The following is a 56142-nucleotide window of genomic DNA, read 5'->3' on the forward strand; positions in this document are numbered from 1 at the left end:
CAGATGCATGGCGCCAAAGCGTTGTCCGGTGCGATAGGCGCAGGACAACAGTTTTTGGGCGATCACCTTGCCGTCGCGCACCAGCGGCGGCGACAGGCAGTTGTCGCAATTGCCGCATTTGACGGCGTTGATGGTCTCGCCGAAATAAGCGAGCAGGCGCCGCCGCCGGCAGGAAGCCGTCTCCGCCAGCGCGACCAGCGCGTCGAGCTTGCCGATCGAGACCCGCTTATAGGCGTCCGATCCGTTGGATTCGTCGATCATGCGGCGCTGCTGCACGATGTCGGAGAGACCATACGTCATCCAGGCACTCGACGGCTTGCCGTCGCGGCCCGCGCGTCCGGTCTCCTGGTAATAGGCCTCGATGCTCTTGGGAAGATCGAGATGGGCGACAAAGCGCACGTCGGGCTTGTCGATGCCCATGCCGAACGCGACGGTGGCCACCATGACGATGCCATCCTCACGGAGAAAACGTTGCTGATGGCGCTGGCGCTTTTCCGCGTCGAGGCCGGCGTGGTAAGGCAACGCATCGACCCCGGCCTCGGCAAGCCAGGCTGCGGTTTCATCCACCTTGCGCCGGCTGAGGCAGTAGACGATGCCCGCATCGCCACGGTGGGCATCGAGCAGATCGAGCAACTGGCGGCGCGCGTTGTCGCGAGGTGCCACGCGGTAGCGGATATTCGGGCGATCGAAGCTGGAGACGAAGCGGCGTGCCTCGCCCAGGCGCAGCCGCTCGACGATTTCTTCCCGCGTGCGCTCATCAGCGGTGGCCGTCAACGCGATGCGTGGCACCTCCGGAAAGCGCTCGTGCAGGAGCGTGAGCTCGCGGTACTCCGGGCGGAAATCGTGACCCCACTGCGAGACGCAATGCGCTTCGTCGATCGCGAACAACGCGATGGGGATGCGATCGAGCAGCGCGAGGAAACGCGGACTCAGCAGGCGTTCGGGCGCGACGTAGAGCATATCGATATCGCCGGCCAGCAGCTGGTCTTCGACCTCCCGCTGGGCGAGCGCGTCGAGGCTGGAGTTGAGGTAGCGCGCCCTGACGCCCGCTTCAATCAGCGCATCGACCTGATCCTGCATCAGTGCGATGAGCGGCGACACGACGATGCCGGTGCCGTAACGCATGAGCGCCGGGATCTGGAAGCACAACGATTTACCGCCGCCCGTAGGCATGAGCACGAGCGCGTCACGGCCGGCGGCAACCTCTTCGACGATGGCCTGCTGCTGGCCGCGGAAAGCGGGATATCCAAAAACGGAATGAAGAATGTCGGAGGCGGAAGACTGCATGCGCCCATGCTAACAAACCGGGCCCCGTAGCCTGAACGGCGCGACACCCGAATCAGCGTAGGCCTACACCGCATTCAGCCGTCAGCGCTTGTTCCGAGGGCTGTCACAGGAGCGTAATGGATCCGGGCTAAGTGCCCGCCAGCCGCCGGCTTTTTCCGGCGCACCCAAGGGGAATCCATCATGCGCTACGCATTCATCGCCCTGCCTCTTCTGACCATCGCCGCCATGCCGGTATGGGCGGATGACGGAGGGGTCATTTCGTTCGCCGGCACGATCAGGGAGCCCACGCGCGTCGTCGGGGGAGGCCTGCTGCCTGCCGGTGGCAGCGGCAGGGGCGCGACGACTCGCCAGCTGTCGGCAGGCACGCTGGCCGGGGTGCCGCTGTTCGCCTACGCGCGCGACCGGGATTCGACCGTACGCTGGCAGGTCGTCGAGGTCACCTTCCGCTAGCCGCCGGCGAAACCCCAGATGGCGCGGTCCAGGTCATGGTCGAGCCCAAACGCGCTCATGGGGACGCGGCCGTCCTTCACCGTCACGCCCTCGGCCTTGAGCCGCTTGCACTGCTCGCGGTAACCCTGGGTGCCCACCGGGATGCCGATCTTGCCGTCGGCCCGCAGCACCCGGTGCCAGGGCAGGTCCAGGCGGTTGGGCGCGTCGCCCAGCACCCGGCCGATCAGGCGAGCGCGGCCCGGATAGCCCGCGCGCGCGGCGATGGCACCGTAACTGGCCACACGGCCACGCGGGATCGCGGCAACCGCCTCGATGATCCGCTGCGCCCGCAATGCGCGGGTTTCATCGTCGTCTAATTCTTCAGCCATGGTGGATTCGTGCACGCCAAACGAAACACGACGAGCGTACCATCCGGGGTCCATGATCGAGTCCAGGGCAAGACCATGCGTCACTTCGAGGCGATCCGCTCCCACATCGGCGGCATCCACAAGCTGCGCCAGAACGAGCCGTACCTCATCAGCTTCGACCTGGAGCTGCCGGACGGCCGGCACCAGGGCATCTACCTGGCCGAGCTGGAAGATAGCGAGGGCCTGCGCTTCCTGCGGCTTTCGACGCCGATTGGCCCGCTTTCGGGGGTGGATGCGCGGCGTTGCCTGCGTTTCAACTGGGAGCAGCGCACCGGCTACCTGGCCGAGGCGGACCTGGATGGCTCGCCTTTCCTGCACTTGTGCGAGAACCGGCCGTACGACTATCTGGATGAGCGCGAACTGGCCCGCCTGATCGAAGAGCTCGGCGCTACGGGCGACCAGCTCGAGCAGGTCGTCAACGGCGAGGCTGACGCGCTGTAGGGTATGGGCTCGATGAAGACCCACTCAGCGCCAGCGAAGGAACCACTTAAAACAAGTGGCCCAGCTTCACCAGCGCATAGCCCAGCGCAGCGGTGATCGGCAGCGTGAGGATCCATGCCCAGACCATGCGCTCCACCACCGACCAGCGGATCGCATTAAAGCGCTTGGCTGCGCCGACACCCATGATCGATGCCGACACGTTATGCGTCGTCGAGACCGGGATACCCAGCACCGACGCGGTAAGGATCACCGCGGCCGAGCTGCCCTCGGCGGCAAAGCCGTTGATCGGGTGCAGCTTCACCATCTTGTGGCCCAGCGTCCGGATGATCCGCCAGCCACCACCCGCGGTGCCGCCGGCCATGGTCAGGGCGCAGACCACCTTCACCCACACCGGGATCGGGAAGCCGCCGGGCGCGGCCGGGTCGTGCGCAATACGCAGGAACGAAAGGAAGGCCGGCAGGTGGTCGAACTGACCCGCCGCCGTGGCGCCCGCCAGCGCCAGAGCGATGATGCCCATGCTCTTCTGCGCATCGTTCATACCGTGCGACAGACCCATGGCGCTGGCCGAGACGATCTGCGCCTTGCCAAAGAAGCTGTTCACGAACGGCGTGCGGCCGAACCGGTGCAGGTAACCCTTTTGGCTGGAAAACCAGCCCAACAGCGCATAAAGCGCCCCCATCAGTACAAAGCCGATGACGAAGCCGAGGAACGGCGACACGATCATCGGCACGATGACCTTGGGTACGACGCCCTTGCCCATCCACCAATGTGCGCCGCCCTGCCACCAGATGATCGAGTGGATGTTCTCCTGCGACGCCGCAAGGGCGGCACCGACGAGACCGCCGACCAGGGCGTGGCTCGAGCTCGACGGAAGACCCAGCCACCAGGTGATCAGGTTCCAGATAGTGGCACCAAGCAACGCGCTGATGAGCAGCTGCGAGCCGACATCGACCACACCGGAATCGATAAGGCCGGAGGCGATCGTGGCCGCCACGGCCGTACCCCAGAGCGCGCCGGCAAGGTTGGTGACCGCCGCCAGCAAGACCGCCTGCCCTGGCGTGAGGACCTTGGTGGCGACCACGGTGGCGATCGAGTTCGCCGTATCGTGAAAGCCGTTGATGTACGTGAAGGCAAGGGCGATCAGGATGACCGCGATGAGCATGCTCATGGGACGCCCGCCCTCAGGAGTTCTTGAGGACGATGGCGTAGACGATGTTGCCGACGTCACGGCACTTGTCCACGGCCTTCTCGATCAGCTCGAACAAGTCCTTGGTCAGGATGGCGCGCAACGGATCGGAGCCCTCGGCGTAGAGCGTGCGGTAGGGATCGAGCAGCAGGCGGTCGGCCTCGGCCTCCAGCGCATGGAGCTGGTCGCGCAGCTTCTTCACCGGGCCGATCTTCAGGCCCTGGCGGAGCTGGGCGATCATGTCGACCACGACACCCGCCGACTGCTCGAGCAGCACCGCGCGCTGGCCGAAATCGACGCCCTGGAGGCGTTCGGCGACGATAACGTAGCGTTCGGCGAATTTCTCGATCGTCTTTGGGATTTTGTAGAGCGCCGAGTTCAGCGCCTCGATGTCCTCGCGATCCAAGGCGGTCACGAAGGTGTTAACCAGCTCCTCGCCAATCTGGGCGTGTAAGGCCTTTTCGCGGGCGCGGGTCGTGGTGAACGCGGCCATGACCGGCGAGCGGTCGGCGCGGGTCACCAGCTCATGCATGGCTTTCGCGCTTTCGCGGGCGGCTTCGGCACTCTCTTCAAGGAGGCCGTAGAACTTGTCGCCCTTACCGAACATGGTTTGGAGTGAAAACATGGGGATGCCTGGAGATCATCGGGGAATATGACGCTTATGTTACCGGACCTCGCACCGCCCTTGGTGCATCTGGCTGGGAAGACCTTACCGGCCGTGTCTGGTATATAGCCCTGCACATGCTCACCGAACTCCTGCTGGTCCTTGTCCTGTCCCTCGGCAACGCGTTCTTCGCCTTGTCCGAGATGTCCGTCGTGGCCTCGCGCAAGAGCCGCCTGAAGCACATGGCCCGGGATAGCCGGCGGGCCCGGGTGGCCCTGCAACTGGCCGAAGCCCCGGAGCGGTTCCTCTCGACCGTCCAGGTCGGCATGACCCTGATTATCCTGGTCACGGGTGCGGTCGCTGGCGACAAGCTGGGCGAGCATTTTGCCGAGCTGATCCATGGCGATGGCCCAGCCTGGCTGGAACCCTATATGCAGGTCGTCGGCTGGGTGGCGGGCTTCCTGTTGATGTCCCTGATCCAGATCATCGTGGGCGAACTGGTGCCCAAGCGCGCCGCCCTGACCGCCCCGGAGAAGATCGCCAGCCAGATCGCCGTGCCGATGCTGGTGATCTCGCGGATCACCCTGCCCCTGGTGTGGCTGTTGAACCATGTTTCCACCGGCATCCTCCGCGTGCTGCAGTTACACCGGCGCGGCGCGAGTGCGGCTACCGAAGAGGAAATCCGCCTGCTCGTCGCCGAAAGCGCCGAGCAGGGCATCCTGGACAGTGACGAGCGCAACATGGTGAACCGCGTGCTGCGCCTGGGCGACCGCGCGGTCGGTTCGGTGATGACGCCGCGGATGAAGATCGCATGGCTGGATATCGCCGCACCCCGCGAGGACAACCTCGAGGTGCTCCGGCAGACGCCGTTCTCGCGCTACCCGGTGTACCGCCGCGACGAGAGCGAGGTGATCGGCACGGTCGAGGTCAAATCGCTGATCCGCTCGCTGGAAAGCGGCGAAATGGATCTGTTCGCCCATGTCGCGCGCCCGTTGTTTGTGCCCGCCACCGCACGGGCCCTGGATCTGCTGGAGGCGTTCCGCGATGCGGATACCCAGCTCGCCCTGGCGGTGGACGAGTATGGCGATATCGAGGGCCTGGTCACGCTCAATGACCTGCTCTCGGCGGTCGTGGGCGCTACGGCACCTGCCGCCGACAACACCGCCCAGGATGGCCCGATCATCCGCCGCGACGACGGCAGCTGGCTGGTCGACGGTTCGCTACCGGCCGACGACCTGCGCGAGCTGCTACAGCTGGACCGCCTGCCCAACGAGGAAGAGCACGACTTCCGTACCGTCGCCGGCATGGTTACCACGGCGTTCGGGCACATCCCGCATGCAGGCGAGTCCTTCCGCTGGCAGGAACATCGCTTCGAAGTGGTCGACATGGATGGCGCGCGCATCGACAAGGTGCTGGTCAGCGTGGTCCCCGCCGATGAGCCGACCGAAGCCTAGGCGCCACTCATCCCCGGTTCAAGGCGATCTGGCGACGCTCGCCGCATGACCACCCATGAACCCCGCGAAGAGAAAACCGCCGCCCTGCTCCGGGCGGCCGCCATGGCAACGCCGGGCGAACGGATCACGGTCGAACAATTGCTCGAGCCGCTTAAGCGCAGGGCCTTCGGCTTCCTGCTGCTCCTGCTGGCCATCCCGAACTTCATCCCCGTCCCGCTAGGCATCGGTGGGGTCATGGGGGTGCTCGTGGTGGCGCTTGGCCTCGAAGTCTTGCTGGGCCTGGAGCACCCGTGGATTCCGGGATTCCTCAAGCGGCGGACGATGTCGCGCGAGGGGTTGCTGCGTTTCCTGGACCGTATTTCGCCGATCATCCGGCGCCTGGAAAAGGTCTGCAAACCGCGGATCCAGGCACTGACCCGGCGCCCGTTCACCTTCGTGTCCGGGGCGATCATGGTCCTGATCGGCATCCTGCTGGCGCTGCCGATCCCGTTCACGAATTACCTGTTCGGCGGGATGCTGATCGCCTTCGCCTTCGCCCTGGTCGAGCGCGATGGCGTGCTGTTGCTGGCCATATGGGTCACGACGATCGCCATGGTGGTGTTGTCAGCCACCTTCAGCCATGCACTGTTGAAGTTCTTTCGCGACTTGTACTGACGACACGCCTTGTAGGAGTGCGTTTGCGCGCGATGGGCCTTGCCGCGAGCACCCATCGCGCGCAAGCGCGCTCCTACGGGTCGGGCGCGATCGGGGGATTCAGTCGCGATCTTTGTGGGCGAGCTGGGCCATGCGCTGGGCATCGGCCAGGATGCCGTGGAGGATGCGTAGCTCGCGCAGTTCCGGGCGAGCGCGCAGGAACAGCTTGCGCAGCTTGAGCATGATGGTGACGGGTGAGCGGCCCTTATGGAATTCGATGTCATCCAGGGTTTCGCCCAGGTGGGTGAAGAAGCGCTCCACCTGCTCGGCGTCGGCCGGGACCTCGTCCGGGTCGACGTCGCCCGCCCCCACTGCCGGCGCTACCTCGCCGGCCAGCAGGGCCGTACGGATCTCGTAGGCCACGACCTGGACCGCCTGGGAAAGGTTGAGTGAGCTGAAGTCGTCGACACTCGGGATTCGCACCATGGCATGGCAGCGCGAAAGCTCATCGTTCTCCAGCCCGGTGCGTTCATTGCCGAATACCAACGCGACCTGCTCACCCCGGCGGGCGGCGGCAATGGCCTGGGCCGCCCCCTCGCGCGGGTCCAGTTCCGGGATATTCACGCCGCGACGGCGGGCCGAAAGGCCGAGCGCGAAGGTGGTGCCGGCCAGGCCGCCCACGAGGTCATCGACCACCACGGCCTCTCCCAGCACATCGTCCGCGCCGGCCGCCAGCGCCGTGGCCTCGGGGTCCGGGAAGCGGTTCGGGGCCACCAGGGTCAGGCGATCGAAGCCCATGGTGCGGATGGCGCGGGCGGCCGAACCGATGTTGCCCGAATGCGAGGTACGGACGAGGACGAAGCGAAAGTGGTCGTAGGGCGTGGAGGCCATGGGCGCCGGCTGGGTGACTCAGGACCGGAAAGTCTACACCGGCCATCGACTTGGGCGAGCGGGCAGCCGGTGCTAAACTGCCCGACCGATGCGGCTTTCGACCGCCTCCCCTGTTCTTTTGACAAGTCGATCCCCATGCCAAGACCCGCCGTCAACGTCGCGGCGCGCGCCGCGCGCTCCGCAGGAAACATCATCCTGCGCTACATGAACCGCATCGAGGGCCTCGCGGTCGTCGAAAAGCAGCGGATGGACTTCGCCTCCGAGGTCGACCGCCTCGCCGAAGCCGAGATCGTCAAGGAACTGCGCCGTGCCTACCCCACCCACGCGATCGTGGGCGAGGAATCCGGCCAGGTCGGCAAGGGTCCGCTGGTCTGGGTCATCGATCCGCTCGATGGTACGCACAATTACCTGCGCGGCATCCCGCACTTCTCCGTCTCCATCGCGCTGCTCGACAAGGGCGAGCCGGTGTACGGCGTGGTCTTCGATCCCCTGCGCGATGAGCTGTTCACCGCCAGCAAGGGCGATGGCGCCTACCTCAACGATCGCCGCATCCGCGTGGGTCGCCGCGATAACCTCAGCGGCGCCATGCTGGGTACGGGCTACCCCTACCGCGTGCGCAATCACCTGGAATCGCAGCTGGCCATCACCCAGGCCTTGCTCCAGGAAGCGGAAGACATCCGCCGCATGGGTTCGGCGGCGCTTGACCTGGCCTACGTTGCCGCTGGCCGCCTTGATGGTTATTTCGAGCCGGGCCTGCAGCCTTGGGACATGGCCGCAGGCGCCCTGCTGGTGCGCGAAGCCGGTGGCGTCTACAACGATTTCAGCGGCCGCGAAGGCCTGCCGGAGAGCGGCAACATCGTCGCCGGCAACCACAAGGTCGCCGCCGCGATGACGACGATCATCGGTGCGAACGCTACGCCGCGTCTGCTCGGTGTCAGCGCTTAATCGGGCTTTAGCAGGTTCTTGAGGAACGGCACGGTCACGCGACGCTGGGCAGCCAGCGTCGCGCGGTCAAGCGTGTCGAGCAGATCGAGTAGCGCGCCGAGGTCACGCGCGTGATGCGCGAACAACCAGTCAAGCACGGTGTCATCGAGTTCGATGGCACGGTCTGCCGCATGATCACGCAGCGCCTGCCGGCGCTCTGCATCACTCAACGGTTTCAGCACCGCCTGGGTCAGCGAACCCAGCCGAGAGCGCAAGTCGGGCAGCGCGATGTCGAGCGCCGCAGGCGCTACGTTCGCCGCGAACAACAGCGTGCAGCCATCGGCCTTGTAGCTGTTGAACGTGTCGAACAAGGCATGTTCGCTATCCGGATCACCTGCAATCGAATCGAGGTCGTCGATCGCGAGGACATCACTCCCCGCCATGCCACGAATCGCCGCCGCACGGGTACCGTGCAAGCCAGCGAGGGGCAGGTATTGGGCACTACGCCCCGCATCGATCGCCGCCTGGCAGGCCGCCACCAGCAGGTGCGTACGGCCACTGCCGAGCGGCCCTGCTACGAAGACCCAGGGCGCGGTGGCATCCACGGCGGCCGCGCGCACGGCCTCCAGCGCCACGGCGTTCTCGCCCGCGTGGAAATGTTCGAAACGCTGGCGGCGTGGCCAGCGCAACGCGAGGGGTAGCTGCGTACTCATGGCGTGTTGCCGGGTATCCGTGGCGTGGCCGGGTGGCTATCTACTTTCACGTCGACATCCACGTCCACATCGAGCACTTCCGCCTCGGGCGTGGCCGCCGGCGCCTTGTAGAGGTTGCTCTCGCGATAGCGCGCGAACACGTAGCGCAGGAGGACCACCACGACCGAGGCGGCGGGCAGCGCCAGCAGCACGCCCAGGAAGCCAAACAGATGGCCACCGGCCAGCACGGCGAAGATCACCGCCACCGGGTGCAGGCCGATCTTGCCGCCGACCAGGCGCGGCACCAGCACGTAACCTTCGAGCAACTGGCCCACGGTGAATACGCCGACCACGAGCAGCACATGGGTCCAGTCACCGTACTGCACCAGTGCGGCCACCAGCGCGGCGATGAAGCCGATCATGAAGCCAAGGTACGGTACAAAGCTGAGCAAGCCGGCGACCATGCCGATCAGCGGGCCAATGGAAACGCCGACCAGGGTGAGTGCCAGGCCGTAGAAGACACCGAGCGCCAGCATCACCAGCAGCTGGCCGCGGACGAAGGCGCCGAGCACCTGGTCCGACTCGCGCGACAGGCGCACGATAGTCGGCTCGACCGACCGCGGGATAAGGCGCTGGATGTGCGCGATCATCGTGTCCCAGTCGCGCAGCAAATAGAAGGCGACCACCGGGATCAGCACGGCATTCGTCATCCACGTGATGATGCCCATGCCCGATTGGGTGACTCGTGCCAGCGTGCGCGCGGCAATGCTGCCGATCGAGCCGATGTGCTCACGGATCGTCGCCAACACCTTATCTGGATCGAACGTATCCGGCTCAAGATGCAGGCGCTGCTGCACCCACGGCAAGGCAACGCTGCGTGCCCATTCCACGTAATGCGGCAGGTTGTCGATCAGGTTGCTGACCTGACGCTGGATCAGCGGCACCAGCAATAGCAGGATGCCGACTAAGATGATGGTGATCACGGTGAACACAATGCTCACCGCCCATGCGCGACCCATGCCGAGGCGCTGCAGGCGATCGGCCAGCGGGTCGCCCAGGTAGGCCAGCATGGCGGCCAGGGCGAACGGCATGAGCACCGGCGCCAGCAGCCAGATCACGAAGATGATGACGCCGATCAGCGCCAGCATCTGCCAACGGCGCGAATTATCGTTGGTCATGCGTCAGGGCACCCAGCGCACGGCGAGGTCGGCGCCATCATGGGCATCCGCCCCAAGGACATGGCCACCCGCTGCATAACCGGCGACCAGGCGGGCTAGCGGGGCACCGGCATTGACGTTGAACAGCACGCCATCGGATGTCGCGCTGACCGGCGTGATCGACTTCACCGACGGGTCATTCTGGAAGATCGCCAGCAGGCCGGCGTAATCCGTGGCCGAGCGCAGACCCGAGACCCACACCTTGCCGCTCGTGCTGCCGCCCGCATTGGCGGCGAAGGAACGATCGAGCTTGTCAGCCATGGCGTTGGCGCCATTGCTGAGCAGGGCGGCGCGGGCCTCGCCGCTATCTTGCCAGCTGGATACGCGACCGGCGTTCACCAGGGTCCACTCGGTGCCATCGTCGCGGACCGTGCCGACCAGGACGGTAGCGGTGTTGTACTGGCGAGCCACGCCGGCCACGGCTGAGGTATCGCCGGCGGCAAGGGCCTTGGCGTCGACCGGGGTATCGGCCTTGGGGGTCACGATCTGATAACCGCGGGCATCCGCCATCTGGGCCAGGGGCGCCAGGTCCTGCATGTTCAGGGTCTTGCCCGTGCCATCGTGGGCGATAACCAGCACGGGGGGCTTCGGTGCCGCAGCCGCCGCGTCACCCACGGCCAGCACCCGGCGGATCGCGCCCGGGTCAAAGGTGATCACCAGGGCCAGCGGGGCACCGTTGGCGCCGCCCGTGCGCTGGTACTGATACTGCTGGACCAGGCCGCCCGGCTGCTTCATCGCTTCCGCGTAACCCGGCTTGGTACGCGGGTCCGCGCCATTCGTGGCGCGGGCAAGGACCTGGGTGAGGCCATTACCGAAGGCATCATCGCGGACCGCCGCGCTGGTGTCAGGCACGGGTACGGAGACCGAATACATGGCGGTCTGGGCCATGGCCGGCCCGATGGCCGCCAGCAGCAAAAGCATCAGTAGGACGAGGGAACGGGCTGTGCGCATGGTTATGGCATCGCTACTGAGAAGGCGGGAAGTCTGCCCAAACCTTGGCATGGCGTCCATCCAGAGCGCGTGCAGGCCCGGTCTGGCGGCCTGCTTGCTGCTATCATTGCGCGTTTCCAATCAGTGCCGGAACCGCGTATGTCCTCCGACCAGGGCTCCCTTACCTACCGCGACGCAGGCGTCGATATCGATGCCGGCAATGCCCTCGTCGAGCGCATCAAGCCGATGGTCAAGCGCACCTTCCGCCCCGAGGTCATGGGCGGGCTGGGTGGCTTTGGCGGCCTTTTCGACCTTTCCGGTCGTTATAAGGAACCGGTGCTGGTCTCGGGCACGGATGGCGTAGGCACCAAGCTCAAGCTGGCCCACACCCTCGGCCGCCACGACACCATCGGTATCGACCTGGTCGGCATGTGCGTGAACGACGTGCTGGTCCAGGGCGCCGAGCCGCTGTTCTTCCTCGATTATTTCGCCACCGGTAAGCTCGACGTCGATACCGCCGCCTCGGTAGTCAGCGGCATCGCCAAGGGCTGCGAACTGGCGGGCTGCGCCCTGATCGGCGGCGAGACTGCGGAAATGCCGGACATGTACGCGCCGGGCGAATACGACCTGGCAGGCTTTACCGTCGCGGCCGTCGAAAAGTCCGCGATGAATGACGGCTCGAAGATCGTGGCGGGCGATGTGATCCTCGGTGTGGCTTCGTCGGGTCCGCACTCGAACGGCTATTCGCTGATCCGCCGCATCCTTGAACGCGCCGGCTCGCCGCTGGATACCGACGTTGGTGGCGTGAAGCTGGTTGATGCCCTGATGGCGCCGACCACGCTTTACGTGAAGCCGATTCTCGAGCTGATCGGCAAGGTGGACGTGCACGGCATGGCCCACATCACCGGTGGCGGCCTGAAGGAAAACATTATTCGCGTCGTGCCGGACGGCCTCGGCTTGTCGATCGATGCCTCGTCGTGGGAACTGCCGCCCGTGTTCCAGTGGCTGCAGCGCGAGGGCAACGTGGCCCGTGAAGAAATGTGGCGCACGTTCAATTGCGGCATCGGCTTCACCGTATTGCTGGACAAGAGCCAGGTCGAGGCCGCCAAGGCCGCCCTGGCGGCCCATGGCCTGGATACCTGGGTGATCGGTTCGGTCGTCGCCGCCAGCGGCGACGAGCGCGTCCACATCGCCTGAGATATTTCGTGGATCGTCCCCTGCGCGTCGCCGCGCTCGCTTCCGGGCGCGGCAGCAATCTTGCCGCGCTGATCGCCGCGCGCCTACCCGTCGAGTTCGTACTGGTCGGTAGTGATAAGGCGAAGGCCGGCGCCTTGCAGATCGCCCGCGATGCGGGCATTCCGACCGTGGCGATGAGCCCGAAGGATTATCCCGACCGAGTGGCTTTCGACCGCGCGCTCTTCGGTGCCCTGGCCGACGCCAGGCCCGACCTGCTCGTGCTCGCCGGCTACATGCGCATCATCGATGCGTCGGTCGTCGAGGCATGGGAGGGCCGCGCGATCAACATCCACCCCTCGCTGCTGCCGAAGTACCAGGGCCTGCATACGCACCGCCGCTGCCTTGAGGCGGGCGATACCGAACACGGCGCCAGCGTGCATTTCGTCACCGCCGAGCTTGATGGTGGCCCGGTGGTGGCACAGGCACGCATCAGCGTCGGCCCCGGCGATACCGAAGAAACCCTGGCGACACGCCTGTTGGTCGAAGAGCACCAACTCCTCCCCGCCGTCGTCCGCGCCATCGCCGCCGGCCGCCTGCGCTGGCAGGGCCAGCCCACCTTCGATGGCGCCCCCCTGACCACCCCCCTGACCACCGCAGACCTGTAGGAGCGCGCTTACGCGCGATCGGTGCTCGCGGCATGACCCATCGCGCGCAAGCGCGCTCCTACAGGGAGCAGAAGCCAGCGTGCGGGGTAGCCCGGTGATTCCACATTCAGGCACTGGGTTTAAACTCGGCAGCATGAAGACCACCCTCCTCCGCGCCGGCCTTGGCCTGGCCCTCGCCCTGCCTGCCGCCGCGTTCGCCGCGGATGTGCCGCAGTCCTTTACCGCCACGTACAACGTCTCGCAGGGTGGCTCGCCGCTCGGCAATGCCACGCTCACGCTGAAGGCGGCGGGCAATGGCCAGTTCGAATACAGCAACAAGGTGGTGGGTACCTCGGGCCTCGCCGCCGCCATCGGCGCGAGTAGCTCGGAAGTCTCGCAGTTCACGTGGGTCGGCAAGGTACCGCAAGCGGTGTCGTACAAATACGACCTGCAAGCGTTCAAGCCGAAGAGCCGTACGCTGACGGTCAACGGCAACACCGTGCAGGTCCAGGACAACAACAAGTCGTTCTCGTACCCGCTGCAACCCGGCATGATCGATCGCAATACCGTGCCGCTTGCGCTGGGCGTGGCGCTGCACGGTGGCGCGAAAGAAGCCACCTTCCCGGTCGGCGTGAAGCAGGCGATCGAGACGCAGACGTTCAAGGTCGCGGCGAACGAGAAGATCACCGTACCCGCTGGCTCGTTCAATGCGGTGCGCGTAGACCGCACCGACCAGGATCGTGGCTTCAATGCGTGGTATGTGCCCGCGAAGTACCCGGTGCCGGTGAAGCTGGCGCAGAAAGACGGCGGCGACCTGACCCTCGAACTCGTAAAGTTCGAAGGTAAGTAAGCCGAAAAAAAACCGCCACGAAGGCGGGTTTTTCATAACCCTGCAGGAGCGCGCTTGCGCGCGATCAAGGGTGCGGCAAGCACCCATCGCGCGCAAGCGCACTCCTACAGATCAGCCAGGCAGGCGGCGGATGCGGGCGCCTAGCACGCCGAGCTTTTCTTCGATGTTCTCGTAGCCGCGATCGATGTGGTACACGCGGTCGACCGTGGTATCGCCTTCGGCGACCAGGCCGGCGAGAACCAGGCAGGCGGAGGCACGCAGGTCGGTCGCCATGATCGGGGCGCCGCTCATCTTCGGCACCCCGGTGATGATCGCGGTGTTGCCTTCCAGGCGGATATCCGCACCCAGGCGCTGCAGTTCCAGCGCGTGCATGAAGCGGTTCTCGAACACCGTCTCGGTGATCACGCCCACGCCTTCGGCCACGCAGTTCAACGCGGTGAACTGCGCCTGCATATCGGTGGGGAACGCCGGGTACGGGGCGGTCACGAGGTTCACCGCCTTAGGACGGCGACCCTGCATGTCGAGCTCGATCCAGTCCTTGCCCGAACTGATGTGCGCGCCCGCTTCTTCCAGCTTCTGCAGCACCGCATCCAGCGTATCGGCGCGGGCGCCACGCGCACGCACCTTGCCGCCGGTCATCGCGGCACCGACGAGGAAGGTGCCGGTTTCGATGCGATCCGGGAGCACTTCGTAATGCGCACCGTGCAGGCGCTCAACACCCTCCACGATCAGCGTGGAGGTGCCGACGCCATCGATCTTCGCGCCCATCGCCATCAGGCAATGCGCAAGGTCGACCACTTCCGGCTCCTGCGCAGCGTTCTCGATGATCGTGGTGCCCGAGGCGAGCGTCGCTGCCATCAGGATGTTCTCGGTACCGGTGACGGTGACCATATCCATGACGATGCGAGCGCCCTTCAGGCGGCCGGCCTTCGCCTTGATGAAGCCGTTCTCGACGGTGATCTCGGCGCCAAGCGCCTGCAAGCCACGGATGTGCTGGTCGACTGGGCGCGAGCCAATGGCGCAACCGCCCGGCAGCGACACTTCGGCCTTGCCATAGCGGGCGACCAGCGGGCCGAGCACCAGGATCGATGCACGCATGGTGCGGACCAGCTCGTACGGCGCGATGCAGCTGTTTTCCGGGCGCGGGTCGATGTGCATCTTCATGCGGTCATCGAGCACGACGCGCACACCCATGCGGCCAAGCAGTTCAATAAAGGTGGTGACATCGTGCAGGTGCGGCACGTTGCCGATGCTCACCGGCTCATCGGCGAGCAGGCAGGAAGCGAGGATGGGGAGCACGGCGTTCTTCGCGCCGCTGATGCTCACCTCACCGTGAAGCGGCTGGCCGCCGCTGATAAGGATCTTGGCCATGGGTTTCGTAATGCCTTTCGAAGTGCGGAATGCGTTGCGGCGCGATCAGGGGCGGCCGGCAGCTTCTTCCGGGGTAAGGGTCTTGAGGCCGAGCGCGTGGATAGCGCCGCCCATCAGGTCGCCAAGGGTGGCGTAAACAAGTCGGTGGCGGGCGAGCGGCAGCTTGCCGGCGAACTGCGCCGAGACGACTTCGGCTTCGAAATGGACGCCGTCGTCGCCGCGCACGTCCACCCGGGCGCCGGGCAGGCCGGCTTCGATCAATGCCTGGATGCGGGCAGCGTCCATGGATTCTCCGTGGGAAAGGGGTCGTCGCGGCCGGGGTTCCGAAACGGACCCTGAACCACTGCTCGATGGCAGCGACGATAAAATGAGAATATGTAATGGTAATGGAAATCCGGTGTCGCAGAAATGGACATTCCGGGTTGCCCAGGGACAGCCCACAGCCCGGACCCAAGGCCGAATGAACGCCCGCACCGCTCCGCCCACCCGCCCGACGCTCGTGAACGCCGATACCGTCGTGCGCAGCGCGCGCACCGTCATCGCCACCGAAGCGGCCGCTATCCGGGCGCTGGAACCTCGCGTCGATGCCTCATTTGTCCGCGCCTGCCAGATGATCCTGGAGTGCAAGGGCCGGGTCGTCGTCTCCGGCATGGGCAAATCCGGGCATATCGCGCGGAAGATCGCCGCCACCCTCGCCTCGACCGGGACCCCTTCGTTTTTTGTCCACCCGGGCGAGGCCAGCCATGGCGACCTGGGGATGATCCAACCTTCGGATATCGTGCTGGCCATCTCTTACTCGGGTGAAACCGACGAACTGCTGTTCATCCTCCCGGCCATCAAGCGCCAGGGCATCCCGCTGATCGCGATCACCGGCAACCCGAAATCCTCGCTGGCCAGCCAGGCCGAGGTGCACATCGATGGCAACGTGGCCTCCGAGGCCTGCCCGCACGGGCTGGCCCCGACCGCAAGCACCACGGCAGCCCTGGTCCTGGGCGACGCCCTGGCCGTGGCCCTGCTGGATGCCCGCGGCTTCACCTCGGATGACTTCGCCCGCTCGCACCCGGCCGGCAGCCTCGGCCGTCGCCTCCTGCTGCACATCGGCGACGTGATGCATAGCGGCGATGATGTGCCTCGCGTCGGGATCGACGCCACGCTCAGCGAGGCGCTGGTAGAGATGACCCGCAAGCACCTGGGCATGACCGCGGTGATCGACGCCGATGGGCGCCTGGTTGGCGTGTTCACCGATGGCGACCTCCGCCGCGCGCTGGATGACGACGGCGTGGACCTCCGCGGCGCTACCGTGGCCCAGCTCATGACCCGGGGGCCCAAGACCATCGGCTCGGACAAGCTGGCCGTCGAGGCCGCCCAGCTGATGGAAAAGCATGAGATCCACGCCCTGCTGGTGACCGATGCCGATGGCCGCGTGGTGGGTGCCCTGAACATCCACGACCTGCTCCGCGCGCGCGTCGTCTGACGCGCCCCGACGGCGCGCCCCCACCGCGCCGGAACCGCCCCTGTATCCTTCACGCCATGGCCTATACGCATTACACCGAGATTCCCGCCGACGTCGCCGAACGCGCCGCACGCATCCGCGTGGTCGTGTTCGATGTGGATGGCACGCTGACCGACGGGCGGCTCTGGTACGCCGAGGACGGCCGCGAAACCAAGGTTTTTCATGTCCATGACGGCCTGGGCCTGAAGCGGCTCCAGGAAAACGGCATCCACGTGGCGATCATCACCGCGCGGATCAGCCACCCTGTATCGCTGCGCGCCGAGGAGCTCGGCATCCGCCACGTATACCAGGGGCAGAAGGACAAGCGCGCTACCCTGAACGCCCTGCTCGAGGCGCTACACCTGGAGCCAGCGCAGGCTGCCTTCGTCGGTGACGACCTGCCCGACCTGCCCGCCATGGGCATCAGCGGCCTGGCCGTGGCCGTCGCCAACGCCCACCCCTGGGTGGCCGAACGCGCCCACTGGCAGACCCGCCTCGGCGGTGGATATGGCGCCGCGCGCGAAGTAGCCGACATGATCCTGGCCGTGCAAGGCAAGGCGGAAGCCGAGCGGGACCGCTGGCTGTGAGCGCACTAAACCTGCTTAAGGATCGCAGCGCCGCCGGCGTCGCAGGCATCCTGGCCCTCGTGCTGGGGGCCAGCGTGCTGCTTTATTACTGGGTAGCACCGGAGAAGAAGGTCGAGGATTTCATCGGCCCGCCGCGCTCAGGCTATGTGCTGACCAACTTCAACCTGGATTCGTACAACGAGGAAGGCCAGCCGGCCTTCAAGCTCATCGCGCCCCACCTGGAGCGCCGTGAGGGCGACGAATCGCTGTACATCAACGCCCCCAAATTCGTGCTGCCTTCCACGAAGGAAACCAACGTGCCGCCCTGGACGGGCCACTCCCAGTACGGCTGGGTGAACAAGGACGGCACCCTGCTGAAGCTACAAGGCCTGGTGCACATGGACCGCATCGCCTTTGAGACGAACCCGCCGGCCAGTATCGATACCTCCGAGGTCACGGCGTGGCCCAAGGAGAACCGGCTGGAGACCGCCGAGGCGGCCCGGATCGTTCAGGGAACCTCTACAATGAACGGCGTAGGCATGCGCGCCAACCTCGACACCAAGCACCTGGAGCTCCTCGATGCTGTCCACACCACGTACCTGCCACGTAAGCGCTAAGGCACTGCTCGCGGCCTGCGGGGTGGCACTGCTCGCTGCCGCCATGCCGGCCATGGCCAAACAGTCCGACCGCCAGCAGGTCATGGACGTCGTTTCCAAGAGCTTCGATGGCCGCCAGCAGCCACAGGGCATCGCGGTGTACACGACCAATGTCGTCATCACCCAGGGCACGCTCAAGGTGACCGGGGCCAAGGCCACGGTGTACTTCGATGACCAGAACCAGGTCACGCGCGCGGTGATCGATGGTGGCCCGGCGACCGTGCAGCAGCAGGATGACGATGGCAACTGGATGCACGGCCACGCCAAGAACATCGATTACCACAACGATACGGGCATCGCGATCCTCACCGGCGCGGCCCATATCGACCAGCCCACCAAGGGCACGGCCGATGGCGACAAGCTCACCTACAACACCAACGACAGCACGATGACCGGCGAAAGCAACGGCGAAGCCACCGTGCACATGACCTTCCAGCCGAAGACCCAGCCCGGCGCCGCTCCCGCGGCCAAACCGGCTGCGCCAGCGGATACGACGGCCCCGGCCAAGCCGGCCGCCGCGCCCGATACCAAGAAGAAGCCCTGACCCGATGCTTTCAGCCCAAGGCCTGCAGAAGCGATTCCGCGCCCGCCAGGTGGTCCGCGATTTCGCCTTTTCGATCCGCGAAGGTGAAGTGGTCGGCCTGCTTGGCCCCAATGGCGCTGGCAAGACCACCTGCTTCTATATGGTGGTCGGCCTGATCCAGGCCGATGCCGGCCAGATCAAGCTCGACCAGCAGGACATCACCGACCTGCCCATGCACGCGCGCGCGAAACTTGGCATCGGTTACCTGCCGCAGGAAGCCTCGGTATTCCGGCGGCTTAGCGTCTCCGACAACATCCTCGCCGTACTGGAACTGCGTGAAAACATGACGCAGAAACAGCGTGAGGATGAACTCGAAAGCCTGCTCGATGAGCTGAAGATTTCGCACATCGCCGAACAGAAAGGCATCAGCCTTTCCGGCGGCGAGCGTCGCCGCGTGGAGATCGCGCGCGCCCTGGCCGCACGCCCGCGTTACATGCTCCTGGACGAGCCGTTCGCCGGCGTCGACCCCATTTCCGTCGGCGAAATCCAGCGCATCGTCCGCCACCTCAAGGAACGCGGCATCGGCGTGCTGATCACCGATCACAACGTGCGTGAGACCCTGGGTATCTGCGACCGCGCTTACATCCTCAACGACGGCGAAGTCCTGGCGCGCGGCACCCCCCAGCACATCCTGGCGGACGAAAAGGTCCGCGAGGTGTATCTGGGCCGTGAATTCCGGATCTAAGCCTGAGCTGTAGGAGCGCGCTTGCGCGCGATAGGGCTTGCGGCAAGCACCCATCGCGCGCAAGCGCGCTCCTGCAGGTCGTATCGGTACGCGTAATCGGCCAGTGGGCCTATCCGGGGGATGGCTGGTTTAGCGGGGCCGCGAAGGGTTACGATGGGTTCGTAACCCGATCTTGCGAAGGTAATGAAACCCGGACTTCAGTTTCGCCTGCATCAGCAGCTCACGCTGACGCCACAGCTCCAGCAGGCTATTCGCCTGCTTCAGTTGTCGCAGCTGGAGCTTGAGGCCGAACTCCGCCAGATAGCGGAAAGCAACCCGCTGCTCGAGTTCGCGGAGGACGCCGAGTCCGAAGCGGAAGGGGCCGATGAGGATGCCAGCTTCGACGAGGCCATGGAGTTCCGGGCCCGCGACGAGCAGCCGGCCAAGGCCACCCGGGAGGAGGAGTCCACCGCCTCCCCCTCCGAAGACCTGGCCCCCGAGTGGGACGACGATCGTTTCCATGGTGAGGCCGGCGATTACGCTGGCGCGCCCTCGCGTAACGGCGGTGGCGACGAAGAAGGCTTCGAACCCCAGAACGCCGCGCCGGAAAGCCTCCAGCAGCACCTTGAGTGGCAGCTCAACCTCTCCCAGTTCACCCAGCGCGACCACGCGATCGCCGAGGCGATCATCCATGCCCTGGATGAAGATGGTTACCTGCGCGATGGTATCGAGGCGGTGCAGAGCGCCCTACGCGAATTCCCCGCCGGCCTTGACGAGATCGAAGCCGTGCGCAAGCGCGTCCAACGGTTCGATCCCACGGGTATCGCCAGCCTGGACCTGCGCGATTGCCTGTTGTGCCAGCTGAGCCAGTTCTCAGAAGACACGCCGCATCGCCAGTTGGCCATCCGCATCGTCACCGACGAAATCGAACTGCTGGCACGTAACGACACCGGCAAGATCGCCCGGCGCCTGAAAGCAGCGGAAGCCGATGTCGCCGTGGCGGCTTCGCTCATCCGCAGCCTGGATCCGCGCCCCGGCGCCGCCCTCGACGCCACCCCGGTGGAGTACGTGGCCCCCGACGTTTACGCCCGCCGTGAGAACGGCCGCTGGCGGGTCAGCCTGAATCCGGATGCCCAGCCCCGGCTCGGGCTGAACCAGCACTACTGCAACCTGATCGCCCGTGCCCGCGGCGACGATGCGACGTGGATGAAAGGCCAGCTCCAGGAGGCCCGCTGGCTCCTGAAGAGCCTGCAATCGCGCGCCGAGACCCTGACCAAGGTGGCCGAGGTCATCGTCCGCCGGCAGAGCGCCTTCCTTGATTACGGCCCCGAGGCCATGCACCCCCTGGTGCTGCGTGAGGTGGCCGAGGAAGTCGGCATGCACGAATCGACCATTTCCAGGGTGACCACGCGCAAGTACATGCACACGCCGCGCGGTACCTTCGAGCTCAAGCATTTCTTCTCGAGCGGCGTGGCCACGGAAGACGGCGGCAGCGCGTCCGCAACGGCCATCCAGGCCATGCTGCGCAAGCTGATCACGGCGGAGGATCCGCGTCGCCCGCTGTCCGACCAGGCCCTGGCGGAGGAATTCCATCGACGCGGCATTCAGGTCGCCCGACGTACGGTGGCCAAGTACCGGGAAGCGATGCGCATCCCCAGTTCCAGTGAACGCGTGCGCGCCAGCTAGGCACCCACACGGAACCCCAGCGGAGGATCACGGTCCCACGTTTACAGATTCAGGAGCGGCGCCCGCCACTCCCCTCTTGCCGCCCCAGCGGCGGCACCCTCAGCAAGAAGGAGGCGTCATGCAAATCCAGATCAGCGGCCAGCACATCCAGGTCACCCCTGCCCTGCGCGAGCGCGTGGAACAGCAAATCGGCCGCTTCGAACGCCTTTTCGACAACATCACCGCCCTCGACGTCGTGCTATCCGTGGACAAGGCCGAGCATAAGGTCGGAGGTACGCTGCACTGCTCCGGCACCCGGCTACACGCCGAGGGCATCGTCCGCCAGGAGGACGGCACGATTGGCGACGGCATGTACAAAGCGATCGACGCGATGATCGCCAAGCTGGCTGACCAGCTGAAGAAGCACAAGGAAAAGCTCAAGGATCACCACAACGCCGAGGTCCGCGAGGCACGCACCGCGACCTGAAGCCCGCCAGCGGGCCTGTGGCACAATATAAGCAAGCCGGCACCTCCGTGTGCCGGCTTTCTTTTTGACAGGAACCCCCGCGTGGATCGGCTCACCGCCAGACAACTGTTCGACGGCGTCCATGAACGGATGGCCCTGCGCTGGGTCGCAGGCATGCGTGGCGAAGCCCGTGTCCTGGAGCCCAACGCCAAGTCCAGCCGCCGCCCCTCGCTGGTCGGGTACCTCAACGTGATCTACCCGAACAAGGTGCAGATCATCGGGACCGAGGAGCTGAACTACCTTGACGGCCTCGATTCGCGCCAGCGTTGGGAGGCCATCCACAAGGTCGCCGCCTATCAGCCCGCCGCGCTGATCGTCACCAAGGACCAGGCGATCCCGCCCGACCTGCGTGAAGTCGCTGAGGAAACCGATACCCCGCTCTGGCAAAGCACCAAGCGCGGCCACGAGCTGCTCACCTACCTGCAATACCACCTGGCACGCACGCTTGCCCCGCGGGTCACCCTGCACGGCGTCTTCCTGGAGGTGTTTTCGATCGGTGTGCTGATTACCGGCGATCCCGGCTCCGGCAAGAGCGAACTTGCCCTGGAACTGATCAGCCGCGGCCACCGCCTGGTTGCCGACGATGCCACCGAGTTCACCCTGATCGCGCCGGATGTCATTGATGGCGCGTGCCCGGAGCTGCTGCAGGACCTGCTCGAAGTGCGCGGCCTGGGCGTGCTCAACATCCGCGAGATGTTCGGCCATACGGCGGTCAAACCGTCCAAGTACCTTCGCCTGGTGATCCACCTGAAACCGATGAAGGATGGCGAGGAGACCGATGCCATGACCCGCCTCACCGGTGATGTCAGCCGGCGCAACGTGCTCGACGTGGATGTGCCCAAGATCACGATCCCCGTGGCCCCCGGCCGCAACCTCGCGGTGCTTGTGGAAGCCGCGGTGCGCAACCATGTACTGAAGAGCAAGGGCATCGATCCCGCCCAGACCTTCATCGACCGCCAGGCGCACCAGATGCGCCGCTTCTCCCCGTGGTGAACCCGGTGAACGACGAGCTCCTCAACAGCCCCATCATCGAAGCCGACGCCATCCACCTGGTCGTCCTCACCGGCATGTCCGGTGGTGGCAAGACCGTGGCATTGCGCGCGCTGGAAGACCTGGAGTTCTACTGCGTCGACAACATGCCGGCGGAACTCATCCCGCAGCTGGTCGCCGCGGTCAGCCAGGGCGAGCACGGCCCGCGCCGGCGTATCGCCGTGGGCGTGGATGTGCGCAACCGACGCTCCGACCTGGAACGCATGCCACACGTGCTCTCAGAGCTCTCCAGCGCCGGCGTCCACGTGCACCTGATCTTCCTGGACAGCCGCGACGACGTCCTGATCAAGCGCTATTCCGAGACGCGCCGCCGCCACCCGCTGGCCGCCGAGCGCCGCTCCCTGGCCGATTCGATCGCCGAGGAACGCCGGCTGCTGCGCCCGCTGGTCTCGATCGCAGAAAAGGTGATCGACACCTCCGAGCTCAACGTCCACCAGTTGCGCCGTCTGTTCGCCACCGGCTATGCCGCCGCCAGCGATGGCACCACGCTGTTGTTCGAATCATTCGCCTATCGTCGCGGCCTGCCTTCGGATGCGGACTTCGTGTTCGACGCCCGCTGCCTGCCTAACCCGCACTGGGACCCGCGGCTGCGCCCGTTCTCGGGCAAGGACCAGCCCGTACGCGAATACCTCGACGCGCAGCCCATCGTGGGCGAATACTATGCCGACGTGGCGCGCTGGCTGGATACCTGGCTGCCTCGCTTCGAGGGCGAAGACCGCAGCTATGTCACGGTCTCCATCGGTTGCACGGGCGGTCGCCACCGCTCGGTCTACCTGGTAGAGCGCCTTGCCCGGCATTTCCGCGAAGGACGCGGCAACGTACTGACTTTCCATCGCGAGCTCGAATGAGCACCCAGACTCTCCCAATCCACCCGAGGCGCCTGCCATGACTGTTGGCGTGCTCCTGATGACGCACGAGGCCGTGGGCCAGGCACTGGTTTCGGCCGCGCGCCATGTCATGCCCAAGCTGCCGCTCACGGTGGATGCCGTGGAGGTGCCGCCCGGCGCCGATCCCGACATCATGCGTTCGCTCACCGCAAAGCATGCGCGCGAACTCGATACCGGCGATGGCGTACTGGTGCTGGCCGACCTCTATGGCGCCACGCCCTGCAACATCGGCCTTTCGCTGGGCGCACTAGGCGTGAAGCTGCGCTGCGTCTCCGGCCTGAACCTGCCGATGCTGCTGCGCGTCCTCAACTATTCTGAAAAATCGCTGTCCGAGCTGGCGGAAGTTGCCGCCACCGGGGGCCGCGGAGGGATCTTCATCGATCATGCTTGAACAGGAAATCACGGTATCCAACCGGCTCGGGCTGCATGCCCGCGCATCAGCGAAGCTCGTCCAGCTGGTCTCCAGTTTCAAAGGCACCCGGGTCGACCTGCTCAGCAAGGGTCGCGAAGTGAACGCGCAAAGCATCATGGGGGTCATGATGCTGGCGGCGGGCATGGGTAGCGTCCTTACCGTACGGGCCGATGGCGAACGGGAAGCCGACGCACTCGCCGCTGTCATCGCCTTGTTCAACAACAAATTCGACGAAGGGCAGTAAGCATGGGCGCCAGGGGGGCGACAGACGCATGAGGTACCAGCTGACCGGCACCGCCGCATCCCGGGGCATGGCCCTCGGACGGGCGCGTCTGGTCCAGCCCAGCCTGTACACCGCCGACATGCGCATGCTCGAGGATGCCGAAGTCGGCCCCGAGCTCGATCGTCTGCACAAGGCGCTGGACCACGCCCGCGCTGAGCTGCGCGAACTGCGCAGCAAGCTGCACGGCGCGCTGGCCAGGGAAGTCGGCGACTTCATCGACGCGCATAGCCTGCTGCTCGATGACGAGGAACTGCTCCGTGGCCTCGACGAACTGGTCTCGGTCGGCCACTACACCGCCAGTGCCGCGCTGAAGATGCAGCGCGACCGCCTGGCAGCGGTGTTCGACGCCATGAACGATCCCTACCTGAAGAGCCGTGGCGAAGATATCGACCAGGTGATCGGCCGGGTCATGTCCGCCCTCTTCCAGCAATCCAGCCGCGAGGAGCGCAAGCTCGCTGCGCGCGTAGGCGAGATCATCGTCAGCGACACGATCGCGCCCGCCGACATGGCCAGCCTGGGTGGCCAGGGCATGCTTGGCGTCGTCGCCAGCGCCGGCAGCGTGTATTCGCACAGTGCCATCCTCGCCCGCAGCTTCAACCTGCCGATGCTGGTGGGTACGAAGGATGCGCTCGCGACCATCAACGACGATGACCTGGTGTTGATCGATGCCGAACACGGCGAGGTCATCGTCCACCCGACTGCGCAGGACCTCGCCCGCTACCGCCAGTGGCAGCGCCAGGCCGCCGCCGAAGGCCGCCGCCTCGCCGCGCTAGCCTCCGCCCGCACGCTCACCCGCGATGGCGCCCACGTGCGCCTGTTCGCCAACGCGGAGCTGGCTGGCGACGTGACGCTGGCGCGCGCACGCGGTGCCGATGGCGTGGGCCTGTACCGTTCCGAGTTCCTGTTCCTGCGCCAGCGCGGTTTGCCCAGCGAAGAAGAACAGTTCGTCGCCTACCGTGATGTCGTCCTCGGTATGGGCGGTCTGCCAGTCACGATTCGCACGCTCGACCTCGGAGCCGACAAGGCCGATGCGGCGGGACTCGCCATTCGCGGCGAAGACAACCCGGCACTGGGTGTGCGTGGCATCCGCCTCTCCCTTCGTTACCCCGATATCTTCCTGGTCCAGCTGCGCGCGATCCTACGCGCCGCCTGCTACGGGCCGGTACGCGTGCTCGTGCCGATGGTCACGCACCTCGGCGAACTCACCGAAGTCCGCCGCCTGATCAAGAAAGCCCGCGAGCAGTTGTCGCTGGAAGGCCAGGAGCTGCCCGAACGGCTCGATATCGGCGCCATGATCGAAGTACCTGCCGCCGCGATCGGCGTCACCTCGATCCTGCAGAAAGCCGACTTCCTCGCCATCGGCACCAACGACCTCGCCCAGTACACGCTGGCCGCCGACCGTAACAACGATGCACTCGAAGGCATCTACGACCCGTTGCAGCCAGCGTTCCTGCGCCTGATCGCTCACGTCATCGCCGCCGCACGCCGCGCGAAAAAGCCGATCAGCCTCTGCGGCGAAATCGCCGGCGACACCCAGTTCACCGCGCTGCTGTTGGCGATGGGCCTCGAAGAATTCTCGATGCACCCCGGCCAGCTACTCCAGGTCCGCGACCGCCTCACCGAACTCGACTGCGGCGCGTTGCGCCGTGCCGCACCCCGTCTGTTCCGCTCGCATACCCGCGATGAAGTGGAAGAACGCCTTCTTGCGGTGGTCGCGAAACAAGAAGGCTGCGCGGGCGCGGCGTAAGCCATCGGCTCGGCGCGTGAGCGCATCGCGCGCAAGCGCGCTCCTACAGAAGATCTGTGAATGCTCTTGTAGGAGCGCGCTTGCGCGCGATCGCCGACGACCGAGTCTCACGACCCGTGCAAATAGCCTGAAAGATCACAGCATTTCCGAACCCGAAGATCGCGCCGTAGGCGGTATCCGTCCATGCAAGGGCGGCCATGCCAGCCACGGCGCCGTAGGAGCATACCGTTGTCCAGCGCAGTGCATGGCGCCGGTGCAACCAAAGCGCAAAGGGAAGGCCGAGCACCATGGTAAGGATCGCCGAGATGACCCAGACGAGGGCGAACAGCAGGACGAACAGATAGACCCCACCGTTCGGTGTGCCTGGAAACAACGCGGTGAAGTAGGCCAAAGCCATCACTGGCGCCGTGAACGAACACACCACGGCGGCGTGGAAGAGATCTCGTTCGCCATCGAGGTCGTTGGATTCGGGCATGGCCGGAACGGTACACGACAGGTGCAGTGTTCGATCTGGCAGGTTGTGGCGAGATAGGGGCGTTGCGGTGTCGCGTTCAGGGGCGTCGCGCGCAGTGGCAGCCTAAGCACCAGTTACGCTACCCTCCGGCAGCCTCAAGGCGCCATGGCGCCCCTGCCGTGGATCACAGGAACAGGGAATTTCATGAAGAACGTTCTTTTTTTGCGTAGCAACCGGAGCGGTCGCGACCCTCGCGGCACCGTGCTCGTTCGCCCAGGAAACCGGCTGGTTCGTCGCCCTCGGGGGCGCCCATACCAGCATGGAACGTAGCAGCTTCCTTACGCCGGCTCGTCAACGACTCGACCCTTTATCTATTAGCGATAGCGACGATCGCAGCGATCGTGCCTTCGATGCCCGGTTCGGCTATCGGTGGACGCTGACGGATACTTTAGCGCTTGGCGTGGAAGGCGGCTACGCCGATCTAGGCAAGGGCACGGCCACCTCCGACGGGAGCCTGGTGCTTGGATACACCGGCTACTACGCTGGCTTTCACGCGGATCGAGCGCAGAAGACCAAGGCTATCCTCGTAGGTGCCAATGCGCGCTGGCATCTGTCGGAACGCTGGTCCCTTGCTGCCCATGCGGGCGTGGCCCGTTACAAGACCAGCTTTGACTACACGTCCGTTTATTCTGTGCTAGGCGTCGCCGAGCCGACAGCGTACGGCAGCTACTCCCATCGCAACAACGATTACTACGTTGGTCTGTCGCTTGGCTTCGATGTATTGAGCAACCTGACGGCATCGGTAAGCTACGATCAATACCGTCCCGAGTCGTATTCGGACGAGGGAGAGCACAAGAAGTATGAGAGCGATCGCATCCGCGCGACCGGCATCAACCTCGAATACCGCTTCTAAAAAAAGGGCCGGCAATTAGCCGGCCCTTCTTTCACTCAGTCATCGAAGGCGAATTACGCCGCCCGCGATGCCTCGATCTTCTCCGCCTTGGCAGCAACACCCGCCTTCAGCTCATCGCTATCGAAGTCATCCACCGAGATGAACTCAGCCACTTCATCGCGCACACGCTGCAGCAGCGCACGTTCGGCGGCGGTGATGGCGCCGAGCTTTTCAGCTTCCGCCAGCTGCTCGTTGTAGGTGTGCGAGTGGAGCTGGCCACCCTTGAACGCCTTGAGGAACTTGCGCTCGACCGGCTCGGCCGCGATCACATCCGGGAGGAGCGCGTTCATGCGACCCACGGTGTTGTTCGCGGTCGGGGTGAGGTAGGTCCACGAGGTCAGGCGATCGCGGGCTTCGCTCGGCGCGGTGATCAGCGCAGCGACACGACGACCCAGACGATCCGACGGCGGCACTTCGCGGCGGCCAAACGGGAACACCAGCGCACGCAGCAACCAGGCCACCGGACGCACCGGGAAGTTACGGATCACGCCATCCAGCGCCATCTGCATGCGCCACACGCATTCGTGGAACGCCCAGGCCAGCAGCGGACGATCCGCTTCCGGACGGCCGGTATCCTCGTAACGCTTCAGCATGGCGCTGGCGATATAAAGGAACGACAGCGTATCGCCAAGGCGGGCCGAGAGCTTTTCCTTGAACTTCAGCTTGCCACCCAGCACGCCCATCGAGACGTCCGCGCACAGCGCCAGTGCCGCCGAATAGCGGTTGAGCTTGCGGTAGTAGCGACGGGTGTAGGCATCGCCCGGGGCATCACCGATGCGCGCCGACGTGATACCCAGCACGAAGCTACGCACCGCATTGGAGAAGCCAAAACCGATGTGACCAAACAGCGCGTTGTCGAAGGTCTTCAGGCGCTCGCGGTAATCCGAGATGTTCAGCGCCTGCATTTCCTTCAGCACGTACGGGTGGCAGCGGATCGCACCCTGGCCGAAGATCATCAGGCTGCGCGTCATGATGTTCGCGCCCTCCACCGTGATCGCGATCGGCACGCTCTGCCAGCCGCGGCCCATGTAGTTCTTCGGGCCGAGGATCACGCCCTTGCCGCCGTGCACATCCATCGCATCGGAAGCGATCTGGCGGCACCACTCGGTGGCGTGGTACTTCGCGATCGCCGACGGCACCGCCGGCTTCTCACCGCGATCCACCGCGGCAGCCGTGGCACGCGAGAGCGACTGCATCGCATAGGTAAGGCCACCGATGCGCGAGAGCGCTTCTTCCACGCCCTCAAACCGGCCGATGGCCAGGCCGAACTGCTTGCGCATACGGGCATAAGCGCCCGTAGCGGCGACGGCCATGCGCGAAGCACCCGTCGCGTTCGACGGCAGCGAGATCGCGCGGCCGACGGAGAGGCATTCGACCAGCATGCGCCAACCCTGCCCCGCCATGTGCGGGCCGCCGATCAGCACGGACAGCGGAACGAACATGTCCTTGGCGTGGATCGGGCCGTTCTGGAACGGCGTGTTGAGCGGGAAATGGCGACGGCCGATTTCCATCCCCGGGGTTTCGCGCGGCAGCAGGGCCAGCGTGATGCCCAGGTCTTCCTTGTCACCCAGCAGCTTGTCCGGGTCATACATGCGGAAGGCCAGGCCAACGATCGTGGCGACCGGGGCCAGGGTGATGTAGCGCTTGTCGAAGGTCAGGCGGATGCCGACGGTCTCTTCGCCGTTCCACATGCCCTTGGTGACGATGCCGAAGTCCGGGATCGAGGTCGCATCCGAGCCGGCATACGGGCCGGTCAGGGCGAAGCAGGGAACCTCACGGCCATCGGCCAGGCGCGGCAGGAAGTGGTTCTTCTGCTCATCGCTGCCGTAGTGCATCAGCAGCTCGCCTGGTCCAAGCGAGTTGGGCACGGCCACCGTGGAAGCCAGCGTCTGCGACATGCTGCTCAGCTTCTGCAGCACGGCCGAATGGGCCAGCGCGGAGAAGCCAAGGCCACCGTAGCTCTTCGGGATGATCATGCCGAAGAACTTGTTCTTCTTGATGAAGTCCCAGACCTCCGGCGGCAGGTCGGCCAGCTCGTGGGTGATTTTCCAGTCATCGACCATGCCGCAGAGTTCTTCGACGGGGCCGTCAAGGAAGGCCTGTTCTTCCACCGACAGTTCCGGCTTCGGCTGCTTCAGCAGCTCCGACCACTTCGGCATGCCCGAGAACAGCTCGCCTTCAAAACCGACAGTGCCAGCCTCAAGCGCGGTCTGCTCGGTTTCGGAGAGCTTCGGCGTGACCTTCGCGAACATGGAGAGCAGCGGTGCGCTGATCTTCTTGCGGCGGAAATCGACCATGAGCAGCGGCCCGGCGACGAGCGCGAGCAGCACCAGCAGGATGACGGTCGTCACTGGCGCGCCGGCGAGGAAGCCGACGATGAGTGTCGTGACCGCCGTGGCGATAACCCACGTCTTCAGGGACGTGCGGTGGTAAGCACATGCACCAGAGGCAATCAGTGCCGCCAGTACAACCAGGATCGCAGACATGGATATCACCTCGTAACGTCGTCGTGTTCTTAAGGGGTGTGGCTTAAAGCGTATGCAGGAACGCTGCGATTTCGCGCGTGAACGCGTCGTTCGCATCGCCGGCCACCATGTGCGTGGCATCGGCAAGCGATACGTGGCGCGCATGGGGGACCAGGCGGAGGAATTCTTCTACGGTATGGCTGGAGACGACATCGCTGCGCGCCCCGGAAAGCAGTAACACGGGAACCTGCACCCTGGCCGCGGCGGCGAACAGGCGCGGCTGGTAGCGCTCGCTTTCTTCCACCAGGCCATCGAGCAGGGCCGGATCCCAATGCCAGCGAAGGCGACCATCATCGCCCTGGCGCAGCAAGGGCTTGAGCTGGCCTTCGGTCTTCCGCTCGCGACGCTGCGGCAGATACGCCTCGATCGCCGAGGCGGCCTCGTCGTAGCTGGCGAAACCGTTGGGGTGAGCGCGCATGAACCCGAGGATACGGTCCACGCCACGGGTTTCCCATCGCGGCGTGATATCGACCAGGATCAAGGCCGAGAACGGGCATTCGCCCACGGCCTCGCCTGCGGCGACAAGCGCCAGAAGACCGCCCATCGAAGCGCCGACCACCACCGGGCGCGGCCCAGCGGCCGGCGTGGCGGCATCGGCCATGGCGACCAGGTCCGCGACGAACTGCTCCATGTGGTAGTCGCCACGTGGCACCCGCTCGCTCTCGCCGTGCCCCCGGGCATCGAAGGTCACCGCCGGGAAACCCTGGGCTGCAAGCGCCCGGGCGCTACCTGACCACGCGTTACGGGTCTGCCCGAAGCCATGCGCGAACAGCAAGGTCGGCTGGCGCCCGCCTTCCCAGCGCTCGCCGGACAAGAGAATCCCGTCCAACGCGGTAAGGCGGAGGGGCGAAGAAAGTACCGTGGTGAGCTCGACAACCATACGGCCGAGTATGTGGGTGCGCGGACGCCGCGTCAATACGGCTGCGTACGGTCATGTAACGCACGGAAAGTCAAGGTCTTACGCAACACGTACGGTACCGGATGGATTGCAAACAGGCACTTTCCCGCTACCATGCGGCGATGAACGATGCCAAGAATGAACGAGTCCGCCTTTCCGCCGAAGATTGGGAGGACGGCGCCCTGGCCTTGATCGCCGAGCAGGGCGTGGGCGCGCTGGCCGTAGAGGCCCTCGCCCGCCGCCTCGGCGTGACCAAGGGCAGCTTCTACTGGCACTTCCGCACACGTGAGGCCTTGTTGCAGGCATCGCTTGAACGCTGGGAAGAATACGGTGAACGCGAAGTACTGGCCGAGATCGAGCGCATAGCCGATCCGCGCAAGCGCCTGCCGGAACTGTTCCGCCGTGTGGCCCATGAGCTGCAGCCGCACCGGGTTTATGCGGCCCTGCTTAAGGCGCTGGATCATCCGCAGGTCGTGCCGGTCATGGCGCGCGTGTCGCAGCGGCGCATGGATTTCCTGACCCGGATGTATCAAGAGGCCGGGCTCGATTCGGTCGTCGCGCTGCATCGCGCGCGACTTACGTATGCCGCCTACGTTGGCTTCCTGCAGCTGAACTTCACACTAGGCCTGCCACGCCTCTCGCACGATGAATTCGATGCGTACGTGGAGCACGTCATCACCACGCTGACGCCAGCCAAACCCGAGGAATGACCTGAACGGCGCCGCAAATTTGCTGCGCCGTGCCTTGTAAATACCACGAACCGCAAACTACTGTCTCCACAGGCAATTACGTGGAGACCACACCGGATGGGTTCGCAAGGCAGTTCGTTGGAAGCATTGAATCGATGGGTTGACGAAGTCACCCAGCTGACGGAGCCCGCCTCCGTCGTATGGTGTGACGGGTCCGCCGGGGAGTACGGCCGCCTCGTCGAAACCATGCTCGCCAGCGGTGATCTTCTCCCGCTCAACGAGAAGACCAATCCACGCAGCTACCTGCACCGCTCGCATCCCTCGGATGTGGCACGCGTGGAGCACCTCACGATCGTATCGACGCCGGAGGAAGAAGACGCCGGCCCGAATAACCACTGGATGGCGCCTGCGGACGCCCACGCGAAGATCGATGCGCTTTTCGCGGGCGCGATGCGTGGCCGCACCATGTACGTGATCCCGTATTGCATGGGTCCTATCGATTCGCCGATCGCCCGTTGTGGCGTCGAGATCACCGATAGCCCCTATGTCGTCGCCAACATGCGGATCATGACCCGCATGGGCGCGCCGGCGCTCAAGCGTATCGAGCGCGAAGGCCGCTTCGTGAAGGGCCTGCATTCCACCGGCGACCTCGATCCGAACCGTCGCTTCATCATGCACTTCCCGGAAGAGCTCTCGATCAAGTCGATCGGCTCGGGCTACGGCGGCAACGCCCTGCTCGGCAAGAAGTGCCATGCGCTGCGCATCGCCAGCCACCAGGCGCGCAAGGAAGGCTGGCTCGCCGAACACATGCTGATCGTCGGCATCGAGAACCCGAAGGGCGAGAAGCATTACATCGCCGCCGCGTTTCCTTCCGCTTGCGGCAAGACCAACCTCGCCATGCTCATCCCCACCGAAGGCTATCGCAAGGCCGGCTGGAAGGTCTGGACCGTCGGCGACGATATCTGCTGGATGACCCCGGGCGACGATGGCCGCTTGTGGGCGATCAATCCGGAGGCCGGCTACTTCGGCGTAGCACCGGGCACGGGTGCGAACACCAACCCCGCCGCCCTGGCCACCCTTGGCCACGATGCGATTTTCACCAATACCGCCATCACCGCCGATGCCCGCCCCTGGTGGGAAGGTCTGGGCGAAGGCGAGCCGGTCTTCGACTGGCAAGGTCGCCCGTTCGATGCGGCCAACGGCCCTGCCGCGCATCCGAACTCGCGCTTCACCGTGTCGGCGAAACAGTGTCCGAGCTGGGCACCGGAGTCGGAAGACGCCAGCGGCGTACCCATCTCGGCCATCGTCTTTGGTGGCCGCCGTCCGTCACTCGTCCCGCTGGTGTTTGAAGCGAAAGACTGGGCGCATGGCGTGCTGGTAGGCGCGGCCATGGGCTCGGAAACCACGGCGGCGGCCACGGGTGCCGTGGGCGTCCTGCGCCGCGACTCCATGGCGATGAAGCCGTTCTGCGGCTACAACTTCGCCGACTACTTCGCCCATTGGCTGTCGTTCGACAAGCCGGGCGCGAAGCTGCCGCGCATCTTCCACGTCAACTGGTTCCGCAAGGATGCCGACGGGCGCTTCATGTGGCCTGGCTACGGCGAGAACCTGCGCGTGCTCGACTGGATGATCCAGCGCGTGGAAGGCCTGGCTGAGGGTGAGGAGACCCCCATCGGCATCGTGCCGGCGAAGGGTGAGCTCAACACCGAGGGCCTGGGCATGGCGGCAGCCACCGTCGACGAGCTGCTCCACGTGGATGTGGACGGCTGGGTCGAGGAGCTCAACGCCATCGGGACCTATCTGGACGGCTTCGGCGCCCGTATGCCCGAACGCCTGAAGGCCGAGCGCGCCCGCGTGAGCAAGGCGCTCGAAGTGGCCGTGGAACGCCGGGCCGAGCGAGTCGCCTAAGCCCTAACCCCTGTAGGAGCGCGCTTGCGCGCGATGGACCGTGCCGCAAGCACCCATCGCGCGCAAGCGCGCTCCTACCAAGGGGCTGGCGCAGCCGGGGTGGGGGCGTCGCGACACGGATTAAACCGTTTCGCCCTTGTCGGCATCCAAGCTGGCAAGATGAACGCCCTATGCCTCGCCGCCACTTCCTTCATGCAGCCTGAGCTGCCCGCTGCCGCGACGTCGGATGACGACACCGTGCGCGCGGCGATGGCCGGCGACCGTAAGGCCTTTGAGATCCTCTACCGCCGCCACGCCGATCGCGTGTACGGCGCCGTGCTCCGCCTCGCCGCGTTTGACCACGCCCGGGCGGAGGACCTGACCCAGGAAGCCTTCATCCGCGCCTGGCAAAAGCTGGAAAGCTTCCGTTTCGAGAGCGCGTTCGGCACCTGGGTCTACCGCCTCGCGGTGAACGTCGCGCTGATGTCCATACGCGCCCGCAACGCCGATCCCGTCAGCATCGTCGACGACGAACATCTGCCCGACATCACCGACCCCGATCATCCGCTGCGCGCCATCGAGCGCGACGAACTGGAAAGAGCCATTGCGGGCTTACCCCCGCGGGCACGTGCCGTCCTCGTCCTGCACGACGTGGAAGGCTGGAAACACGAGGAAATCGCCGCCGAGCTCTCCATGGCGGTCGGCTCCTCCAAAGCACAGTTGCACCGTGCGCGCGGCCTGCTCCGCCGCGTGCTGGGAGAAAGGTCATGAACGAACTCGATTACCTGCGCCAGATGCGCTCGCTCAACCGCCCCACCGCGCCCCGGCGCGACTTGTGGGGTGGCATCGAAGCCCGGCTGGATGAAACGCCTGCTGTCGCGACCTCGCGACACCGCCGCGCGCAGCCGTGGCTGATGGCCGCTGCCATCGCCGCCGTCGCCGTCCTCAGCGGCGGCATCGGCTTGCACCTCGCGCCGGGTGGCAGCGATGCCGTGGCGGAAGCCCATACGAACTGGAAGCCTGCCGACCCGCGCCTCACCGGCGCCGCGGTCGAACTGGATGCCGCGCGCATGGAACTCACCCAGGCCATCCAGGATTCCCCGCAGTCGCCCGCCCTCCAGCGGCTACTGCAGAAAACCGAACGCCAGCGCGATCGCCTGCGTAATTTTGACAAGCAGGCCGGCTAAAACCGCGACAACCGCCAGGATCCATCCCATGAAAACGCTCTATGTCACTCCCCTGCTGCTGGCGCTGTCGATCGGTCAGGCGCTTGCCTCGACGCCGATCAACCTGTCGAAAGACATCCGGCCCAACGCAAAGATCAGTATCGACAACACCAAGGGTGAAGTCACCGTCACCGCCTGGGACAAGAACCAGATCCAGGTTACCGGCACGCTGGGCGATGGCGCCCGGCCGCTCGAACTGGATGGCGATGGCAACAACATCGATATCCGGGTCGATACCGACCACGGCGACGGCAAGCGCGGCTGGTTCGGCAGCTGGGGCAACGACACCCGCATGCAGCCCACGGTATTGAACGTGCGCGTGCCGAAGGGCGTGCAACTCGAGGTCAACGTGGTCAGCGCGCCCGTCAGCATCGATGGCCTCGATGGCGGCAAGGTCGAGGTGGATTCGGTCAGCGGCCGCATCCGCGCCAACCTGCGCTCACCCGAGGTGAGCATGCAGACGGTGAGCGGCACCATCGACCTGGCGGGCAGCGCCGGCAAGGCCGATCTACAGACCGTCTCCGGCGACATCACCGCGCCCTCGATCAGCGACAAGATCGAAGCGCAGACGGTGTCGGGCCGCATGACGATCGGTGGCGGCCCCTGGAAAGACGCGAACTTCAGCACCGTGTCGGGCGACACGAAGATCCTTGGCGGGATTTCCGAGGGCGGCAAGCTGACCGTGGATTCCATGAGCGGCGACGTCGAGCTGGGCCTGCCGGGCAATACCTCGGCGCGGTTGGAGGCATCGACCTTCAGTGGCGACCTGCGTAGCGACTTCGGCACACCGACGAAGGGCGATGATGGCCCGGGCAAGGAACTGAAGACCACGATTGGCAGCGGCAGCGCCCACATCCACCTCGAAGCCTTCAGCGGTGATGTGAAGATCCGCCGCGGCAACTAAGGGTAGGAGCGCGCTTGCGCGCGATGGGTGCTCGACGCGCCCCCATCGCGCGCAATCGCGCTCCTACAGGCAAGAAAAGGCCGCGAATGTCGCGGCCTTTTTCTTTAGAGATCCTGGTGGTACTGCACGTACGGCGTACGTGACTGGTCCGGTTCGCGGATGTTAGGCCCGGTGGAGGGCTCACCCGAGCCTGACGACCAGACATTCTGCGCGCCGACCGAGAGTTCGCCGCGCCACGGCAAACGGAAGGTGACACCGAGGTCGATGGCATTCCAGCGGCGATCCGCGTTGAGCGCGTTCACCGTACCGGCTTCCGGCTGCATGGTCCGGCCCGTGATGGCACCGTAAAGCGGGCCACGATCGACACCCAGGCTTAGCGACTTCTGGTCGACCGCACCCATACCCAGCAGATTGCCCGGGGTAAGGCGAACTCGGCCCACGCTGGCGCCGAGGTCGATGCCACTGCGACCGCCGAGTTCGAGGCGACCGTGGGCGTTCAACTCCGTGCTCGACGAGAGCGCACTGAACGGCAGGCCCGAGGCCGTGGTCAGCCCCGACACGACACGCGGTAGCGCGGCACCCGCGCCGTTGGGACGCGACGAGCCCACGCCGATACCAAGGCTGTAACCCGAACCACTATAGGTCGCGCCCACTTCACTGCCCACGATGCGCGGCGGCGCACCCGGCGAGCTGCAGCGATCGCCACTGCGTGCGGCGGCGGCAGGCGTACCGCAGGATTCGGTGGAATTGATCCAGCCCTGGCCGGTGACGTTGGCGTGCGCGGATACCCGCGGACCAAGGTCGTACTGCAGGCCGCTGGAGAGGAACGGGCCCGACTGCACCGGGCGGACGGCCAGCGCGCTCGTCGGGTTCACGCGATCATCGGCGGTCGCGGAAAGCTGGCGGCCGTCCTGCGTTCGCCAAAGCGTCACGGCGGTCTGGCCACCATCACCCTCGACGGGCGCGGCCAACAGACGGGCCGGAGAGGTATCCGAACCCACCGGCACGACCTGCCCTGCCGCAACAAGCGGCATGAACAGCAGTGTGGTGAGCAAGGACTTACGCATGATGACCGTATGGGCAGTTGGCTGGCTTTCCCCGTCCTCCCGCACCAGCCTTGGCGGGGAGGTTGGAGCATACCCCATTTTACTTTTTACTAACACCCTGTCCGGGCCACCTTAAGAAAAAAGATTAGCTGCCGTTTATGACATTACAGGGGGAAGCCATGGGGGTGGCGCAGACGGCGTGAGACTGGCGCTGCGGCGCCCCGTCGCGCCTCGGACTGAACGCATATAGACTGAACCGACCACGACCGGAAACCATGCAAGCGATGACCATCGCTCCATCACAAAGCACCTCGCTGCAGGCGCCCGGTTCGGCCGAGATCGAGCCCTTGCACGACGCCGTGGAGCGCCTTTTGCGGGCGGCCGACGCCGAGAGCGTGCGCAACGAATGCGAGGCTTTCGCCCGCTGCCTGCTGCCCGAGGCGCGTATCGCCTGGCGCGAGGCCGTGGCGGAGCCCGAGCACGGCTCCCACGTCGTGGAACTCGGCAGCGATCCGCAAACCGAACGATTCCTCGAACTGCATACCACCGAGCAGGACGCGGCCCCCTGGGGCGACATGACCGTCTGGCTGGGCCGGCTTGCATCGGCACGCCTGCGCCAGCTTGCCGAAACCGCCAATCTGTACGAGGCCATCTCGCGCCTCGCCCTGGCTGAACGGCTGCAGCGCGCGCTCTACGCCATCGCCGAACAAGCGGGCGCCGAGCACAACATGAACGACATGATGAGCGCGCTCCACGGCATCGTGGGCAGCCTCATGTACGCCGAGAATTTCTTCATCGTGCTGTACGACGCGCAGAACCGCACGGTGCGCTTCCCGTACTTCGTCGATTCGGTCGACCCGGATATTCCGGATCCCGAAGGCATCCGCCCTATCGAAGCGATCGAGAACACGCTGACCTGGCATGTGCTCAAGAGCGGCAAATCGATGATGGGCGCCAGCACCGAGCTGGAAAAGAATCTCCCGGGTCCGCGCGTACCTATCGGTCCGCCCAGCGATGACTGGCTGGGTGTGCCCATGAAACGCGGCGACGACATGGTCGGCGCGCTGGTGGTCCAGAGCTACCGCCCGGATACCCGCTACACGCAGAATGATCGCGAGTTGCTCACTTACGTGGCGCAACACGTGCAGACCGCGCTTGAGCGCCGCCAGGCCCACGAGGAGCTGGAGCGCCGCGTCACCACGCGCACCGCCGCCCTGCGCGAAGCCAACCGCGTGCTGCGCCAGCAGGTGTTGCAACGCCAGCGCGGCGAACGCCTGCAGGCCGCGTTGTTCCGTATCGCCGAACTGGCGAATACCTCGGACAGCATCGAGAATTTCTACGCCGCCGTGCACCGCGTCATCGGCGGCCTGCTCTACGCGCGCAACTTCTATATCGCGCTGCTTTCCGAAGACCAGAACAAGCTGACCTTCCCGTATTCGGTGGACGAACTCGATGGCGTGCGCGAACCGCGCGAGTTGGGCCGTGGGCTCACCGAGTACGTGCTCCGCAACGGCAAGGCGCTGTTGGCCGACCGCGAGGAAATCGATCGCCTCAACCGCGACCAGGTGCTTTCGACCAGCGGTGCGCGCTCGCTGCACTGGCTTGGCGTGCCGTTGATCTGGAACGAGAAATCGATGGGCGTGCTCGCCGTGCAGAGCTATACGCCCGAACACACCTACAGCGCACGCGACCAGGAGTTGCTCACCTTCGTGAGCTACCACATCGCGAATGCCCTGCAGCGCAAGTACACCACCGAGTCGTTGAAGCAGGCCTACGCCAGCCTCGAACGTCGCGTCACCGAGCGCACCCGCGCGCTGGCCCTGGCCAACCGCGACCTGCGCGAACAGATCGCCGAGCGTGAACGCGTCGAGCGCCGCCTCAAGTACGAAACCCTGCACGACTCGCTCACCGGCCTGCCCAACCGCACGCTGCTCCTGCAGCGTCTGGAGCAGGCGCTGAACCACTTCCGCGAGACCCCGACGGATCTGTTCGCGGTGCTGTTCATCGACCTCGACCGCTTCAAGGTCATCAACGATTCCGTCGGCCACCTGGTGGGCGATGACCTGCTCTTCCAGGTTGGTGGCCGCGTCCGCGCCTGCCTGAAGACCCGCGACGTCGTGGCACGCCTCGGCGGCGACGAGTTCGCCGTGCTGGTGGAAGGCATTACCGATCCGCAGGCCGCTACGCACATCGCCGAGCGGATCATCGCGCAGCTGCAGACGCCGTTCCGCCTGGGTGCCAAGGAGATTTTCACCTCGGCGTCGATCGGCATCGCGCTACCCACGCTGGACTACACACGGCCGGAAGAGCTACTCCGTGACGCGGATTCGGCGATGTACCGGGCCAAGGCCGAAGGGCGCCACCGCGCGGCGGTGTTCGACGACCGCCTGCGCCGCGAAGCCTTGCTCTTGCTGGAGCTCGAGGGTGATCTGCGTCGCGCCATCGCGCGCAACGAATTCGTGCCGTTCTTCCAGCCCATCGTGGATCTGGAAGACACCCGCGTCGTGGGCTACGAAGCCCTGCTCCGCTGGCGCCATCCCGAGCGTGGCCTGCTCCCGCCTGCCGAGTTCCTGGCTGTGGCCGAAGATACCGGCTGCGCCGAGGCGATCGACTGGCAGATCTTCGAACAAGTGGCCCGCCAGGCGCGCGCACTGACCCGCGACGAAGGCTTCATCAGCATCAACGTATCGGGCAGCCACTTCCGCTCGCCCAACCTGGACCAGCGCCTGCTCGATCTTTTTGCCGAGCATGAAGTTCCCGCGCGCTGCATCCGTGTCGAAGTGACCGAGCGCGCCCTGCTCGAAAATCCGGCCCAGGTGAAACGCATCCTCGAGAACCTGCGCCACCACGGCGTCGGTGTCGCGCTCGACGATTTCGGCACGGGCTATTCGTCGCTGAGCTACCTGCATCAGTACCCGATCGAAACGCTGAAGATCGATCGCTCGTTCATCATCGAGCTGCCGGCGGAAGATACCGAGGGCCATAGCACCGCGGTGGTTCGCGCCATCCAGGCACTGGCCAACTCGTTGCGGATGCAGGTGATCGCGGAAGGCATCGAGACCGAATCGCAGATGCGTGCGCTGCGCCGCATCGGCTGCCGTTTTGGCCAGGGTTTCCTGTTTGCGCAGCCGGCACCCGCGAGCAAATGGCTGGGGTCGCCACTTTCGCTGGATGCTTAGGGGCCGGCTTCATCGCTTCGTTGGCTATCGCGCGCAAGCGCGCTCCTACAACGTCGCCGTAGCCGTCTGACCGTTACCCGGTGAAGGTTGCCGCGACCTTGTAGGAGCGCGCTTGCGCGCGATGCTCTTACGGGCTTACTGCAGCGTACTTGGTGCAGGGGGCGTATCCGGCCCGGCCAGCACCTGCTCCGCGTCCACGCGATCGAACGTATAGCGCGTGGCACAGAACTCGCAGATCACTTCGATCTCGCCGTTGCGGTCGTCCAGCGTGGCGTGTACCTCGTCGCGACCCAGCGCACGGAGCATGCCTTCCACCCGCTCACGTGAGCAGGTGCAACCGAAGGCCAGCGGACGCGGGTCGTACAGGCGCACCTGTTCCTCGTGATACAGCCGGTACAGCAGTTCTTCCGGCCGAGTGGCAAGCATTTCACGCGCGCCAAGCGTCTCCGTGAGGTGACCCACGCGCGCCCACGCATCGTCATCGGCGTCGGCCGCGCTATGGCCGCCCTCACCCGGCACGGGCTGGAGCATGAGGCCGACGGCATGGTCGCCATCGGCCGCCAGCAGGATGCGCGCAGGCAGCTGTTCGGAACGATCGAAGTAGCCCTCGAGCGCTTCGCTGATCGACGAGGTACCGTCCAGGGTAACCACGCCCTGGTAACGGCCCTTTTCAGCGTGGCCTACCGTAATCGCCAGCATCGCTTCATCGAGTGTGCCAAGGTCCACGATGTGGCTGAGCGCATCCGGATCAAAGCGCGCCAGGCCACGCACTCGGCCCTGGTCGGTGGTTTCGGCGAACAACAGGCGCACGGCACCCTGGCTCTTGAACTCCAGTGACAGCGTCCCTTCGAACTTGATATTGCCGGTGAGCAGCGCGCTCGCGGCGACGGCCTGGCCCAGCGTGCTACGCAAGCCTTCCGGATATTCAACGCGCGATGCGATCTCCTGCCAGCTGTGGCCCAGCCGCACGAGCACGCCGCGCACGCCCGCTTTCTCGAGCATGAAGCGGTGCAGCACGTCGTCGGAAACGAAGGTTTCGACAAGGGAATCGGTCACGGTGGTCTCCTGGTGATCCGACGAAAGATGGGGGCGCGACCGCTGGCCGACAAGCCCGGCACGATTGGCCCTTATACTGCGCCATCCTTCGTCATCGCGCCGCCATGTCCCCGACGCCCCGCTCGCTGCCACGCCGCATCGTCCGCCTCGTCGCCACCCTGGCCGTCGCCTGGCTGGCCCTCTCGTGGCTGGTGGTGCTGGTCCTGCGCTTTGTCCCGCCGTGGACCAGTGCTTTCATGATGGAGCGCCGCGTCGAAGCCGCCCTTTCGGGTGAGAAGGATTTCACGCTACGCCATCGCTGGGTGCCGTGGACTGAGATCTCCCCGCAGGTGGGCATCGCCATGGTGGCGGGTGAGGATCAGAAGTTTCCGTACCACCACGGCTTTGACGTCGATGCGATCCAGGATGCGATCGATGCGGCGGATGAAGGCAAGCGCCTGCGCGGCGCGAGCACCATCAGCCAGCAGACCGCCAAGAACCTGTTCCTGTGGAATGGGCGCAGCTTCATCCGCAAGGGTCTCGAGGCCTGGTTCACCGTGTTGATCGAAGCAACCTGGCCCAAGCGCCGGATCCTCGAGGTGTACATGAATACGGTTGAGTTGGGGAATGGCGTGTACGGCGTGGGGGCCGCAAGCGATACATATTTCCATGTCGCGCCATCGCGCCTGAGCGTGACCCAGGCAGCCCGTCTCGCCGCCGTGCTGCCCAACCCGCGGCGGCTCCGCGTCGATGCGCCCAGCGCCTACGTGATGCGCCGTACCGCATGGATTTCACAGCAGATGGGCCAGTTAGGCGGCCCTGCGTATCTCACCCGCCCCGCCCCTGTCTCGGGGCGTATCCGATGAGTCATTCCATGTCGTATTCGCTTGCCGTTATCGTCCCCGCGTACAACGAAACCGAGGTCCTGGAGCGCTTCCACGCGCGCCTGGCCGGGGTTCTCGATGGCATGGCGGTGGACGCCACGGTGATCTACGTCGACGATGGTAGCAAGGACACCACCTGGGAGATCATCGACCGCCTCGCGCAGGCGGATACGCGGATCACGGGCCTGCGGCTTTCACGCAACTTCGGCAAGGAAGCCGCGATGACCGCGGGGCTGGACGCCGCCGATGCGGACGCCGTCGTACTCATTGATGCCGATCTGCAGGATCCGCCTGAGCTCATCCCCGACCTGGTCGCGCGCCTGCGCGAAGGTAACGATGTCGTCTATGCCACCCGTGCGGACCGCGCCGGTGAAACCCGCCTGAAGAAATTCACCTCGGCCGCCTTCTACCGGGTGATGGATCTCGTGTCGGATAACCCGATGCCCCGTGACACGGGCGATTTCCGCGTGCTCTCGCGCCGGGCGGTGGCCGCGCTGGGTGAACTGCGCGAGCGCCAGCGCTTCATGAAAGGGCTCTTCGCCTGGATCGGTTACCGCCAGGTCTCGCTGCGCTACCAGCGCGACCCACGCTTTGCCGGCGACACCAAGTGGAATTACTGGCGGCTTACCAACCTTGCCGTGGAAGGCATCACCTCGTTCTCGGTGGCACCCCTGCGCATCGCCACATGGCTGGGCCTGTCGACCGCGCTAGGTGCCTTCCTGTACGGCTTGTGGGTCATCCTGAAGGTGATGCTGTGGGGCGATCCGGTGCGCGGTTACCCCACCCTGCTGGTGGCGATCCTGTTCCTGGGTGGCGCGCAGCTGCTCGCGCTAGGCGTTATCGGCGAGTACGTCGGCCGCACCTACGCCGAGAGCAAGCGCCGCCCGCTGTACTACGTGGAAGACCGCCGCGGCAGGGCCGGTCCTTCACCCGGACATGACCCCCAAGGCCCCCGGCAGGCGTAGACTGCACATATCGCGGCGATGCGCGCCGCGCCCATCCGGGGAGTCGAGCATGCAGCAGGTCAAGCATCTCCTGGGAACGAAAGGTCGGGAAGTCTACGCCGTGGCACCCGATGCCTCTGTCTACGAAGCCGTGCGACAGATGGCCGACAAGAATGTCGGCGCCCTCGTGGTCCTGAAGGGCAGCGAGCTGGTCGGCATCATCTCCGAACGTGACTATGCGCGGAAAGTGATCCTCAAGGATCGCTCGTCGCGCGATACGCCCGTCGCCGACATCATGACCGCGAGCGTCATCACCGTGGCGACCGATGCCACGGTCGACGAATGCATGCGGCTGTGCACGGATGGCCGGCTCCGCCACCTGCCCGTCGTGGATGGCGACCGCGTGGTCGGCGTCGTCTCCATCGGCGACCTGGTCAAGGCGACGATCAGCGAGCAAAAAGAAACGATCAACCAGCTCGAGGCCTACATCACCACTTAGTCCTCAAGCTGCTCCGGCAGCAGGTCAGGCGAGGTGGCGGCCCGACGCGCCACTTCGGTAGCGACGGCGGCAAGCCCCGCACATACCAGGCCGATGGTGGCGATACCCACGCCTGCGCTACGCGCGGCGGTAAGCGAGGTCGTGACCAGCAGGTCGCCGAAGCGCCACACCGCCGTCTCGATGAAATTCTTGCCTTTGTACCGGGCCTCGCGCGGCATGCGCGTATACAGCGAATCCGAGGCGGGTTTGGTCATGCCGTAGGTGATGCCGCGGCTGCCCACCATCACCAGCGCGATCAACGGCATGGTGTAGCCGAACACACCGAAGTCCACGGGGCCAAAGTACGCCAGCGCCCCCAGCAGGATGAAGTTAACCAGCGTCGGCACGACCATGGCCCATACGGCACCCAGGCCGCGCAGGATCAGCGGGGTGAGGGTCAGTTGCAGCACGGCCCCCATGCCATTCACCCACAGGTCCAGGTTCGCATAGAACGCGGTACGCACGGCATTGTCGAGGAAATGTACCTTGGCGTAATCGGCCACCAACGCATAAGCCAGGGTGCCAATGCCATCGCTAAGTAGCATGAGCAGGGTCATGTAGCGGAGGAACGGCTGCGCGAACGCAGACTTCGCGCCCTCCAGGATCGAGCCGCCCACCGGCGCCTCCGACGCGGCACCCTCTTCGCCCGGCTGCGACGACATCGCCAGCAATGCGGCCAGGGCGGCCAGCAGGGCGATCGCTGAGATCACCAGCATCGCCGGCACGCCGAGGCGCTCGACGAGCAAGCGCGTGATGAGCGGCCCGACCAGGGCGCCGCCCATGCCGCCAAAGGCGATGAACGGGAACGCGAGACGCGCCTGGCGGCTGCGGTAGATATCAGCCATGACGCTCCAGAACAGCGACACGACAAACAGGTTGAAGACGCTTACCCAGACAAAGAACACGATGCCCAGGGTCTTTGCGCCAATGCGATCCTGCGCGACGAAGGCGGGTACGAAGGCGACGAGGCAAACCACGAAGGCCAGGTAACTGGTGCCGACCATGCGCTTACGCGGAAAGCGTGCGACGAGCCAGCCAAAGACCGGGGTCAGCGCGAGCATGACGACCAGGACGACGGCATAGAACCAGGGCAGCGACGCCGACCCCACCGCGCCAACAAGCTGGTCGCGCAGCGGGCGAAGGACGTAATACGAGGTCATCACGAAGAAGAAAGCGATGATCGAGAGCGCCAGGGTGGCGCCTTCGTTCCGCGGGGATCGGCGTGGGTTCACGGTGGCCGGCGGTTTGGGTGGGGGCCGCGAAAGCCTAGCACGGGTGTTATGCGCCGCGTGCTTCGTCCACGAACTCTGGAGGAAGCGGGCAACCGAGGCTGGCGCAGATCGCGCGCAGGCACTCCGCCTCGGCGACCGTCACCACGCCGTCGGCGGCGATAGCCAGCCATAGCCCGCGCACCACCAGCTCTTTCGAGGCTGGGTTGCATCGCGAAAGCTCGATCACGGCACCATCGAATGCGGTACGCCAATCCGGTACGGGCGGCATGACCGCATTCGCATCACCAAAGGCCTCGTACTGGGCCAGGCGCCACGCGCGTAGCGCGGCGAGTGGATCGTCGGTACCAAACTGCGCCACGACCACACACAGGCGGCTGTAAGCGTCACGGGCATCGCGCAGCTTACGCTCGCCCGGTCGGGCGGCGCCGCGCGGATCGTCCATATTCACGAGGCGCGCCCGCAGCAGCCGCGATAGCGCGTACTCGAACAGGTCGATCTGGCTATCCGCCATCGCGAGTTCACGCGCCAGTTTCAACAAGGCGTCACGGGCGTCGGGCGGCAGGCCGCGTAGCGCCGGGATGCACAAGTCGACCAGCGGAAGGCGCGCAGCGGGCTCCAATGCCGCCGCCTGCGGCTGCAAGCCCAGGGCCAGGCTGGATTCCTGCTCACCCAGCGCCGCGTGCAGCGCGGCTTGCTGGCGCGCCACGACATCGCTGTTACCCGCGGGCGCCAGCAGAAGGGCGGCCACGAGTGCGCGCGCACCACCGGGATCGCGCGCCGCTGCCACCAGCACCGCAGGCAATGCCGCGCGCAAGCTGCTAGCGCGAGCCAGGTCACGCGACTCAGCGGTGCCCACGCGGCTGGCCACGGCCGTGGCCGCGGCACCCGCGAAGCCGCTCGCCGCCGGGGTCTCGGCATGGGTATCCGCCGTTGGCATCGCAGCAGACGCGGCGATGTCCGCCAGATCCTTCTCGTGGAAGCTCGGATCCAGCGCCCGGATGCGCTCAATGATCGGCGGATGCGTGGCGAACCAGAAAGAACCACCCGAAGCCTCGCCGAACAGCATGTGCGCCACCTCCGCACGTTTCGGCGACGACAGCGTCGAGCCGCCTGGCAAGCCCGCGATTTTCTTCAGGGCACCCGCGAGACCGCGCGTCTGCCGCGTGAACTGCACCGCCGAAGCATCCGCCAATGACTCGCGCGAGCGCGAGACGCCTGCCTGGATCAGCCGCGCGAAGAACAGCCCGATCGAGCCCACCAGCCATAAGCCCAGGCCAAGCAGCGCCACGACGCGCACCGAGTTATCACGCCCGCGGCCCGTGAAAGCCATGGTCTCGCGGCCGATCACGGACAGCACGAGGACGCCGAACAGCAACCCCATCAGCCGGATATTCATCCGCATGTCGCCGTTGAGTATGTGGCTGAACTCATGGCCGATGACGCCTTGCAACTCATCACGATCGAGCTGGTCGAGACAGCCGCGGGTGACGCAGATCGCAGCATCGTCTGGCCCGTAGCCGGCAGCAAATGCGTTGATCGCCGGCTCGCTCTCCATCACGAACAGGCGTGGCACGGGTATGCCCGCCGCGATCGCCGTTTCCTCAACCACGTTGCGCAGGCGGCGCAGGGCGGGATCGTTCGTCGCCGGGTCCACGGGCACGCCGCCCAAGTCGCGGGCAACCACGGCACCGCCCGCCGCCAGACTGCTGATACGCCACAGCATCGCACCACCGATCACCAGCATGACCATGGGTGTGGTCACCGCCACCCAGACGAGCGGCGGCGTATGTCGCGAGAACAGGGAGCCGGCGGCATAGGCCACCGCGTCGAGGGCGAACACCGTACCGAGCACCGCGAGCACGAATAACATCACGAGCCAGCGGCCTGTACGCCGCGACTGCTCCTGCCGCTCGAAGAAATCCACGCGCGTGCGTCGCGGTTACGTGAAGGAGACCTTCGGTGCCTCGCGCATGGCGGGTTGTTCGATCGCAAGCGGCTCAGCCGCAGGAAAACCGCCGGCCACCAGCGAATTGGGGAAGGTCTCGCGCCGGTTGTTATAGGTCATGACAGCGTCGTTGTACGCCTGCCGCGCGAAGGCCACGCGATTTTCCGTGGACGCGAGTTCTTCCGAAAGCTGCATCATCGTCTGGTTGGCCTTCAGGTCCGGGTAGGCTTCCTGAAGCGCGAACAGGCGGCCCAGGGTCTGGCCCAGGGCGTTTTCACTTTCCGCCACGCGCTGCATTGCAGCAGCCTCACCGGAATGACCCTTCGCTGCCGCGAGGCCCGCCACAGCGGCGTTTCGCGCCTGCACCACGGCCTCCAGCGTACCGCGTTCATGCGCCAGATAGCCCTTGGCGGTTTCCACCAGGTTCGGAATGAGGTCGTGACGCCGCGTTAGCTGGACGTCAATCTGCGCGAAGGCATTCTTGTAGCCATTACGCGCCGTCACCAATCCGTTGTAGATGCTGACGAAGTACACGACAATGCCAATCACGATGATCAGCAGTACGATCAGTGCCATGGTTCCCCTTCCCTCCGCGGCGTGCCCCCACGCCTGATGTGCCGCGAGAATAGCATGCCGTTCCGTTCCGCCCCCCTGCTCGTCTGTGCGCTTGCCGCTGCCCTTGCCACCCCCATCGCCCTCGCCGCACCCCCGCCGAAACCGCCCGTGGTGCACGTGGATCCCGCCGCGGCGAAGATTCCCGCCGATCGCGTGAAGCAGACCGTCGAGGACTACAAGCGCTGGCTGGATTCCGCTGAAGCGCGCGATGCCGCGCCGGCGCTCGTCACCGCCGTCATCGTGGACGACAAGGTCGTCTACGAGCGCACCATCGGCTATGCCAACGCGAAGACCAAGGAGCCGGTGACGCCGGAGACCGTCTTCCGCCTGGCCTCGCTATCGAAAGCCTTTGCGACCGGTGTGACCGGCGTGCTCGTGAAAGATGGTTTCCTCAGCTGGGATACCAAGCTCACCGACACCCTGCCGTACTTCAAGCTGAAGGATGCGCAGGCCGGCGAACAGGCCACCGTGCGCGATATCCTCGGCCAGCGCCTGGGCCTTCCGCGCAATACATACGATGCCATGCTCGAGGCCGATGCCCCCTACGAGGAGCTGGTGCGCAAGCTGGACGAGGTCGATCTCTCCTGTAAGGTCGGCGCCTGCTACGGCTACCAGAATGTCGCCTTCAGCATGATCGGTGACGTGATCTATGCAACGACCGGCGATTACTTCTTCCGCCAGGTGGAGCGGCGCATCTTCGGTCCGTTGGGCATGACGACGGCGAGCTACGGCCGTGATGCGCTGGAGTCCAGCAAGAGCTGGGCACGCCCGCACCGTGGCGGCCCGCATAACTGGATTCCTTACGAACCCAACGACGCTTACTACCGTGTCGCTCCCGCAGCGGGCGTCAACGCAAGCCTGCGCGACATGGAGCAATGGTTGATGGCGCAGATGGGCGGGCGCCCGGACGTGCTGCCGACGCCGTTGCTCGACGTGCTGCACGCCCCAGGCGTGGCCACGCCCGGTGAGGAGCACTCGCAGCCCTGGCGGCGCGCGCGGGTCACCGATGCGCATTACGCGCTGGGCTGGCGGGTATTCACCTACGCCAACGAAGATCTGGTCTACCACGCGGGCGCCGTCTCCGGTTACCGCACCATGATCGGTTTCTTCCCGAAGTACCACGCAGGCGTGGTCACCATGTGGAATGCGGCCGCACCGATTCCAGCCGGCCTCATGCCCATGGTCTTCGATGACCTGCTCGGCTTGCCGCACGTCGACTGGGCCGGCGTCGAGGGCAGCGTCCACGCGGCTCCTGCCGCGAAGGCCGCGCCAGTGAAGTCCAAGGCCAAACCCACCAAGAAGAAAGCGGCACCCAAGAAAAAGAAGTAACCCACCTGTAGGAGCGCGCTTGCGCGCGATGGGTCTTGCCGCCACCCCGATCGCGCGCAAGCGCGCTCCTACAGGGGGCAAAAAGAAGGCCCCGTCGGGGCCTTCTTTGTTAGCGACCGAGGTTGAACTGCAACCGTCGGCGCAAGGTCACCGTCATGGGTTCGCCGTTGCGCATGGCCGGCTTGAACTCCCACTTGCTGACCGCGTCGACCGCCGAGCGATCAAAGACATGCTTCGGCTGGGCATCGACGACGTTCACATTGCTCACCACGCCATCGGCGCCCACGGTCAGCTCGACGTCCACCCAGCCTTCCTGGTTGGCGCGCATGGCTGCGGTCGGGTAGCGCGGGTTCACCTGGCGGACCAGCACCGCATCGGTGATGGCTTCACCATCCGCCGCGCGAGCCGGTGCCGGGCGTGCGACGGCCGCGGCCGGCTGTGCCGCCTGCTGTTGCTGTGCCACGCGTGCGGCCTGGTCGTGCGCCGCCTGCAGGCGCTGGGCCTCCGCCGCCGCTGTCGCCTGCTGCTCCGCCTGGAGCTTCGCATTCGCCGCTGCATTCTGCTGGGCCAGCTGAGCCTTCTGAGCGTCCTGCGCCTGCTGCTGTTCGCGATCCAGCGTCTTGCGCTGCGCATCCAGCTTCGAACGCAGGATGGTCAGCGTGTAGTTCGCCGGGTCCGCCTTCGCCAGCAGGTCGATCTCGCGCTGGGCTTCGTTAAAGTCACGGGCGTTGATGGTCTGCTCGGTGGCTGCCGCGCCGTACGAGAACGTCTCGCGTAGCGCATCCGCGGCCACGGCATTGCCGGGCTGCTTCTGCAGCACCTTCATATAGAACTCGAACGCGTTGTTGCCGGCCGGCGCCACCAGGCGCTGGTCGTTCATGGCCGTGCGTGCCTCGGCAAGCAACTGGTCCACGCTCAGCGCGTCGACGTTGGCTGGCGGTGCCTCACGTGAGGCGCCCTGCTTGGGCGCATTCGTCGCGCTCTGCTGGGCCAGGCCTACGTTGGCATCGTGGTACGGCTTGATAATGAGGAAATACGCAGCCACGCCCAGCACCACCACAATAATGAGGACGGCGAGCGTGACGGGATTGATGGCACCGCGCATGCGGTGGCGCACCGGGAATCGATGACGGGTATCCATGGCGCGGGACTGGACTCCGGAATAAACGCGCGCCCCCTGATGGCTTGACGCGCGGAACCCCCCGTCCCACGCAGCGCGTGGCAGGAAAGGTAACCGTAATGGGGTCTTGATGCCAGTCCGCTGGCCTAGGAGCTTTTCCATAAATGAATAACCCCGGCCAGGCCGGGGTCAAGTTTCGAAGTGGCTCCCCGCGCTGGGCACCGCGGGGAGCTAATTCGCAAACAGCTTTCTTATTAGAAGGTGACGCTTGCTTAGGCCTTCGGGGCCTTCGGCGCGCGGGGGGCCTTCACAGCCTTGGGGGCCTTGGCAGCCTTGGTCGCACGAACGACCTTGGCAGCGGCGACCTTCTTGCTGGCAGCCTTACGCGGTGCAGCCTTACGGGCAGCAGCCTTCTTCGGTGCAGCCTTGCGAGCAGCAGCCTTCTTCGGCGCTGCCTTACGGACGGCCTTCTTAACAGCCTTCTTGGCGGCGACCTTACGGGTCGAAGCCTTCTTCACCGCAGTCTTGCGGGCAGTCTTCTTGACCGCAGCCTTGCGGGCGGTCTTCTTCACCGCAGCCTTGCGGGCGGTCTTCTTCGCCGGTGCCTTGCGGGCAGCCGTGCGCTTCACGGTGGACTTCTTCGCGGCCTTTTTGGCGGCGGACTTCTTGGCAGTGGCTTTCTTGGCAGTGGCCATGGTTCGTCTCAGCTCCTCATCAGTTGGCAGTGGTTGCCCAGTAAAAGCATGTAGGAACGCTTCAACCAGCAAATCGCTGTTCGTCGCGTGCCTTAAATTGTTGACCTGTCGGCGGGTCCTTTCATCTGAAAGCAGGCGGAGGATGTGCAGCGGAATCGATACTGTGATCTTGCGTACCGCTCCCGCTTTTGAACCATGCTCCACATACGGTCGGACGAATTCTGGTGTTTCCATTTCCGGGTTCCCCGTCAATTGACGCAAAAGCTATTCCTGAACAAATCCGCTGTCAATAAATTTTGGCACTAAATTGAAGACGTTGCGGATACATCACACGAGCCCGAGGGGCGTCGGGACATAACCGAGGGGAGATTTTTCGACCCTCCCCATTCCGATATTCGTTACTGCGCGAATCATTTTTCTTTATTCAACGCATTGAGAAAACGTCTTAAATAAAGGCATTTCGTGAACCGTTTTCCGATTCGCGTATCGACAGCGCGTGCGACATCTAACGTCCGCGCGGTACCTCCGCCGAGTGCCCCCGAGGGGTGCTCGCGGGGATGAACGGCACTCAACTGAGGGCCAAAAAAAAATTTCCCAAAAGGGGCGCCGCGGACAAAAAAATGCCGGTCGAGGACGACCGGCACCAGGTTGAAGCGTTCCGACCGAGGGTCAGTGATCTTCGTCTTCGATCTTTTCGGCGTATGCGTCGGGCGTCAAAAGACCGTCGACTTCGCTCCGGTCGCTGTACTTGATCTTGAAGATCCAGCCTTCGCCGTACGGGTCGGAATTGATCGTCTCCGGTGCGCCGTCGAGCGCCTCGTTCACTTCGACCACCTCGCCCGACATCGGCGAGTAGATATCGGAGGCAGCCTTCACCGATTCCACGACGGCGACGCCCTTTCCATCGCCACCCTCGACGGTGCTACCCACTTCCGGCAATTCGACATACACGAGGTCGCCAAGCGCACCCTGAGCATGGTCGGAAATGCCCACCGTGGCGGTGCCGTCGTCGTTGATGCGTACCCACTCGTGGGACTTGAGGAAATGCAGGTCGCCTGGGATTTCATTGCTCATGGGCTAGGCCTCGTAAGGGTATGGGCAGGGGTAACCGCATCATTGTACCGGTCCACGCGTGGCACGGAACCCTGCCCTCCTTCACAGGCGGCGCCTGATGCCTATCGGCGACACACCGATGCAAATGTCTCGCTCGGCCGACGTCCTGTGTAGGCGCAGGGCGACAGCGAGGGAAGGGGCATGCCTCCTAACCTTACTCCGCCGGTACCAGGACGGTCCCGGGCCCCAAACACATAAAAGGACATGATATGACGACGAAGACGGCTGGCCGCGACGCGGTAGCCAGCGACCTGCGGGCCGCGGCTGTGAACGCCAACCCCGGCAACGAGGTGCTGACCATCCTCCAGCGGATCGAGGCGAAGGACGTGCGCGAATCGTTCCCGAAGGGCAAGGCCGAGGTCATCGCGATCGTCACCGGCGTTGGCATCGATGGTGCCGCCAAGGTGGCCATTCGCCCGTTGCCGTTCCTCACGAAGGCCGGCGAAGGACGAACCCCGAATATGGATATCGTGAACTGGGGCGAGTTCGCATCGAAGTACGTCAACATCGAGTTCTGGGAGCTCGACGGCGACGTGGACTTCACCCACGTCGCCCGTGGGCTGGTGGATTCCGTGGGCGACATCGGGACACTGATCGCGCCGGGCGGCATGGCACCGGGCACACCCGCGGAGAAAGCCGAGTAGGTGCTTGCCATCGTCACCAAGCGTTCGCAGGCGGCGGCCGCGCTGGTCACCCGGCTGGGCGAGACCGTCTTGCGCGCGATGGGATCCGGTAGCTGGCTGAAGGACGACCACGACTACCTCGATACGTTCTATACGATCGAGCGCGGCGAATATTACAAGGATCGTCTCGGCGCCAACCGGAACATCAAGATGACGCTGCGGCCACAATAAGCCACCGGGGAAACAAAGAGGGCGGCCAGTGGCCGCCCTCTTCATCTATATAGAAGATGTCGGTCAGTCCGTAATGCCCGGCATCGGCTGGCCATCGCGCACGAATGGGAACTTGACGACGCGCACCGGCACTTCCTTGCCGCGGATGTCGACGCGCACATCGCCTGGCTCGCCCGCCGGGATGCGGGCGAAGGCAATGGACTTGCCAAGCGTCGGGGCGAAGCCGCCAGAAAGGATCTCGCCCTCGCCATTGGCAGTGAGAACTTTCTGGCCGTGGCGGAGCACGCCCTTGTCGTCCATCACCAGGCCGACCATGACGCGGTTCACGCCATCGGCCTTGTGCTTCTCCAGCGCGGCGCGACCGATGAAGTCACGACCCTCGTCCAGCGAGATGGTCCAGGCGAGCGCGGCTTCCCACGGCGAAACCGTCTCATCCATGTCCTGGCCGTAGAGGTTCATGCCGGCTTCCAGGCGAAGCGTGTCGCGTGCGCCAAGGCCCGCCGGGGCGACGCCTGCGGCGTGCAGGTGCTTCCACAGTTCCACGACACGGCTGTTCGGCACCACGACCTCGAAACCGTCTTCACCCGTGTAGCCGGTGCGGGCGAGGAACAGCGGCATGCCACCGGGGCCTTCGGTCTCGATCGCGGCGAACTTGCCGAGCTTGCGCGCCTTCTCCTGGGCATCTGCCGGGAGCAGGCCGATCAGCTTCTCGCGGGCGTTTGGGCCCTGCACCGCGATCATGCCGAACTCCGGGCGCTCGCGGACGCTGACGCCAAATGCGGCGGCCTGCTTTTCGATCCAGGCCAGATCCTTCGCACGGGTCGCGGCGTTCACCACCAGGCGGAAGAAATCCTCACGCAGGAAGTAGACGATGAGGTCGTCGATGACGCCGCCCTTCTCGTCCAGCATGCAGGTGTAGAGCGCCTTGCCCGACTTGGCCAGCTTGTCGACGTTGTTGGCGACCAGCTTGCGCAGGAAGTCGCGGGTGTTCGGGCCAGTGAGGTCGACCACGGTCATGTGCGAGACATCGAACATGCCAGCGTCCTTGCGGACAGCGTGGTGCTCCTCGATCTGCGAGCCATAGGCGATGGGCATATCCCAGCCCCCGAAATCGACCATGCGGGCGCCGAGCTCGCGGTGGGTGGCGTTGAGTTCGGTCTTATCAGTCATCGTCTTACCTTCAGGGATAGGGCATGGGGGCCAGCCCGGCATTATCCCGGCAGCGAGCGTCAAGTCCAAGCGCGCCGCAACATCTTCCTGCTAGCCTTCCGACCCATGGCTACCCCTTCCCTGCCCGGCACGGTCACCCTCACCCGCGATGCGGGCAGCGAGCGTCTCGTGCTTCGCGGGGACTGGACCCTGCCGTTCTACGAGGTACTGCAGAAGCGGGCCAATGAGATCGCCGGGTCGATCGGCGCCGGGGTCGAGGTCGATATCCACGACGTGCATGCCATGGATACCTCCGGGGCGTTCGTCATCGCCGAGCTGCTAGGCAGTTCGCGGACCCAGGCCCTGTCCCAGGATGAGGCCCTGCCCGCGGCCCGTCGCGCCTTGCTGAAGACCGTGGGCGACGCCATCGACACGTACTGCAAGGGCGTGCGGCGCAAACGCGACGCGGGCTTCGTGGTGATGCTGGAACGGATCGGCCGCGCCGTCGAATCGTTCTGGAAGCAAACGCTCAAGCTGCTCGCCTTCATCGGCATCACTCTTCAAGGTTTCGCTACGACGGCATGGCGGCCGAAGCGCTGGCGTGTGACTTCGCTGGTGTCGCACCTGGAACAGACCGGCCTGGATGCAGTGCCGATCCTCGCCCTGCTTTCGTTCATGGTCGGCGCCGTGGTCGCCTTCCTCGGTTCCACCGCGCTGGCCGCTTACGGCGCGAGTGTTTTCACGGTCGATCTGGTCGGATTCGCCTTCCTGCGCGAGTTCGGCGTGCTGCTAACCGCTATCCTGCTCGCCGGCCGCACAGCCAGCGCCTTCACGGCGCAGATCGGTTCGATGAAGGCCCGCGAGGAAATCGACGCGATCCGCACGCTGGGCCTCGACCCGGTCGAGCTGCTGGTGCTGCCGCGCGTGCTGGCCCTGCTCATCGCCCTGCCCCTGCTCACCTTCGTCGCCATGATCGCCGGCATCGTCGGCGGCGGGGTGGTCTGCGTCGCCACGCTGAAGATGTCGCCTTCCATGTTCCTCACCATGTTCCAGGAAGACATGCAGCTGCGCCAATTCCTGGTCGGCATCGCCAAGGCGCCGGTGTTCGCCTTCATGATCTCGGTGATCGGCTGCATGGAGGGCTTCAAGGTCTCCGGCAGCGCGCAGTCGGTCGGCGAGCACACGACCTCAGCCGTGGTGCAGTCCATCTTCGTGGTGATCCTGCTCGATGCGGTCGCCGCCCTCTTCTATATGGAGATGGGCTGGTGAGCGTCGAGACGGTCATCCAGGTGAAGGGCCTGATCAATCGCTTTGGCACACAGACCGTGCACGAGAACCTGGACCTGGACGTGCGGCGGGGCGAGATCATCGGCATCGTCGGCGGCTCGGGCACCGGCAAGTCGGTGTTGCTGCGGACGATTATTGGCCTGGTCCGGCCGGTGGCCGGCGAGGTCCGTGTGTTCGGCGAGAACCTGCTCTCGCTCCCGGAGGAAAGACGCTCGCTGGTGGAGCGCCGTTTCGGCGTACTGTTCCAGAGCGGCGCGTTGTTCTCTTCACTGACGGTGGCCGAGAACGTCGCGCTGCCACTGGTCGAGCACGCGAAACTGGACCGTGTCGACGCCACTCGCCTGGCCGGGGTGAAGCTCGCCCTCTCCGGCCTGCCGGTCGATGCCGGACGCAAATGGCCATCGGAACTCTCCGGCGGCATGATCAAACGTGCCGCGCTGGCCCGCGCGCTGGCCCTCGACCCGGAAATCCTGTTCCTCGACGAACCAACCGCCGGCCTCGATCCAATCAGCGCCGCCGCGTTCGATAGCCTCATTGTCACCCTGCGCGATGCGCTGGGCCTCACCGTCTTCCTGGTGACCCATGACCTGGACACGCTGTATTCGACCTGCGACCGCGTCGCGGTGCTCTCCCAGCGCCGCGTCCTCGCCGTGGGCCCGATCACCGAAGTCGCCCGCACCGACGATCCGTGGGTGCAGGCGTACTTCAACGGACCGCGCGGCCGCGCGGCCACCTTCGCCGCCAGTCAAGGCAAGGACTGAACGATGGAAACCCGCGCGCACCACATCCTCATCGGCCTGTTCACCGTCATCATCGTCATCGGCGGTCTGCTTTTCGGGGTCTGGCTGGCCAAGGCCCATTCCGACCAGGAGTGGAACTACTACGACATTGTCTTCAACGAGGCGGTCACCGGGCTGTCGCGCGGCTCGGCGGTGCAGTACAACGGCATCCGCCTGGGCGATGTGAACCAGTTGCGTCTGGACCCGAACGACCCGCGCCGCGTCCTCGCCCGTATCCGTGTCAACGGCGATACGCCGCTACGCAAAGATACGCATGCGAAGCTCGCGCTCACCGGCGTCACCGGTACGGCGATCATCCAGCTCACCGGTGGCTCGCCCGGCAGCCCGCTGCTGGTCGGCCACGATGGCGAGGTGCCCATCATCAATGCGGACACGTCGCAGCTCGCCAAACTGCTATCCAACAGCGAAGACCTGATTACCAATATCAACCAGGCGGCGGCCCATGCCAGCGAGCTGCTATCGCCCGCGAACGTGCACCGGATCGAACGCACGCTGGACCACCTGGACAAAACCACCGGGGTCATCGCGGACGAGCGCGAGGACATCCGCTCGCTGATCAAGCAGCTGGATATCGCGACAAAGCAGGCCAATGAGACGCTGGCCGAGAGCAAGACCCTGGTGCACAACGCCAACGGCCTGGTCGAAGGCCAGGGCAAGGCCACCCTGGAAAGCGCGCAGCGCGCCATGGCTTCGCTGGAGCACTCGATGGCTTCGATCGATCGGCTGATTAATGACAATAGCGATGCGCTGAACGGTGGCGCCGCGAGCCTGGGCGATCTTGCCCCGGCACTTCGCGAGCTGCGCGATACGCTTTCATCGCTGCGCTCGATTACCCGGCGCCTGGATGAAAACCCCAGCGGCTACCTGTTCGGTCGCGAGAAAACCAAGGAGTTCACCCCATGAGCCGCGCACGGTTCGCCCTTCCCTTATTCCTCGCCGCGCTGGCCGGGTGCTCCATCCTGCCGAAGGCGGAACAGCCGAGCGTCTATACGTTGCCGGCGGCGCCGGGCGGCCGGCCGATGGCTACCGCACCGATGCCCTGGGCGTTGCGCATCGCCACGCCGAACGCGCCGCGCTCGATCGATAACTCGCGCATTGCCGTGGTGCCTTCCAGCAACACGATTACCGTCTATGCCGGCGCGCGCTGGAACGAT

Annotated in this window: 56 protein-coding genes and 2 pseudogenes (1 of these 58 only partly in view); 36 read left to right on the plus strand and 22 right to left on the minus strand. The window is 65.4% G+C overall.

Annotation, left to right across the window (positions count from 1 at the left end; all coding sequences use genetic code 11):
• Window positions 1-1287, minus strand: a 1287-nt coding sequence (recQ, locus tag VGN46_RS16220; RefSeq protein WP_331645071.1) for a DNA helicase RecQ, incomplete at its 3' end; no start/stop codon positions are given.
• A gap of 180 nt (window positions 1288-1467) precedes the next feature.
• Between recQ and VGN46_RS16225 the strand changes: the two genes are divergently transcribed.
• Window positions 1468-1737 (plus strand): hypothetical protein, encoded by a 270-nt coding sequence (locus VGN46_RS16225; protein WP_331645073.1) that lies wholly within the window; start codon window positions 1468-1470, stop codon window positions 1735-1737.
• Here VGN46_RS16225 and VGN46_RS16230 read toward each other — a convergent pair.
• Window positions 1734-2105 (minus strand): MGMT family protein, encoded by a 372-nt coding sequence (locus VGN46_RS16230; protein WP_331645075.1) that lies wholly within the window; start codon window positions 2103-2105, stop codon window positions 1734-1736. The genes VGN46_RS16225 and VGN46_RS16230 overlap by 4 nt on opposite strands.
• 75 nt (window positions 2106-2180) lie before the next feature.
• On the opposite strand from VGN46_RS16230, the gene VGN46_RS16235 reads away from it, so the two are divergent.
• Entirely contained in the window at window positions 2181-2585 is a 405-nt protein-coding gene (locus VGN46_RS16235; RefSeq protein WP_331645077.1) for a hypothetical protein, read from the plus strand.
• Between the two features lie 46 nt (window positions 2586-2631).
• On the opposite strand, the gene VGN46_RS16240 is transcribed toward VGN46_RS16235, so the two are convergent.
• Complete coding sequence (locus tag VGN46_RS16240; protein WP_331645079.1) at window positions 2632-3753, minus strand: inorganic phosphate transporter; 1122 nt, start codon at window positions 3751-3753, stop codon at window positions 2632-2634.
• A 13-nt stretch (window positions 3754-3766) separates the two neighbouring features.
• A complete protein-coding gene (locus tag VGN46_RS16245; protein ID WP_331645081.1) occupies window positions 3767-4396 on the minus strand; it encodes a pit accessory protein in 630 nt (209 codons plus the stop codon).
• A 116-nt stretch (window positions 4397-4512) separates the two neighbouring features.
• On the opposite strand from VGN46_RS16245, the gene VGN46_RS16250 reads away from it, so the two are divergent.
• Both VGN46_RS16250 and VGN46_RS16255 read left to right on the plus strand, forming a co-directional pair.
• Window positions 4513-5829 carry a hemolysin family protein gene (locus tag VGN46_RS16250; protein WP_331645083.1) on the plus strand — a complete coding sequence of 439 codons (1317 nt, stop codon included), beginning with the start codon at window positions 4513-4515 and terminating at the stop codon, window positions 5827-5829.
• A 45-nt stretch (window positions 5830-5874) separates the two neighbouring features.
• On the plus strand, window positions 5875-6483 hold the full coding sequence (locus VGN46_RS16255) for an exopolysaccharide biosynthesis protein (RefSeq protein ID WP_331645084.1): 609 nt from the start codon (window positions 5875-5877) through the stop codon (window positions 6481-6483).
• A 99-nt stretch (window positions 6484-6582) separates the two neighbouring features.
• Here VGN46_RS16255 and VGN46_RS16260 read toward each other — a convergent pair whose 3' ends face one another.
• Window positions 6583-7353: an RNA methyltransferase gene (locus tag VGN46_RS16260; protein ID WP_331645086.1), complete on the minus strand. Its 771-nt coding sequence runs from the start codon at window positions 7351-7353 to the stop codon at window positions 6583-6585.
• Window positions 7354-7488: 135 nt separating this feature from the next.
• Between VGN46_RS16260 and VGN46_RS16265 the strand changes: the two genes are divergently transcribed.
• A complete protein-coding gene (locus VGN46_RS16265; protein ID WP_331645088.1) occupies window positions 7489-8298 on the plus strand; it encodes an inositol monophosphatase family protein in 810 nt (269 codons plus the stop codon).
• Here VGN46_RS16265 and hda read toward each other — a convergent pair.
• Genes hda through VGN46_RS16280 form a run of 3 tightly spaced genes read right to left on the minus strand, consistent with a single transcriptional unit; the run spans window position 8295 to window position 11137 of the window.
• Entirely contained in the window at window positions 8295-8990 is a 696-nt protein-coding gene (gene hda, locus VGN46_RS16270) for a DnaA regulatory inactivator Hda (protein ID WP_331645090.1), read from the minus strand. The genes VGN46_RS16265 and hda overlap by 4 nt on opposite strands.
• Complete coding sequence (locus VGN46_RS16275) at window positions 8987-10147, minus strand: AI-2E family transporter (protein WP_331645093.1); 1161 nt, start codon at window positions 10145-10147, stop codon at window positions 8987-8989. Before VGN46_RS16275 ends, hda begins: the two co-directional genes overlap by 4 nt.
• Before the next feature lie 3 nt (window positions 10148-10150).
• Window positions 10151-11137, minus strand: coding sequence for a DUF2066 domain-containing protein (locus VGN46_RS16280; RefSeq protein ID WP_331645095.1), 987 nt, complete (start codon window positions 11135-11137; stop codon window positions 10151-10153).
• Between the two features lie 138 nt (window positions 11138-11275).
• On the opposite strand from VGN46_RS16280, the gene purM reads away from it, so the two are divergent.
• The 3 genes from purM (at window position 11276) to VGN46_RS16295 (ending at window position 13786) form a co-directional block, all read left to right on the plus strand.
• On the plus strand, window positions 11276-12313 hold the full coding sequence (gene purM / locus VGN46_RS16285) for a phosphoribosylformylglycinamidine cyclo-ligase (RefSeq protein WP_331645097.1): 1038 nt from the start codon (window positions 11276-11278) through the stop codon (window positions 12311-12313).
• Between the two features lie 8 nt (window positions 12314-12321).
• Complete coding sequence (gene purN, locus VGN46_RS16290; protein WP_331645099.1) at window positions 12322-12957, plus strand: phosphoribosylglycinamide formyltransferase; 636 nt, start codon at window positions 12322-12324, stop codon at window positions 12955-12957.
• A gap of 133 nt (window positions 12958-13090) precedes the next feature.
• Complete coding sequence (locus VGN46_RS16295) at window positions 13091-13786, plus strand: DUF3108 domain-containing protein (protein WP_331645101.1); 696 nt, start codon at window positions 13091-13093, stop codon at window positions 13784-13786.
• A 111-nt stretch (window positions 13787-13897) separates the two neighbouring features.
• On the opposite strand, the gene murA is transcribed toward VGN46_RS16295, so the two are convergent.
• Both murA and VGN46_RS16305 read right to left on the minus strand, forming a co-directional pair.
• Window positions 13898-15157, minus strand: coding sequence for a UDP-N-acetylglucosamine 1-carboxyvinyltransferase (murA, locus tag VGN46_RS16300; protein WP_331645102.1), 1260 nt, complete (start codon window positions 15155-15157; stop codon window positions 13898-13900).
• Between the two features lie 45 nt (window positions 15158-15202).
• Entirely contained in the window at window positions 15203-15442 is a 240-nt protein-coding gene (locus VGN46_RS16305; protein ID WP_331645104.1) for a BolA family protein, read from the minus strand.
• 175 nt (window positions 15443-15617) lie between these two features.
• Between VGN46_RS16305 and VGN46_RS16310 the strand changes: the two genes are divergently transcribed.
• The 12 genes from VGN46_RS16310 (at window position 15618) to ptsP (ending at window position 25688) form a co-directional block, all read left to right on the plus strand.
• The gene (locus VGN46_RS16310) at window positions 15618-16631 is read left to right on the plus strand and encodes a KpsF/GutQ family sugar-phosphate isomerase (protein ID WP_331645106.1); all 1014 of its coding nucleotides are present in this window, start codon (window positions 15618-15620) and stop codon (window positions 16629-16631) included.
• 56 nt (window positions 16632-16687) lie between these two features.
• Complete coding sequence (locus VGN46_RS16315; protein ID WP_331645108.1) at window positions 16688-17236, plus strand: HAD-IIIA family hydrolase; 549 nt, start codon at window positions 16688-16690, stop codon at window positions 17234-17236.
• Window positions 17233-17832: an LPS export ABC transporter periplasmic protein LptC gene (gene lptC, locus VGN46_RS16320; RefSeq protein WP_331645110.1), complete on the plus strand. Its 600-nt coding sequence runs from the start codon at window positions 17233-17235 to the stop codon at window positions 17830-17832. The genes VGN46_RS16315 and lptC overlap by 4 nt, the downstream gene beginning before the upstream one ends.
• Window positions 17795-18415 carry a lipopolysaccharide transport periplasmic protein LptA gene (gene lptA / locus VGN46_RS16325; protein WP_331645112.1) on the plus strand — a complete coding sequence of 207 codons (621 nt, stop codon included), beginning with the start codon at window positions 17795-17797 and terminating at the stop codon, window positions 18413-18415. Before lptC ends, lptA begins: the two co-directional genes overlap by 38 nt.
• Window positions 18416-18419: 4 nt before the next feature.
• On the plus strand, window positions 18420-19139 hold the full coding sequence (lptB, locus tag VGN46_RS16330; RefSeq protein WP_331645115.1) for an LPS export ABC transporter ATP-binding protein: 720 nt from the start codon (window positions 18420-18422) through the stop codon (window positions 19137-19139).
• Between the two features lie 183 nt (window positions 19140-19322).
• Window positions 19323-20804: an RNA polymerase factor sigma-54 gene (locus VGN46_RS16335; RefSeq protein WP_331645117.1), complete on the plus strand. Its 1482-nt coding sequence runs from the start codon at window positions 19323-19325 to the stop codon at window positions 20802-20804.
• Between the two features lie 118 nt (window positions 20805-20922).
• The gene (gene hpf / locus VGN46_RS16340) at window positions 20923-21270 is read left to right on the plus strand and encodes a ribosome hibernation-promoting factor, HPF/YfiA family (RefSeq protein WP_331645120.1); all 348 of its coding nucleotides are present in this window, start codon (window positions 20923-20925) and stop codon (window positions 21268-21270) included.
• An 81-nt stretch (window positions 21271-21351) separates the two neighbouring features.
• Window positions 21352-22302, plus strand: a complete 951-nt coding sequence (gene hprK, locus VGN46_RS16345) for an HPr(Ser) kinase/phosphatase (RefSeq protein ID WP_331645122.1) — start codon at window positions 21352-21354, stop codon at window positions 22300-22302.
• A 5-nt stretch (window positions 22303-22307) separates the two neighbouring features.
• On the plus strand, window positions 22308-23207 hold the full coding sequence (rapZ, locus tag VGN46_RS16350) for an RNase adapter RapZ (RefSeq protein WP_331645124.1): 900 nt from the start codon (window positions 22308-22310) through the stop codon (window positions 23205-23207).
• Window positions 23208-23244: 37 nt separating this feature from the next.
• The gene (locus tag VGN46_RS16355) at window positions 23245-23637 is read left to right on the plus strand and encodes a PTS fructose IIA subunit family protein (protein ID WP_331645126.1); all 393 of its coding nucleotides are present in this window, start codon (window positions 23245-23247) and stop codon (window positions 23635-23637) included.
• Window positions 23630-23902: an HPr family phosphocarrier protein gene (locus VGN46_RS16360; RefSeq protein WP_331645127.1), complete on the plus strand. Its 273-nt coding sequence runs from the start codon at window positions 23630-23632 to the stop codon at window positions 23900-23902. Before VGN46_RS16355 ends, VGN46_RS16360 begins: the two co-directional genes overlap by 8 nt.
• Window positions 23903-23930: 28 nt before the next feature.
• Window positions 23931-25688, plus strand: coding sequence for a phosphoenolpyruvate--protein phosphotransferase (ptsP, locus tag VGN46_RS16365; protein ID WP_331645130.1), 1758 nt, complete (start codon window positions 23931-23933; stop codon window positions 25686-25688).
• A gap of 43 nt (window positions 25689-25731) precedes the next feature.
• On the opposite strand, the gene VGN46_RS16370 is transcribed toward ptsP, so the two are convergent.
• Window positions 25732-26163 carry a hypothetical protein gene (locus VGN46_RS16370; protein ID WP_331645132.1) on the minus strand — a complete coding sequence of 144 codons (432 nt, stop codon included), beginning with the start codon at window positions 26161-26163 and terminating at the stop codon, window positions 25732-25734.
• Window positions 26164-26392: 229 nt separating this feature from the next.
• Between VGN46_RS16370 and VGN46_RS16375 the strand changes: the two are divergent.
• Window positions 26393-27055 (plus strand): annotated as a pseudogene (locus VGN46_RS16375) (hypothetical protein); the annotation flags it as partial.
• Window positions 27056-27108: 53 nt separating this feature from the next.
• On the opposite strand, the gene VGN46_RS16380 reads toward VGN46_RS16375, so the two are convergent.
• Both VGN46_RS16380 and VGN46_RS16385 read right to left on the minus strand, forming a co-directional pair.
• Window positions 27109-29580, minus strand: a complete 2472-nt coding sequence (locus tag VGN46_RS16380; RefSeq protein WP_331645134.1) for an acyl-CoA dehydrogenase — start codon at window positions 29578-29580, stop codon at window positions 27109-27111.
• 43 nt (window positions 29581-29623) lie between these two features.
• Window positions 29624-30499: an alpha/beta hydrolase gene (locus VGN46_RS16385; protein WP_331645137.1), complete on the minus strand. Its 876-nt coding sequence runs from the start codon at window positions 30497-30499 to the stop codon at window positions 29624-29626.
• A 140-nt stretch (window positions 30500-30639) separates the two neighbouring features.
• Between VGN46_RS16385 and VGN46_RS16390 the strand changes: the two genes are divergently transcribed.
• From VGN46_RS16390 to VGN46_RS16410, 5 genes are all read left to right on the plus strand, one after another.
• The gene (locus tag VGN46_RS16390) at window positions 30640-31227 is read left to right on the plus strand and encodes a helix-turn-helix domain-containing protein (RefSeq protein WP_331645297.1); all 588 of its coding nucleotides are present in this window, start codon (window positions 30640-30642) and stop codon (window positions 31225-31227) included.
• Between the two features lie 96 nt (window positions 31228-31323).
• Window positions 31324-33114 carry a phosphoenolpyruvate carboxykinase (GTP) gene (locus tag VGN46_RS16395; RefSeq protein WP_331645139.1) on the plus strand — a complete coding sequence of 597 codons (1791 nt, stop codon included), beginning with the start codon at window positions 31324-31326 and terminating at the stop codon, window positions 33112-33114.
• A 192-nt stretch (window positions 33115-33306) separates the two neighbouring features.
• A complete protein-coding gene (locus VGN46_RS16400) occupies window positions 33307-33864 on the plus strand; it encodes an RNA polymerase sigma factor (RefSeq protein ID WP_331645299.1) in 558 nt (185 codons plus the stop codon).
• Complete coding sequence (locus VGN46_RS16405; protein ID WP_331645141.1) at window positions 33861-34280, plus strand: hypothetical protein; 420 nt, start codon at window positions 33861-33863, stop codon at window positions 34278-34280. Before VGN46_RS16400 ends, VGN46_RS16405 begins: the two co-directional genes overlap by 4 nt.
• A gap of 28 nt (window positions 34281-34308) precedes the next feature.
• Entirely contained in the window at window positions 34309-35223 is a 915-nt protein-coding gene (locus VGN46_RS16410) for a DUF4097 family beta strand repeat-containing protein (RefSeq protein ID WP_331645143.1), read from the plus strand.
• Window positions 35224-35327: 104 nt separating this feature from the next.
• Here VGN46_RS16410 and VGN46_RS16415 read toward each other — a convergent pair whose 3' ends face one another.
• On the minus strand, window positions 35328-36290 hold the full coding sequence (locus VGN46_RS16415; RefSeq protein ID WP_331645145.1) for a hypothetical protein: 963 nt from the start codon (window positions 36288-36290) through the stop codon (window positions 35328-35330).
• A gap of 263 nt (window positions 36291-36553) precedes the next feature.
• Between VGN46_RS16415 and VGN46_RS16420 the strand changes: the two genes are divergently transcribed.
• Window positions 36554-39448: an EAL domain-containing protein gene (locus VGN46_RS16420; protein WP_331645300.1), complete on the plus strand. Its 2895-nt coding sequence runs from the start codon at window positions 36554-36556 to the stop codon at window positions 39446-39448.
• Between the two features lie 135 nt (window positions 39449-39583).
• Here VGN46_RS16420 and VGN46_RS16425 read toward each other — a convergent pair whose 3' ends face one another.
• Entirely contained in the window at window positions 39584-40504 is a 921-nt protein-coding gene (locus tag VGN46_RS16425; protein WP_331645147.1) for an Hsp33 family molecular chaperone HslO, read from the minus strand.
• Window positions 40505-40608: 104 nt separating this feature from the next.
• Here VGN46_RS16425 and mtgA point away from each other — a divergent pair, with 104 nt between their 5' ends.
• The 3 genes from mtgA to VGN46_RS16440 are packed head-to-tail and all read left to right on the plus strand — an operon-like array spanning window position 40609 to window position 42810.
• Complete coding sequence (gene mtgA / locus VGN46_RS16430; RefSeq protein WP_331645149.1) at window positions 40609-41349, plus strand: monofunctional biosynthetic peptidoglycan transglycosylase; 741 nt, start codon at window positions 40609-40611, stop codon at window positions 41347-41349.
• 8 nt (window positions 41350-41357) lie between these two features.
• Window positions 41358-42332, plus strand: coding sequence for a glycosyltransferase family 2 protein (locus tag VGN46_RS16435; protein ID WP_331645151.1), 975 nt, complete (start codon window positions 41358-41360; stop codon window positions 42330-42332).
• Between the two features lie 49 nt (window positions 42333-42381).
• Complete coding sequence (locus VGN46_RS16440; protein ID WP_331645153.1) at window positions 42382-42810, plus strand: CBS domain-containing protein; 429 nt, start codon at window positions 42382-42384, stop codon at window positions 42808-42810.
• On the opposite strand, the gene VGN46_RS16445 is transcribed toward VGN46_RS16440, so the two are convergent.
• The 3 genes from VGN46_RS16445 to VGN46_RS16455 are packed head-to-tail and all read right to left on the minus strand — an operon-like array spanning window position 42807 to window position 46602.
• Window positions 42807-44081 carry an NTP/NDP exchange transporter gene (locus tag VGN46_RS16445; RefSeq protein ID WP_331645155.1) on the minus strand — a complete coding sequence of 425 codons (1275 nt, stop codon included), beginning with the start codon at window positions 44079-44081 and terminating at the stop codon, window positions 42807-42809. The genes VGN46_RS16440 and VGN46_RS16445 overlap by 4 nt on opposite strands.
• A gap of 46 nt (window positions 44082-44127) precedes the next feature.
• Entirely contained in the window at window positions 44128-46005 is a 1878-nt protein-coding gene (locus VGN46_RS16450) for a M48 family metallopeptidase (RefSeq protein ID WP_331645157.1), read from the minus strand.
• Between the two features lie 15 nt (window positions 46006-46020).
• A complete protein-coding gene (locus VGN46_RS16455) occupies window positions 46021-46602 on the minus strand; it encodes a LemA family protein (RefSeq protein ID WP_331645159.1) in 582 nt (193 codons plus the stop codon).
• 54 nt (window positions 46603-46656) lie between these two features.
• Here VGN46_RS16455 and VGN46_RS16460 point away from each other — a divergent pair, with 54 nt between their 5' ends.
• Window positions 46657-47970 (plus strand): serine hydrolase domain-containing protein, encoded by a 1314-nt coding sequence (locus tag VGN46_RS16460; RefSeq protein WP_331645161.1) that lies wholly within the window; start codon window positions 46657-46659, stop codon window positions 47968-47970.
• Window positions 47971-48079: 109 nt separating this feature from the next.
• Here VGN46_RS16460 and VGN46_RS16465 read toward each other — a convergent pair whose 3' ends face one another.
• The 3 genes from VGN46_RS16465 to gcvH all read right to left on the minus strand — a co-directional run bounded on the left by VGN46_RS16465 (window position 48080) and on the right by gcvH (window position 50859).
• Complete coding sequence (locus tag VGN46_RS16465; protein ID WP_331645163.1) at window positions 48080-49111, minus strand: energy transducer TonB; 1032 nt, start codon at window positions 49109-49111, stop codon at window positions 48080-48082.
• A gap of 251 nt (window positions 49112-49362) precedes the next feature.
• Window positions 49363-50019, minus strand: coding sequence for a met regulon transcriptional regulator MetJ (gene metJ / locus VGN46_RS20305; protein WP_345786191.1), 657 nt, complete (start codon window positions 50017-50019; stop codon window positions 49363-49365).
• 435 nt (window positions 50020-50454) lie between these two features.
• Window positions 50455-50859: a glycine cleavage system protein GcvH gene (gcvH, locus tag VGN46_RS16475; protein WP_331645165.1), complete on the minus strand. Its 405-nt coding sequence runs from the start codon at window positions 50857-50859 to the stop codon at window positions 50455-50457.
• Window positions 50860-51107: 248 nt separating this feature from the next.
• On the opposite strand from gcvH, the pseudogene VGN46_RS16480 reads away from it, so the two are divergent.
• Window positions 51108-51752 (plus strand): annotated as a pseudogene (locus tag VGN46_RS16480) (DUF3103 family protein).
• Between the two features lie 63 nt (window positions 51753-51815).
• On the opposite strand, the gene gcvT reads toward VGN46_RS16480, so the two are convergent.
• Window positions 51816-52922, minus strand: a complete 1107-nt coding sequence (gene gcvT, locus VGN46_RS16485) for a glycine cleavage system aminomethyltransferase GcvT (RefSeq protein WP_331645167.1) — start codon at window positions 52920-52922, stop codon at window positions 51816-51818.
• Window positions 52923-53027: 105 nt separating this feature from the next.
• Here gcvT and VGN46_RS16490 point away from each other — a divergent pair, with 105 nt between their 5' ends.
• The 4 genes in view from VGN46_RS16490 to VGN46_RS16505 are tightly spaced (at most 3 nt apart) and all read left to right on the plus strand, a layout consistent with a single transcriptional unit that may run on beyond the window.
• Complete coding sequence (locus VGN46_RS16490) at window positions 53028-54170, plus strand: ABC transporter permease (protein ID WP_331645169.1); 1143 nt, start codon at window positions 53028-53030, stop codon at window positions 54168-54170.
• Window positions 54167-54949 carry an ABC transporter ATP-binding protein gene (locus VGN46_RS16495; protein WP_331645171.1) on the plus strand — a complete coding sequence of 261 codons (783 nt, stop codon included), beginning with the start codon at window positions 54167-54169 and terminating at the stop codon, window positions 54947-54949. Before VGN46_RS16490 ends, VGN46_RS16495 begins: the two co-directional genes overlap by 4 nt.
• 3 nt (window positions 54950-54952) lie before the next feature.
• The gene (locus VGN46_RS16500; protein WP_331645173.1) at window positions 54953-55891 is read left to right on the plus strand and encodes an MlaD family protein; all 939 of its coding nucleotides are present in this window, start codon (window positions 54953-54955) and stop codon (window positions 55889-55891) included.
• A protein-coding gene (locus VGN46_RS16505) for an ABC-type transport auxiliary lipoprotein family protein (RefSeq protein ID WP_331645174.1) crosses the window boundary here: on the plus strand, window positions 55888-56142 show its start. Its footprint extends 351 nt past the window's final position; 255 of the gene's 606 nt are visible here — the first part of the coding sequence; the start codon lies at window positions 55888-55890; the stop codon falls past the right edge of the window. Before VGN46_RS16500 ends, VGN46_RS16505 begins: the two co-directional genes overlap by 4 nt.

Origin of the sequence: Luteibacter sp. (assembly GCF_036500425.1) — a bacterium.
Taxonomy (GTDB): Bacteria; Pseudomonadota; Gammaproteobacteria; order Xanthomonadales; family Rhodanobacteraceae; genus Luteibacter.

Coding starts and splice junctions, on each gene's coding strand:
- VGN46_RS16225 (WP_331645073.1), top strand. CDS start 1,468: ATGCGCTACGCATTCATCGCCCTGCCTCTTCTGACCATCGCCGCCATG.
- VGN46_RS16230 (WP_331645075.1), bottom strand. CDS start 2,105: ATGGCTGAAGAATTAGACGACGATGAAACCCGCGCATTGCGGGCGCAG.
- VGN46_RS16235 (WP_331645077.1), top strand. CDS start 2,181: ATGCGTCACTTCGAGGCGATCCGCTCCCACATCGGCGGCATCCACAAG.
- VGN46_RS16240 (WP_331645079.1), bottom strand. CDS start 3,753: ATGAGCATGCTCATCGCGGTCATCCTGATCGCCCTTGCCTTCACGTAC.
- VGN46_RS16245 (WP_331645081.1), bottom strand. CDS start 4,396: ATGTTTTCACTCCAAACCATGTTCGGTAAGGGCGACAAGTTCTACGGC.
- VGN46_RS16250 (WP_331645083.1), top strand. CDS start 4,513: ATGCTCACCGAACTCCTGCTGGTCCTTGTCCTGTCCCTCGGCAACGCG.
- VGN46_RS16255 (WP_331645084.1), top strand. CDS start 5,875: ATGACCACCCATGAACCCCGCGAAGAGAAAACCGCCGCCCTGCTCCGG.
- VGN46_RS16260 (WP_331645086.1), bottom strand. CDS start 7,353: ATGGCCTCCACGCCCTACGACCACTTTCGCTTCGTCCTCGTCCGTACC.
- VGN46_RS16265 (WP_331645088.1), top strand. CDS start 7,489: ATGCCAAGACCCGCCGTCAACGTCGCGGCGCGCGCCGCGCGCTCCGCA.
- hda (WP_331645090.1), bottom strand. CDS start 8,990: ATGAGTACGCAGCTACCCCTCGCGTTGCGCTGGCCACGCCGCCAGCGT.
- VGN46_RS16275 (WP_331645093.1), bottom strand. CDS start 10,147: ATGACCAACGATAATTCGCGCCGTTGGCAGATGCTGGCGCTGATCGGC.
- VGN46_RS16280 (WP_331645095.1), bottom strand. CDS start 11,137: ATGCGCACAGCCCGTTCCCTCGTCCTACTGATGCTTTTGCTGCTGGCG.
- purM (WP_331645097.1), top strand. CDS start 11,276: ATGTCCTCCGACCAGGGCTCCCTTACCTACCGCGACGCAGGCGTCGAT.
- VGN46_RS16295 (WP_331645101.1), top strand. CDS start 13,091: ATGAAGACCACCCTCCTCCGCGCCGGCCTTGGCCTGGCCCTCGCCCTG.
- murA (WP_331645102.1), bottom strand. CDS start 15,157: ATGGCCAAGATCCTTATCAGCGGCGGCCAGCCGCTTCACGGTGAGGTG.
- VGN46_RS16305 (WP_331645104.1), bottom strand. CDS start 15,442: ATGGACGCTGCCCGCATCCAGGCATTGATCGAAGCCGGCCTGCCCGGC.
- VGN46_RS16310 (WP_331645106.1), top strand. CDS start 15,618: ATGAACGCCCGCACCGCTCCGCCCACCCGCCCGACGCTCGTGAACGCC.
- VGN46_RS16315 (WP_331645108.1), top strand. CDS start 16,688: ATGGCCTATACGCATTACACCGAGATTCCCGCCGACGTCGCCGAACGC.
- lptA (WP_331645112.1), top strand. CDS start 17,795: ATGCTGTCCACACCACGTACCTGCCACGTAAGCGCTAAGGCACTGCTC.
- lptB (WP_331645115.1), top strand. CDS start 18,420: ATGCTTTCAGCCCAAGGCCTGCAGAAGCGATTCCGCGCCCGCCAGGTG.
- VGN46_RS16335 (WP_331645117.1), top strand. CDS start 19,323: ATGAAACCCGGACTTCAGTTTCGCCTGCATCAGCAGCTCACGCTGACG.
- hpf (WP_331645120.1), top strand. CDS start 20,923: ATGCAAATCCAGATCAGCGGCCAGCACATCCAGGTCACCCCTGCCCTG.
- VGN46_RS16355 (WP_331645126.1), top strand. CDS start 23,245: ATGACTGTTGGCGTGCTCCTGATGACGCACGAGGCCGTGGGCCAGGCA.
- VGN46_RS16360 (WP_331645127.1), top strand. CDS start 23,630: ATGCTTGAACAGGAAATCACGGTATCCAACCGGCTCGGGCTGCATGCC.
- ptsP (WP_331645130.1), top strand. CDS start 23,931: ATGAGGTACCAGCTGACCGGCACCGCCGCATCCCGGGGCATGGCCCTC.
- VGN46_RS16370 (WP_331645132.1), bottom strand. CDS start 26,163: ATGCCCGAATCCAACGACCTCGATGGCGAACGAGATCTCTTCCACGCC.
- VGN46_RS16380 (WP_331645134.1), bottom strand. CDS start 29,580: ATGTCTGCGATCCTGGTTGTACTGGCGGCACTGATTGCCTCTGGTGCA.
- VGN46_RS16385 (WP_331645137.1), bottom strand. CDS start 30,499: ATGGTTGTCGAGCTCACCACGGTACTTTCTTCGCCCCTCCGCCTTACC.
- VGN46_RS16390 (WP_331645297.1), top strand. CDS start 30,640: ATGAACGATGCCAAGAATGAACGAGTCCGCCTTTCCGCCGAAGATTGG.
- VGN46_RS16395 (WP_331645139.1), top strand. CDS start 31,324: ATGGGTTCGCAAGGCAGTTCGTTGGAAGCATTGAATCGATGGGTTGAC.
- VGN46_RS16400 (WP_331645299.1), top strand. CDS start 33,307: ATGCAGCCTGAGCTGCCCGCTGCCGCGACGTCGGATGACGACACCGTG.
- VGN46_RS16405 (WP_331645141.1), top strand. CDS start 33,861: ATGAACGAACTCGATTACCTGCGCCAGATGCGCTCGCTCAACCGCCCC.
- VGN46_RS16410 (WP_331645143.1), top strand. CDS start 34,309: ATGAAAACGCTCTATGTCACTCCCCTGCTGCTGGCGCTGTCGATCGGT.
- VGN46_RS16415 (WP_331645145.1), bottom strand. CDS start 36,290: ATGCGTAAGTCCTTGCTCACCACACTGCTGTTCATGCCGCTTGTTGCG.
- VGN46_RS16420 (WP_331645300.1), top strand. CDS start 36,554: ATGACCATCGCTCCATCACAAAGCACCTCGCTGCAGGCGCCCGGTTCG.
- mtgA (WP_331645149.1), top strand. CDS start 40,609: ATGTCCCCGACGCCCCGCTCGCTGCCACGCCGCATCGTCCGCCTCGTC.
- VGN46_RS16435 (WP_331645151.1), top strand. CDS start 41,358: ATGTCGTATTCGCTTGCCGTTATCGTCCCCGCGTACAACGAAACCGAG.
- VGN46_RS16440 (WP_331645153.1), top strand. CDS start 42,382: ATGCAGCAGGTCAAGCATCTCCTGGGAACGAAAGGTCGGGAAGTCTAC.
- VGN46_RS16455 (WP_331645159.1), bottom strand. CDS start 46,602: ATGGCACTGATCGTACTGCTGATCATCGTGATTGGCATTGTCGTGTAC.
- VGN46_RS16460 (WP_331645161.1), top strand. CDS start 46,657: ATGCCGTTCCGTTCCGCCCCCCTGCTCGTCTGTGCGCTTGCCGCTGCC.
- VGN46_RS16465 (WP_331645163.1), bottom strand. CDS start 49,111: ATGGATACCCGTCATCGATTCCCGGTGCGCCACCGCATGCGCGGTGCC.
- metJ (WP_345786191.1), bottom strand. CDS start 50,019: ATGGAAACACCAGAATTCGTCCGACCGTATGTGGAGCATGGTTCAAAA.
- gcvH (WP_331645165.1), bottom strand. CDS start 50,859: ATGAGCAATGAAATCCCAGGCGACCTGCATTTCCTCAAGTCCCACGAG.
- gcvT (WP_331645167.1), bottom strand. CDS start 52,922: ATGACTGATAAGACCGAACTCAACGCCACCCACCGCGAGCTCGGCGCC.
- VGN46_RS16490 (WP_331645169.1), top strand. CDS start 53,028: ATGGCTACCCCTTCCCTGCCCGGCACGGTCACCCTCACCCGCGATGCG.
- VGN46_RS16500 (WP_331645173.1), top strand. CDS start 54,953: ATGGAAACCCGCGCGCACCACATCCTCATCGGCCTGTTCACCGTCATC.